Raw genomic sequence first — 54,601 nt, 5'->3', positions numbered from 1 at the left:
GCGCATCATGGGCCATGAGGTTGCCGGCACGATCGTCGAGAAGGGCGAAGGCGTCGAGATCAGCGTCGGCGAGCCGGTCGTCATCAATCCCTATCTTTCATGCGGCAAATGCATTGCCTGCCGGCGCGGCAAGCCGAACTGCTGCGTGAAGATCCAGGTGCTGGGCGTCCATCGCGACGGCGCCATGTGCGACGAAATCCTGGTGCCGGCGCAGAACCTCTACCCGACGAACGGCCTGTCGCTGGCCGACGCCGCGGCGGTCGAATTCCTGGCCATCGGCGCGCATGCGGTACGCCGCTCGCTCGGGCTGCCCGGCCAGCGCACGCTGGTCATCGGCGCCGGCCCGATCGGCCTCGGCACGGCGATCTTCGCGCGCATCGCCGGGCTGGATGTCAGCCTGCTCGACATGAGCGCCGAACGTCTCGGCTTCGCCGAGAAGCAGCTCGGCTTTGCCCCGCTGGACAGCTCGAAGACGCCGGCTGCCGAGCTGGTCCAACAGGCAACAGCCGGCGAAGGGTTCGACCTCGTGTTCGACGCGACTGGCAACACCCAGTCCGTGCAGTCGGCCTTCGCCCACGTCGCGCATGGCGGCACGCTGGTGCTGGTCAGCGTCGTCAAGGACGACATCACCTTCTCCGACCCTGAATTCCATAAGCGCGAGATGATGCTGGTCGGCAGCCGCAACGCGCTGAAGTCCGATTTCGACCATGTCGCAGATTCGATCCGCAACGGCGCCGTGCCGTTGAACAAGCTCGTCACCCATCGCACCACGCTCGCCGGAACGCCGCGCGACCTTGCCCGATGGACGCACGAGAAGTCAGGACTGATCAAGGCGGTCATTGAGGTCGGGTGAGGAAGGCCCGCGTCCAGGTTTCACGAATTGGACCGTTGTCCGCCCTAGCAAATTGCAGTCTTGGTGATTGGCCGAAGCGCCTATCCCCTTCGTCATCCACGGGCGGAGCAAGGAGCGTAGCGACGCAGCGCAGACCCGAGGATCCATTCCGTGACGCCGACGCGTTGCAGCGATCCAGAATTCTGCTCCGCTGCGCTCTACGATCGAGGTTACGGAATGGATCCTCGGGTCTGCGCTCCGCTTCGCGTCGCTCCGCCCGTGGATGACGACCTCTTGGATTGCCGTCCGAAGACATCGTAGACCTAATCGCCGGCCGACAGCCTAAGCTCCACCCGCTCCGCGGGAAAGCGCGATTCCGCGAATTGGATCGGCTCACCGTCGAGCGTGACGTTGACGGCGACGGTGACCAGCACGATCGCGCCGGGCTGCAGATCGAGGGCTGCAAGGTCGTCGGCATCGGCGTGGCGCGCCGACAGCACGGTCGAATGCCGCAGATAATCGTTGATGCCGAAGCGCTTCAGTGAGGCGGTGATCGATCCCGTCTCCGCCATTGCCGCCTCGATTCCGGCAAAGCGCTTGGCATCGAACCAGGTCGTCGCGCGCGACACCGCATGACCGTCGGCCTCGCCGCGCGTCTCCAGGCGGATGACGGCAGCGCCTTTGGCGATGCCCAGCGCCTCGGCGATGCGCCGGCCGGCCGGCTCGGTCGACGACGACAGCAGCGCGATATGCCGCTCGCTCGTCTGCCCCTGCAGCCCGGTCGAGAAGCGCGTCCGCGCGCCGATCGGATAGGACAGCCGCTTGCGCGACAACACGAAGGTGCCGCGTCCCTGCTCGGCCCTCAGCACGCCTTCCTGCACCAGTGCTGCAATGGCGCTACGCACCGTATGGCGGTTGACGCCGTAGCGCTCGGCCAGCGCGACTTCAGGCGGCAGCGCGGCATTCTCGGCGAAATCGCCATTGGCGATCGCCTGCAGAATCCTGTCGGCGATCTGCCGCCATAGCGATACGCCGTTGCGCCTCTCGATGCTGCTTGCCAGCCCGGTCATTTCCCCGCCCCCAACGTCATCACCCCTAACTTTTGCACCCGTTGTCATCCACCCGTCATGGACTCCCGATACCAAGTGAGTATAATTTGTATAGTTGTCTATATCAATAGACAAATTTCTCTATGCGAGGAGCGATGCCATGCGAGGACAGGAAGCGCGCGAGCAGGCCGGGCGGAAAGCCTTGATGGCGACGCTGGCGCATGCCGCGGCCGACGAGATCGCCCGCCTGTGGAACGAGTCGGGCCTGCCCTCCGAAGCCGAGCTTTTGCGCGGCCCCGAAACCGGACTGGTGACGGTGCGCGGGCGGATCGGCGGCGGTGGCGCACCGTTCAATGTCGGCGAAGCGACGGTCACCCGCGCCACGGTGCGTCTGCCCTCCGGCCAGGTCGGCCACTCCTATGCGCTCGGCCGCGACAAGGGAAAAGCCAAGCTAGCGGCGATCGCCGACGCGCTGTGGCGGGACCCGGCGCACCGCGAAGCGGTCGAGACAAAGCTCGCCGCGCCCTTGCGCGCAGCGCTTGCCGCGGCGCGCGAGACAAAGCGCGTCGAAACAGCGGCCACGAAAGTGGATTTCTTCACCATGGTGCGCGGAGAAGACTGATGGATATCGCCACGCAATCGATCGATGGCGGCTTCGCAGAGCCGGTCTTCAACGCCCAGGCGGTGTTCCGCGCCATCATGGACGCGATGGCCCGCCCCGGCACCGTCCAGCCGCTGCCGCAGCCCGCCCGCCCGCCGGCGCCGCTGTCGGCGACGGCCGGCGCCGTGGCGCTCTCGCTCTGCGACAACGACACGCCGGTCTGGCTCGACCCGCCGCTGCAGACGGAAGCCGCGGTCAAGGCCTGGCTCGGCTTCCACACCGGCGCGCCCTTGGCCAACACGCCCGCCGACGCGCATTTCGCCTTGATCGCCAATCCGAAGGAGATGGCGGCGCTCGACGGTTTTGCGCAAGGCACGCAGGAATATCCCGACCGCTCGACGACGCTGATCCTCTTGGTCGACGATCTTGCCTCGGGCCCATCGCTGCTGCTCGAAGGTCCGGGGATCGAAAAGACGTCGATGATCGCGCCTCCCGGCATGCCGCGCCATTTCGTCGAGCAGTGGAAGCAGAACAACCAGCGTTTCCCGCGCGGCGTCGACATCATCCTGGCGGCGCCCGGCCACCTTGCCTGCCTGCCGCGCACCACCCGCATCAAGACGATGGAGGCATGACATGTATGTCGCGGTGAAAGGCGGCGAAGCCGCCATTGCCAATGCGCATCGCCTGCTTGCCGACCGCCGCCGCGGCGACCGCTCGGTACCGGCGCTGCGCCTCGACCAGATTGTCGAGCAGCTGGCGCTCGGCGTCGACCGGGTGATGAGCGAAGGCTCGCTCTATGATCGCGAGCTCGCGGCTCTCGCCGTTACCCAGGCGCGCGGCGATATGATCGAGGCGATCTTTCTGGTGCGCGCCTACCGCACCACGCTGCCGCGCTTCGGCTACACCAATCCGGTCGACACCGGCGCCATGCAGGTCGAGCGTCGTGTCTCGGCCACCTACAAGGACCTGCCGGGCGGCCAGGTGCTCGGCCCGACCTTCGACTATACGCACCGCCTGCTCGATCCAGAGCTTGCCGCCGGCGCCAAGGTCGAGATGCCGGCGCAGCGTCCGGCCGAGCCGGAGGCCATGCCGCGCGTTTCGGCGATCCTCGCCCATGAAGGCCTGATCGAGGCCGATGGCGAGATGCCGCTTGACCACGTGCCCGGCGACATCACGCGCGAGCCGCTGCAATTCCCGATGGCGCGCGACATCCGCCTGCAGGCGTTGTCGCGCGGCGACGAAGGTTTTCTGCTGGCGCTCGGCTATTCGACGCAGCGGGGCTACGCCCGCAACCATCCCTTTGTCGGCGAGATACGCATCGGCGAGGTCGAGCTGGAGCTCGACGTGCCGGAGCTGCCCTTCGCCGTGCCGCTCGGCTCCATCCGCGTCACCGAATGCCAGATGGTCAACCAGTTCAAGGGCTCGGCCAAGGCGCCGCCGCAGTTCACGCGCGGCTACGGCCTGGTCTTCGGCCAGAGCGAGCGCAAGGCGATGGCGATGGCACTGTGCGACCGGGCGCTGCGCGCCACGGAGCTTGGCGAGGATGTCGTCGCCGCCGCGCAGGACGAGGAATTCGTCATCTCGCATTCCGACAATGTCCAGGCCACCGGTTTCGTCGAGCATCTGAAGCTGCCGCATTATGTCGACTTCCAGGCCGAGCTCGGCCTGGTTCGCCGCATGCGCGCCGAATACGAAGCGCGGGAAAACGAGGACAAGGCCGCCGAGGAGAAGCGCGAGGCGGCGGAATGACTTCAGTGTCCGCTACCGGAATGCCCGCCGCCGTCGAAGCCGCCAGTATAGTCGCCGCCACCGAAGGACTCGCCGGACGGAGGTTCCCTTGGCGCGGGGAGAACCATTTTCCGCAGCGCAAAGGTCGCGAAGCCGGCGAACACCAGCAGCAGCACGCCAAGATGCAACCAACCGGTAGAGTCCATTCGGGCGTCCTTCCGCGTCTTGGGCGCCAATTTCATAGCAGAGAGCGGACGTGATCGCCATGACCGACATCGCCACCTATAACTTCGCCTATCTCGATGAGCAGACCAAGCGGATGATCCGCCGCGCCATCCTCAAGGGGATCGCCATCCCCGGCTACCAGGTGCCTTTCGCCTCGCGCGAGATGCCGATGCCTTATGGCTGGGGCACCGGGGGCGTCCAGGTCACCGCCTCGATCATTGGCCCCGACGACGTGCTGAAGGTCATCGACCAAGGCGCTGACGACACCACCAACGCCGTCTCGATCCGCACCTTCTTCAAGAAGGTCGCCAATGTCGCCGTCACCACCGACACGGCAACCGCCACCATCATCCAGACCCGCCACCGCATCCCCGAGCATCCGCTGACCGCGGGCCAGGTGCTGGTCTTCCAGGTGCCGATCCCCGAGCCGCTGCGCTTCCTCGAGCCGCGCGAGACCGAGACGCGCAAGATGCATGCGCTGGAGGAATACGGTCTTATGCATGTGAAGCTCTATGAGGACATCGCCAGGCACGGCCGCATCGCCACCACCTACGCCTATCCGGTCAAGGTCGAGGGCCGCTACGTGATGGATCCTTCGCCGACGCCGAAATTCGACAATCCGAAGATGCACCGCTCGCCGGCCTTGCAATTGTTCGGCGCCGGCCGCGAGAAGCGCATTTATGCGGTGCCGCCCTTCACCGACGTCGTCAGCCTCGACTTCGAGGACCATCCCTTCGAGGTGCAGACCTTCGACCAGCCCTGCGCGCTCTGCGGCGCCGGGAATGTCTATCTCGACGAGGTCATCCTCGACGACCATGGCGGCCACATGTTCGTCTGCTCCGATACCGACCATTGCGAGAAGCGCCGCGCCGACGGCCATCACGGCCACCTTGCTCCCGAGACCCACCTAGCCTCTGAAAAAACGGAGCCGGCCGAATGACCGACGAACCGCTGCTGCGCGTTTCAGCGCTGTCCAAATTTTACGGCTCGCGCGTCGGCTGCGAGAACGTCACCTTCGATCTGTGGCCAGGCGAGGTGCTGGCGGTGGTTGGCGAGTCCGGCTCCGGCAAGACGACGCTGCTCAACTGCCTGTCGACCCGCCTGCTGCCCTCTTCCGGCACGGCCAGCTACCGCATGCGCGACGGCCAATGGCGCGAGCTCTACCGCATGAGCGAGGCCGAGCGCCGCTTCCTGATGCGCACCGACTGGGGCTTCGTCCACCAGAACCCGGCGGACGGCCTGCGCATGACGGTGTCGGCCGGTGCCAATGTCGGCGAGCGGCTGATGGCGGTTGGCGACCGCCACTACGGCAGGATCCGCGCCACCGCCGTCGACTGGCTGTCGCGCGTCGAGATCGACGAGGACCGCATCGACGACGAGCCGCGCGCCTTTTCCGGCGGCATGCGCCAGCGCCTGCAGATCGCCCGCAACCTGGTCACCGGGCCGCGCCTTGTGTTCATGGACGAGCCGACCGGCGGTCTCGACGTCTCGGTGCAGGCGCGCCTGCTCGATCTATTGCGCGGGCTGGTCACCGATCTCGGGCTGGCGGCGATCGTCGTCACCCACGACCTCGCCGTGGCGCGATTGCTGTCGCAACGCATGATGGTGATGAAGGACGGGCGCGTCGTCGAAAGCGGCCTCACCGACCGCGTGCTCGACGATCCGCGCGCGCCTTATACCCAGCTTCTCGTTTCTTCCATCCTGCAGGTGTGATGATGGCCACTCCTCTCGTTGTCTCCGATGTCGCCAAAAGCTTCACCATGCATCTGCGCGACGGCGTCACGCTGCCGGTGGTGGCGGGTGTCTCCTTCTCGATCCGCGCCGGCGAATGCGCCGTGCTCGGCGGCCCGTCCGGCGCCGGAAAAAGCTCGATCCTGAAGATGCTTTACGGCAACTACGCCGTCGATGAAGGTCAGATCATCGTCCAGCATGGCGGCGGGCTGATCGACCTCGCCTCGGCCAGCCCGCGCACCGTGCTTTCCGTGCGCCGCCATACCATCGGCTATGTCAGCCAGTTCCTGCGCACCGTCCCGCGTGTCTCCGCGCTCGACGTCGTCGCCGAGCCGCTGGTCGAGCGCGGCGAGGACAGGGAAAGCGCGCGGGCGAGAGCGCGTGTCCTGTTGGCGCAGCTCAACCTGCCGGAACGGCTCTGGGCCTTGCCGCCCGCGACCTTCTCCGGCGGCGAGCAGCAGCGCGTCAACATCGCGCGCGGCTTCATCACCGAGCATCCGATCCTGCTGCTCGACGAGCCGACGGCCTCGCTCGACGCGAAGAACCGCGATGTCGTGGTCGAGCTCATCGCCGCCAAGAAGGCGGCGGGCGTTGCCCTGCTCTGCATCTTTCACGACCTCGACGTGCGTGAGGCTGTCGCCGACCGCGTCATCGACGTAACCGCCTTCGCCGCCGGAAAGATCGCCGCATGAAGAAGCTTTCGGAGGCGCCGCTGATCCATCCGACGGCGCAGGTCGAGAACTCGACGCTCGGCCGCTGGACCGAGATCGCCGAGCGCAGCCGCGTCGCCGAATGCGAGCTCGGCGACTATTCCTACATGATGCAGGACTGCGCCGTGTGGTGCGCGACCATCGGCAAGTTCTCCAACATCGCGGCAAGCGTGCGCATCAACGCCACCAATCACCCGACATGGCGGCCGACGCTGCACCACTTCACCTACCGCGCATCGGACTATTGGGACGACGCCGAGCATGAAAGCGCGTTCTTCGCCGAGCGCCGCGCCAAACGCGTCACCGTCGGCCACGACACCTGGCTCGGCCATGGCTCGACCATCCTGCCCGGCGTCACCGTCGGCGATGGCGCGGCGGTCGGCGCGGGCGCCGTGGTGTCGAAGGATGTCGCGCCCTACACAATCGTCGGCGGCGTGCCGGCGAAGCCGATTCGCGAGCGCTTCGACCGCCGCACCGCCGAGCGCTACCAGGCTTTAGCTTGGTGGGATTGGGATCATGCAAGGCTGCGCGCTGCGCTCGACGATTTCCGCGAGCTGTCGGCGGAGGCGTTCCTGGAGAAGCATGGCGGCTAGGCGCGGTGAATGGTGAATGGTCAATAGTGAATGCAACGAAGCCCTTCTCACCATTCACCATTCACCATTCACCATTCATCATTCACACCGTTGACACATGACTCGGACAGGACGCCATCTCCCCAAGGAGATCGCGATGCTCGCCACAGTCAGACCCTCGCTCGCCGGATTTTTCGAAGGCATCAACCCGACGGCGCCGGTGCATCTCGGCACCCGTTACGATACCTCGGGCAACTTCCTCCCCGAGCCCGGCAACACGGTCATCAGTCACCTCGTCGGCGGCTCGCCTTCGCAAGCTGCGATCATCGAGGTGCGCGAGCGCATCCGCGCCATGCCGGACGCGGACCGCCTCGCCTTCACGCCGGTCCCAAGCCTGCACATGACACTGTTCCAGGGCATCATCGAATACCGACGTCGCCTCCCCTATTGGCCCGAGGACGTGCCGCTCGACACCAGCATCGACGACATGACCCGCCTCTATCTGCAGCGCCTGGAGGGCTTTGAGGCCTGCCCTCCGTTTCGTATCAAGACTGTCGGCGTTACGCCAAACGGCCTTACGGTTGCCGGTGCTTCCACTGAGGACGAGCGCATCCTGCGCCTGTGGCGCAACGCGCTGTCGGTGCCGTTCGGCTACCGCCATCCGGACCACGACGCTTATGTCTTCCACATCACCTTCGCCTATCAGATCCGCCGTCTAGCCGACGAGCGAGCCGCAGCCTGGCAGGATCTGTTCGATGACTGCCTGTCGTTCCTCGAACGCGAGGCTCCTGTGATCGAGCTCAAGCCTCCGGCCTTCTGCAGCTTCAAGGACATGAAGCATTTCGAGGAATTGCTGGTGCTTGGTTGAATCTCCAAGCCTGTGGGACGTAACAAAACTGACATCAATCCGACACCCCAGCTTCATCGGCCTGCGCTAGCGAAGGTTAACAGACCTGCAAAAGCGCGACGGACTGGAGTTTTGGTATGTCAGCATCATCGGCCACGCTTGAGATCCGCGGCGTAACCCGACGATTTGGCAAGAACACCGCCGTCAGCGATATCAACATCTCGATCCCGCGCGGCCAGATGGTCGGCATCATCGGCCGTTCCGGCGCCGGCAAGTCGACGCTTTTGCGCATGATCAATCGTCTCATCGATCCGAGCCAAGGAGCGATTTTTTTTGAAGGCGCCGAGGTTTCCAGCCTGCAGGGATCGCCGCTGCGGCGCTGGCAGCGCGACTGCGCCATGATCTTTCAGCAGTTCAACCTCGTGCCGCGCCTCGACGTGCTGACCAACGTGCTGCTCGGCCGCCTCAATCATCGCTCGACGGTTTCCAATCTGCTCGGCATGTTCACACGCACCGAATGCGCCGAGGCTGTGGCCGCGCTCGAGCGGCTCGACATCGCCCGCACCGCGCTGCAGCCGGCCGGCACGTTGTCCGGTGGCCAGCAGCAGCGTGTGGCGATCGCCCGCGCCATGATGCAGCAGCCGAAGGTGATCCTGGCAGATGAGCCGATCGCCTCGCTCGACCCCCTCAACGCCAAGGTGGTGATGGACTCGCTGCGCGACATCAATCTGCGCGAAGGCATCACCGTCGTGACGAACCTGCACACGCTGGACACCGCGCGCGTCTATTGCAACCGTATTATCGGCATGGCCGCCGGCAAGGTCGTCTTCGACGGCGCTCCGGAAGATCTCGACCGCGATGCCGTGCGCACCGTCTACGGCGCCGATGCCAGCGGCGCCGAGATCTCGGAAGCCATCACGTCGACCGCCGTGACCATCAAGCCGAAGATCACCGCATCCGCCGGACCGCTCGAACCAGCCTTTCCTGGCTACTGAATCCACCGTCCCGGCCCCAGCGGGTGCGGGCAAATCGTGGACTTCAGCAGAGCAACCCGGATCGCCCGCCAGCGTCAAAGGCAAGACTTGAAAAATCAGAACGCCGCCGGCGCGCAGCCGGAGCAACAGGAGAGAGACAAAATGTTCAGGAAGATGGTTTTTGGGGCGGTTTCGCTGCTCGCCATGGCGGCCAGCGCCGCGCATGCCGCTGATATCAAGGAATTCCGCGTCGGCATCCTCGGCGGTGAGAACGAGACCGACCGCCTGCGCAACTACCAGTGCCTCGCCGATCACCTGAAGTCGGAATTCGGCTTCGAAAAGGTGTCGCTGTTCCCGGCCGCCGACTATGACGGCGTTATCCAGGGCCTGCTCGGCGGCACGCTCGACTTCGCCGAGCTCGGCGCTTCCGGTTACGCCAGCGTCTATCTCAAGGACCCGAAGGCGGTCACGCCGATCCTCACCACCAAGCAGACCGACGGCTCGACCGGCTACTACTCGATCGGCCTGGCGCTGAAGTCTTCCGGCATCACCGACATCAAGTCGGCCAAGGGCAAGAAGCTCGGCTATGCCGATCCGGATTCGACCTCCGGCTATCTGATCCCGCTGACCCAGATTCCGAAGGACACCGGCGCTTCCAACGAAATCTACTTCGCCTCGACCCAGTTCAACGGCGGCCATGAGAACAACGTGCTGGCCGTGCGCGACGGCAAGGTCGACGTGGCGGTGGACGATTCCTCCGGCATCGGCGATTTCAAGAACGGCTACACCTCCGGCACCTTCCACAAGGAAGTCGCCAAGGGCGCCGTCGACCCGAACGACTTCGTCGAAGTGTGGCGCTCGGGCCTGATCCCGAACGGCCCGCTGGTTGTCCGCACCGCGCTCGGCGACGAGATGACCGCCAAGCTCACCGCTTTCTTCACCGCGCTGCCGGCCAAGGACAAGGCCTGCTTCGAAGGCGTCGAGGGTGGTGATTTCACCGGCTACGTCCCGGTGAAGCCTGACTTCTACAGCGTCATCGTCGAAGCCCGCAAAGCCGCCATCGGCGGTTAAAGGCATCAGGAAAAAGGGCGGCGTTCGAAACGCCGCCCTTTTTGCATGTCCCGATCATGACATCAGCGACACTCCATTCCGACGCCACCCGCCAGCAGGCCGATGCCTGGCGGCGCCAGACATCGCTGCGCCGTTTCTACACCGCGCTTGGCGTCGGCCTGCTGCTTGTCGCCATGTGCGCGACCATGTGGTTCGCCGACGAGGCCAATGCCGGCCATTTCTTCGACCGGCTGCCGCACATCCTCGATTTCCTGAGCTGGCTGGTCCCGAAGGACTGGAACGATGTTTGGCGCGCCCTGTTCGACATCGCCTCGCCCAACGACAAGGGCACGCAGGAATTCAATTTCCCGCTTGGCCGCGTCTACATCTGGGGCGGCTTCTACATCCCTGAATATTTCGAGCTGATGCTGACCACGGTGAACGTGGCGCTGGTCTCGACCTTCATCGGCTTCGTCTTCGCCGTTCCCTTCTCCTTCATCGCCGCGCGCAACCTGACGCCGAGCCCGGTCCTGCGGCTCATCGTCAAGCGCTTCATGGAATTGCTGCGCGCCTTCCCCGAAATCGTCATTGCCGGCCTGTTCGCAGCCATCGTCTCGATCGGCCCGGTCGCCGCCATCATCGCTATCGGCCTGCATTCGATCGGCGCGCTGGGCAAGCTGTTCTACGAGATCAACGAGAACATCGACATGCGCCCGGAAGAGGGCCTGCGTGCTGTCGGCGCCAACTGGTTCGAACGCGTGCGCTTCGCCGACCTGCCGCAGGTGTTGCCCAATTTCATGTCCTACACGCTGCTCAGGATCGAGATCAACGTGCGCATCTCGACCATCATGGGCGCGGTCGGCGGCGGCGGCATCGGCGAGGAATTGAAACTTTCCATTTCACGCGGCTTCGGCGCCAAGACGCTGGCGCTGGTGCTCTTGCTCTTCGTCACCATCTTCCTCGTCGACCAGTTCTCCGCCTGGCTGCGCCGCAAGCTCGTCGGCGAGCAGGCCTTCCTGATGAGCGCTTGAAATGGCCGCCATGACTGCCGAAGAAATCAGGACCATAGAAGACCGCCATCCGCAGATATTCCAGCGGCCGGCCTATAAGCATTTCTGGCCGCTGCTGCTGATCGCCGGCACCGTGCTCTATCTCGCCTATGCCTTGTGGTTCTTCAGCCTGCCGCAGGTGCTGCGCGAATCGCATTGGGAGCGCCTGCCGCTCTTCCTGTCGCAATGGATCAGCTACGACCTGCAGCCGGAATTCCGGCTCGACCAGCCCGAGATCACGCCGAAATATCCGCGCTTCTCGGCGCTCGGCGAGCATCCTGATCCGGACTGGGTGATCAAGAATCCGGACGGCACCTTCACCGTCCTGATCGACGGCCGGGACAAGTCCGTCACCTTCGACAAGATCAGGGCAACGATCGTCGCCAACGGCCAGACGGTGCCGGTATCGCTCACCGGCGGCAAGCCGGTGGTGACAGGTCCGGTGCCCGACTGGGTGACCGTCCACGACGATGAGATCGTCGCCAAGATGGGCTTTGTCGGCGAGGTGCGCGTCACCGTCGATCGCGTCAAGGTGCGCAAGCGCTTCCTCGGCTGGGCAAATTTCGTCTTCGACACCCGCTCGCCCTTCTTCGGCAAATCGGCCGGCGAGGTCATCTCGCTCATCGCCTCCGGGCCAGAGCTCAACCCAGGCACCTCGAACCTCGCTTTGGCCGCCGACAACATCTGGAACAACGCGCAGTGGCAGCATGGCGATGTCTGGACGAAGCTGTTGCAGACCATCGTCATGGCGTTCCTCGGCACGCTGCTTGGCGGCATCGTCGCCTTCCCGCTCGCCTTCTTCGCCGCCCGCAACATCACGCCGAGCGGGCTGCTCAGCCAGGTGCTGAAGCGCTTCTTCGATTTCATGCGCTCGGTCGACATGCTGATCTGGGCGCTGTTCTTCACCCGCGCCTTTGGCCCCGGACCGCTGGCCGGCAGCGCCGCGATCTTCTTCACCGAGATCGGCACATTGGGCAAAACCTATTCCGAGGCGCTGGAGAACATCGACGACAAGCCGCGCGAGGGGGTGCTTTCAACCGGCGCCAACGGCTTGCTGGTGCAGCGCTACGGCGTGCTGCCGGAAGTGGTGCCGGTCTTCATCAGCCAGACGCTCTACCAGTGGGAATCGAACACCCGAGGCGCCACCATCATCGGCGCCGTCGGCGCCGGCGGCATCGGCCTGAAACTATGGGAAGCGATGCGCACCAATTCGAACTGGGCCAACGTCTTCTACATGGTTCTGCTGACGCTGCTCGTCGTCTTTATCTTCGACAACATCTCGAACTTCCTGCGCCGAAGGCTGAGCCGCACGCTGCACGATTACAATCGGCTGCAGGCTGCGCAGGGGTAACCTTGTGGCGCAGAAGCGCAAGCATCGTCTCGCCTGCGCCAAAGGTCGACCCCCACTCCGTCGAGCTTCGCTCGACACCTCTCCCCGATCGACGGGGTTGAGGAAAGGCGCCAAGCTGTCCGATCCGCGCCTGTCGTCGAAGGCCGAGGCTTTTTTCCTCTCCCGGCGCCACCAGGCTCCCTTTCCTCTCCCTCCGGAGGGGGGGAGAGGTGTCTCGGCGAAGCCGAGACGGAGTGGGGGAACCACCTGGCAACCGTTGCCACGGCAAATAGAAAATGGATCAGGCGCAGGGCCCCTAAGCCGCCTTCCTCCACCCCTCCTTGATATGCCGATACCCCTCGCGATAAACCGCCTCCGGGCTCTCCGCGAAATCGCGCCAAACCTTGGTCGCCGCCGCCAAGTCCTTCAGCGAACGCCCGAACGATTCGATCGTCAGCCAGTCGTCGTAGCCGCTTTTTCGGATGGCGGAGAACGTCTCCTTCCACGGGATGTTGCCGCGCCCCGGCACGCCACGATCATTCTCCGAAATGTGGATATGGACAACGTTCCGGCGATGCTTTGTATAGGCGCCGATCGGATCGGCCTCCTCGATATTGGCATGGAACGTGTCGTACATCGCCTTGATGTGCGGCCGGTCGATCGCGTCGATGTGTTCGCACAGGTCGGCCATGGTGTTGACGAGATAGCATTCGAAGCGGTTGAGCGCTTCGAGCCCGATGGTCACGCCTCTCTTGCCGGCATGGTCGCCGATCGCGCGCTGCGAGGCGACCGAGCGCTTCTTTTCGGCCGCCGTCGGGCCGCTGCCGGAAAAGGCGCCGAGCGTCGAATGCAACGGCCCGCTGAGGGTATCCGCGCCCAGGGCCGCGCTGCAGTCGATCGCCCATTTCATATAGTCGATGCCGGCCTTGCGGGTCGCCGCATCCGGCGAGATCAGGTTCATCGCCGGATCGCCCATGGCCGAGACCGCGGTACGCTCCAGCCCGATGCGGTCGAGCATCTCGCCCAACTTCTTGTAGTCGTCGGGCGCGCCCGCGAAGACCGGTATCTCGACGCCGTCGAAACCGGTCGCCTTGATGTCCTTCAGCAGCGCCTCGTGCTTCTTCGAGACGCTGGTGGTCCACAAAAACATGCACATGCCGATTTTCATCGACATCCCCCTCCCCAACTTGCGGCCAGCCATTTGCGTTGGCGGCCGCACTCCCCCTCATCCGGCCGCTCCGCGGCCACCTTCTCCCCGAGGGGAGAAGAGGTCGGCGCCGGCGTTGCTTGTCTCCTCTCCCCTGGGGGAGAGGTCGGATTGCCCCGAATTGCCTTCGCAATTCGGCTGGCAATCCCGGTGAGGGGGACTCGCTTGGACGACGCAGCCGTCCCTACAGCTTCGTCCAGGCCCCGTTTTTCTTCGACGACTTCACGCAGGCCTCGATGAAGGCCATGCCTTCGACGCCGTCGGCGACAGTCGGGAAGACCACATCCTTAGCCGGCTTGCCGCCTTTCCGGCGCGCCGCTCGGATGGCGCGGGCCGCTTCCTGGTAGATGTTGGCAAAACCTTCGAGATAGCCCTCCGGATGGCCCGACGGCACGCGGCTGACGCGCGCGGCCACTGGCATCGCGCCCGCGCCGGCACGCGTCAAAAGCTGCTTCGGCTGGCCGAACGGCGTGTACCAGAGATAGTTCGGGTCTGCCTGCACCCATTCCAGCCCGCCCTTGGTGCCGTAGATGCGCAGCTTCAGCCCGTTCTCGTGGCCGGGCGCCACCTGGCTGGCCCAGATCATGCCCTTGGCCGGATGCTTGTTGCCGACCGGCTTGAAGCGCAGCATCACGTTGACATTGTCGTCGAGCTGGCGCCCCGGCACGAAGGCGTCGAGATCGGCTGAGAGCGTATCGAGCTCAAGTCCCGAGACGAAGCGAGCCAGGTTATAGGCATGCGTGCCGATGTCGCCGAGCGCGCCGCCGGCGCCGGCCTGCTTGGGGTCGGAGCGCCAGGAGGCCTGCTTCTGGCCGGTGGCGGCAAGGTCCTCGGTCAGCCAGTCCTGCGGATATTCCGACTGCACGATGCGGATATCGCCGAGCATGCCCTTGGCCACCATCTCGCGTGCCTGCCGGATCATCGGATAGGCGGTGTAATTGTGGGTCAGCACGAACACCTTGCCGGTCTTTTCGACCAGGACGGCAAGCTTCTTCGCCTCGGCCAGCGACGTCGCCAGCGGCTTGTCGCAGATGACATGGATGCCCGCCTCTAGGAAGGCTTTCGCCGCCGGCACATGCACGTTGTTCGGCGTCACGATCGCCACCGCCTCGATGCCGTCTGGACGCTTGGCTTCGGCCTTGGCCATCTCGGCATAGGAGCTGTAGCTGCGCTCCGGATCGAGCCCGAGTTCGGCGGCCGACGCCTTGGCCCGCGCCGGATCCGATGACAGCGCGCCGGCCACCAGCACGAAATCATTGTCCATGCGCGCCGCGATGCGATGCACCGCGCCGATGAAGGCGCCCTGCCCGCCGCCGACCATGCCATAGCGGATCGGGCCGCCTCCCGCTTCCGACTTCGATGCGCCGACCATTCTTGTCCTCTCTCTTTAGTTCCTCACCCTCCCCCTTGTAGGGAGGGTCGACGCGCAGCGTCGGGGTGGGGGTATAAGAGTCCGCCACGACTTGGGATTCAACCCCACCCGGACCTGCGGCCGAACCTCCTCAAGGGAGCTGCAGTCAAATCCCCATCATCGCCCGCAGCAGCTTTTTATCGGTCGTGCCGGCGGCGAAATCGTCGAAGGCCTTCTCGGTCACCCGGATGATGTGGTGCTGGATGAAAGGCGCGCCTTCTGCGGCGCCGTCCTCGGGATGTTTCAGGCAGCATTCCCATTCCAGCACCGCCCAGGAATCGTAATTGTACTGGGTGAGCTTGGAGAAGATGCCGCTGAAATCCACCTGCCCGTCGCCCAGCGAGCGGAAGCGCCCCGCACGGTTCACCCAGCCCTGGTAGCCGGAATAGACGCCTTGCCGCCCGGTCGGGTTGAACTCGGCGTCCTTGACGTGGAAGGCCTTGATCCGCTCGTGGTAGATGTCGATGAACTCGAGATAGTCGAGCTGCTGCAACAGGAAGTGCGACGGGTCGTAGTTGATGTTGCAGCGCTTGTGGCCGCCGACCGCGTCGAGGAACATCTCGAAGGTGGCGCCGTCGAACACGTCCTCGGAAGGATGGATCTCATAGCCGACATCGACGCCATTGTCTTCATAGACGTCGAGGATCGGCTTCCAGCGCTTGCCGAGTTCGCCGAAGGCTTCCTCGATGAGGCCGGCCGGGCGCTGCGGGAACGGATAAAGGTAAGGGAAAGCCAGCGAGCCGGTGAACGACACCGAGGCGTTCAGCCCGAGATTGCGCGATGCCTTGGCGCCGAACTTCATCTGCTCGACAGCCCATTTTTGCCGTGCCGTGGGATTGTTGTGCACCGATGGCGGCGCAAAGCCATCCATCTGCGCGTCATAGGCGGGATGCACCGCGACCAGTTGCCCCTGCAGATGCGTCGACAATTCGGTGATCTCGACGCCTGCATCCGCGCAGACGCCTTTCACCTCGTCGCAATAGGCCTTCGACGACGCCGCCTTCTCGAGGTCGAACAGGCGCGCGTCCCAGGTCGGGATCTGCACGCCCTTGTAGCCCAGCCCCGCTGCCCATTTGGTGATGGAACCCAGCGAATTGAATGGCGCGGCGTCGCCCGCGAACTGCGCCAGAAACAGGCCGGGGCCCTTCATCGTCGTCGGCATCGGCATCCTCCCTCGTTTGTTTTCGCGACCAAGCATAGCGCCTATTGAAATGAGGGCCAGCCTGTTTGGTCAACCCTGTCGGCGTCTAAGCATCGCGCCATTCTGGTATTACCAAATCCCGGAATTCGGTCAAGCGGCCGAAAACCGCGGAGGCGAGCCGAGCTTGCAAACAGATAAGTGGAATTACCACGTAAAATCAGACTATTGCTCGGCTGATAGAGCTTCAGCCGCCCACTTGTTGCCGTGCATGAAAATTTGCTGTAGAGGTCATGGAGGGCCCAATTGGTCGAACCAGTTTCGAGGAAAATGCTGGCAACGCCTTGGGGAGGAATCATACGCCCGCCTCTACTGGAGGCGTCGCGGAGTAGAATGTGACAGGCGAATTCTGGGAAGGATAGACCATGCATCTTTCGACTCACAATTGGATGCGGGCGGAACCGCTGGAGGTGACGCTCAAGCGCATCAAGAAATTCGGCTACGAATCGATCGAGATTTCCGGCGAGCCCGAGCAGTACAAGACCCAGGAGACGCGCGCGCTCCTGAAGGAGCACGGCATCCGCTGCTGGGGCTCGGTGACTCTGATGCTCGGCGAGCGCAACCTCGCCGCCAGGGACCAGGGCCAGCGCGAGCGGTCCGTCCAATACGTCAAGGACGTGCTCACCATGGTCAGCGAGCTCGATGGCGAGATCATCACGCTGGTGCCCGCGACCGTCGGCAAGGTCGTGCCGGACGGCACCGAGGCGGAGGAATGGGGCTGGGTGGTCGATGCCACGCGCGAATGTTTCAGCCATGCCAAGAAGGTCGGCGTCAGGATCGCCGTCGAGCCGCTCAACCGCTTCGAGACCTACCTCTTCAACCGCGGCGCCCAGGCGCTGGCGCTCGCCGATGCGGTGAGCCCCGAATGCGGCGTCTGCCTCGACGCCTACCATATCCACATGGAGGAATTTAACGTCTATGACGCGATCCGTCAGGTCGGAAAGCGCCTGTTCGATTTCCATGTCGCTGACAACAACCGCTTCGCAGCCGGCCTTGGCCAGATCGACTGGCCGAAGATCGTGCGCACGTTGAAGGAAGTCGGCTATGACGGCGCGCTGACCAACGAGTTCGTCGCGCCCGTCGACCGCACGCCTGCGGCGCCCTATCCGGAGATGGTCGAGCGCAATCCGGTCGACATCTCGCCCGAGCAGCTCAAATTCATCCAAGACCACGGCTCCAGCGTGCTCACGGAAAAATTCTACACCGACCAGATGCGCATCACTGCCGAAACGCTGCTGCCGCTGATCAAGTAGGCCTCCGATCGAAACTGTCCCTTCCACCCGGCGGGCGGAGGGGCCGAAGGGAAAACATGCGCATCAAAAGCGTCCAGGCCTGGTGGGTTCGTATCCCGATCGAAGTCGCGAAGCAGCATCGCAGCGACTTCGGTCAGGTGACGACGTTCGACGCCGCCATTCTGCGCATCGAGACCGCTGACGGCCTTGTCGGCTGGGGCGAGGGCAAGAACGCCGCCGGCAGCGCCGGCAGCTATGGCGCGCTCGTCCATATGCTCAATCACGAGATCGGCCCGCAGCTGATCGGTTGCGATCCGGCCGACATCGGCATCATCTGGGAAATGCTCTACAACGGCGTGCGGCATGAGACGGCGGCGCATGCCGGCCATGCCATGCCGCAGCTGGCGCGGCGCGGCATGAGTGTGGCGGCGATCAGCGCCGTCGACATCGCGCTCTGGGACATCCTCGGCAAGTCGCTGGGGCAGCCGGTTTGGCGGCTGCTCGGCGGCCGCAAGGTCGAGCGCATGCAGGCCTATGCCTCGGGCGGCTGGGCCTCAGCCGACACCATCGGCGAGCAGTTGACATCCTACATCGCCAAGGGCGGCTTCAAGGCGCTGAAGATGCGCATCGGCGCCATGGACGGCGCCCCACATGTCTCGGCCGCGCGCGTGCGCGCCGCAAGGCAGGCGATCGGGCCGGATGTCGATCTGATGGTCGACGCGCACGGCACCTATACCGTCGCCGAGGCCAAGCGCTTCATCAACCTCACCGCCGATCTCGACCTTGCCTGGTTCGAGGAACCGGTGACCGCCGACGATAAGCCGGGCATGGCCGACGTGCGCGCCTCGGGATCGACGCCGATCGCCACCGGCGAAAGCGAGGCGACGCGCTATGCCTTCCGCGATCTGGCTGTGCTGAAGTCGGCCGACATCTTCCAGCCGGATCCCGCCTTCTGCGGCGGCATTAGCGAGGCGATGAAGATCGGCACCATCGCCAGCGCCTTCAACCTGCGCTTCGCGCCGCATCTATGGGCCGGCGCGCCCTGCTTCTTTGCCGGGCTGCATGTGTGTGCCGCCTCACCCGCCAGCTTCACCATTGAATATTCGCTCGGCGCCAACCCGATGATCCACGACCTCGTCGAGGAGACTGTCGAGGCGAAGGACGGTATGATAGCGATCCCTGAAAAGCCTGGATTGGGATTCACCATCTCCGAGCGATTCCTGGAGGCGCACGCGCAACGTATTTGACGATGAAAGAAAAGAACCTTCTCGCGGAACTCGCCGCCTATCTCTTTTCCAACTCGGACAAGGAGTCCGGCCGCACGCCCTCCGAGCGAGAGCTGGCGGAACATTTCGGCGTCAGCCGCGGCCAGATCCGCGAGGCGCTCGCCATCCTCGAGGCCATGCGTATCGTCGAGCGGCGCGCCAAATCCGGCATCTATATCGACACCAAGCAGGCGAGCGTGGAAGCGCTGGCGCTGTTCGCCCGCGCCGGCCTGCCGCTCGATCCGGTGCAGATCTACGAAACCGTCGAGCTGCGCAAGATCCACGAGATCAAGGCGGCCGAGCTTGCCTGCTCGCGCGCCACCGAGGAGAACTTCGAGCGCCTGCGCGAAATCCTGAAGGCTTCCGAAGAGCGCATCGCCGCCGGCGAAGGCCTCGCCAAGGAAGACCGCGAGTTTCACCTTGAGATCGTGCGCGCGACCAAGAACAGCGTCTTCCACAATATCTGCAGCGTCTATTACCTGATGGGCGAGCAGCGCCTGCCGATCTATTTCAACGATCCCGAACGCTCGGTGCGCTCGCATGCCGAGCATATCCAGATCTACGAAGCGCTGCTGCGCCGCGACGGCAACCTCGCCCAGGCCCTGATGAATGCTCATTTGCAGGGCGCCGAGAGCTACTGGAAGGGGATCATCGAAGGCCGCGGAATGGAGCCGAAAAGCGCGGCACTCGAGAAGGCTTGAGCAATTCCAGGAAGGTGTGGACGGTCAGGTTCGGCACCTTTGCCGTAGCCTTTCGTCCGAAACTGCGTGAACCCACAGGAACAGGGCAGTTCTCCGTTTCCGTGAAACGGCGAAATGCCCTTGAGCATTTTGCAGCCGGACGTTTAGCTTGGCATCGCACAAATGCGGAAATGGAACCCCATGCGCAAGATCCTGTCGACGCATCCGCTGCACCCACGCGCCACGGCGATGCTGGCCGGCGCCGGGCGGCTTGCGATCGCTTCCGCGCTCGATCCCAAGACGCTGACCGCTGAGGCCCGCGACGCCGACATCGTCATTGTGCGCGCGCCGCTGCCGCCGGAGCTGTTTGCGGGTACTTCGAGCCTGCGCGCCGCGATCCGCCACGGCGCCGGACTGGACATGATCCCGGTCGAGGCCGCGACCGCCGCCGGCGTGCTGGTGGCGAACGTGCCCGCCGTCAACGCCCGCTCGGTCGCCGAGCATGTGATGTTCACCGCCCTTGCGCTGCTGCGGCGCTTCCGCGTGATGGACCGCGACCTGCGCGCCAAGGGCTGGCTTGCCGGCCGCGAGCACGCCAACTCGACCAGCGAGCTGGCCGGCAAGACCATCGGCATCGTCGGCCTCGGCGCGGTCGGCCAGGCTGTCGGCCACATCGCCGCGCACGGCTTCGACCTTAATGTCGTGGCGACCACGCGCAGCCTGCGCCCCGCGCCCGAGCGTGTCGGCTTCCTGTCGATCGATGCGCTGGTCGAGCAGAGCGACATCGTCGTGCTATGCTGCCCGCTGACGCAGGAAACGCGCGGCCTCATCAATCGAGAGCGCATTGCCCGCATGAAACCCAACACGCTGCTGATCAATGTCTCGCGCGGCCCGGTGGTGGATGATGAGGCGCTGATCGAAGCCCTGCGTGCCGGCCGCATCGGCGGCGCTGCGCTCGACGTTTTTGCGACCCAACCGCTGCCGCCGAACCATCCCTATTTCGGCTTCGACAACGTCATCGTCACCCCGCATATGGCCGGCATCACCGAGGAATCGATGATGCGCATGGGTGTCGGCGCCGCCGGCGAGGCCTTGCTGGTGCTCGCCGGCAAGCTGCCCGTCAATCTGCGCAATCCGGAAGTTATCGAGCACTATCGCCGGCGTTTTCCGGTCGGCGAATAGTTCCGCGGCGAGCATCGCGACGGTGTAGACCTGAGATGCGGGCCAGCCTTTCCGGACTTGCATCCTGATGGCCTGCGCAGTCACCGGCCAAGCAAAGCCTCGACCGCGGCGGCAACGCGCAGCAGATGACTGTCATGCCCGTGCTTGCCCACCAGCATCAATCCGGCCGGCAGCTTCGTGCCGGGCATCAGCAGCGAGATCGCGCAAAGGTCGAACTGGTTGGCGACCTGCGTGTTGCGCAAGAGCAGTCCTTCCGTCTTGTCGCGCAGAGCTTCGTCGCCGGCCATGGCGGCGATGGACGGCGCGACCATCGGCACGGTCGGCAATGCCAGAACATCGACCGTCTCCAGCCGTTCCGCCATGGCCGCCACAAGCTCGGCGCGCCGGCGGATCGTCCGGATGTAGGCCGAGGCAGGGACAGCCAGCGCGCGCGCCAATGGCCCGGTGACATGCGGATCGACCGGCACAGAGGCGCCGCCCGCCAGCCAATCGGCATGCACCTCCGCACCTTCCATGGACGCGATCGTCCCGCGCCTGGTTGCCGCGCGCATCTCGGCGATAAGATCGTCGATGGACAAATCGGCGGCGCGGGCGCCGGCTCGTCCGATCCTGTCGATGCAGGCCTCGAAAGCTTCGGCGACCTGCGCCTGCGTTTCGCCGAACAAGACGCCGCGTGGAATGCCGACGCGCAGGCCGGCGAGCGAGCCCGGCTGAGGACCGGCGGGCTCTTGTCCCGCCATGATCGCATCGGCGATCGCGCAATCGGCGACGCTGCGGGCAAGCGGACCGATCGAATCCAGCGTCATCGACAGCGGAAAGGCTCCCGTCAAAGGCACGCGCCGCGCCGTCGGCTTGAAGCCGACGACGCCGTTGAGCGAGGCCGGAATGCGCACCGAGCCGCCGGTGTCCGAACCGATCGAGATGTCGCTTGTGCCCTCGCCGATCGCAACGCCGGCTCCAGATGACGAGCCGCCCGGGATCAGGCCGACATCGGCAGCGTTGCCCGGTGTGCCATAATGCGGATTGTCGCCGATCGCGGTGAAGGCGAACTCGGTCATGTTGGTCTTGCCGAGGATGACCGCGCCCGCCTGGCGCAGCCTTTGCACGATCGCTGCGTCCCGCGCCGCCGGTTCGGCGCTGGCGCGGATCAGCGATCCGGCCGCTGTCGGTTCGCCGGCGACGTCGAACAGATCCTTGATCGAAACGATGCGCCCGTCGAGCGGCCCAAGGCTGACGCCGGCCTTGCGGCGGGCATCGGACGCATCGGCGGCTGCCCGCGCGGCCTCGGCATAGAGCTTCGTATAGACCTTCTCGTCGGCCGCCCGATTGGCAAGACGTGACAGGATGATTTCAAGACGGTCGCGGATGGATTGCATTTTCGATGTCGGGCCTTGCAAAATTGCAACGTCTTTTAAGCGTGCGGCCTGGTCTTGGCCGGCGAAGAGATAACCCGGCAAGTGTGCCTTTGCACCCTGCCAGCGATGGAAAGATGCTGATGCTGTACAAAGGCAGCTGCCACTGCGGCAAGGTGGCGTTCGAGGTCAAGGGTGAGATCGGCGGCGCGGTGCGCTGCAACTGCTCGATCTGCCGGCGCAAGGGCGCGCTTTTGTGGGCCGTGCCGCATGAGAAGCTCAATCTGGTCGCGTGGGGCGACGACCTCGGCCGCTACACCTTCGGCAAGGCTCAAATCGCGCACCGCTTCTGCCGCACATGCGGCATGCACCCCTTTGCCGAGGACGTCGGCCAAGGCAGCGAACGGTCCGCCTATATCAACATCAACTGCCTCGACGGCGTCGACATCGCCGGCATCGAAGTGTTCGAGTTCGACGGCCGCTCGGCTTGAAGATTGACGGCCCGGCGCTCGTGAGAGCCGCCGGGGCCGATGCTCGCGAGGGCGAGCGGGCTGGCCTACTCGGCGGCCGGCTTGGGCCCCATCAGGAAGGCCACAGCGCCGCGAGCAAGTCAGCAGGCTAAGACTTCTATCCGGCGTGCCGCAGGCTCACACCGCTGCCTTTATCGAACATCACCACCTTGTCGGGGTTCCAGGCAAAGCGCACCGGCTCTTCGATAGCCACGTCGGTCCTGGCCGGCACCGTGGCCCGCAGCATCGTGTCGCCGACCCTGAGCGTCAGGATCTTTTCCACGCCATGGTTCTCGACATCGTGCACGCGTGCCTCGACCGGAGCCCCGCTCTCCAGATAGACGTCCTCCGGACGGATGCCGAAGACGAGCGGGCGACCGTCGGCCGCGCCGCTCGTCCTGCCCCCGCCAAAGCTCTTGGCGCCAATTGTGAGCGGCAGTTCGAAATTCACCGGCGCCATCACCGCGCGGTCGTTGACCAGCCTGCCGTCGATGAGGTTCATCGGCGGCGAGCCGACGAAGCTCGCGACATAGGTGTCGCGCGGATTGTTGTAGATCTCATGCGGCGTGCCCGTCTGCACGATGCGGCCATGGTTGAGCACGCCGACCTTGTCGCCCATCGACATAGCCTCGATCTGGTCGTGTGTGACGAACAGGAACGTGGCGCCGAGTTGCATCTGAAGGTTCTTCAATTCCGTGCGCAGCGCCTCGCGCAGCTTGGCGTCGAGCGCCGAGAGCGGCTCGTCCATCAGGAACACGCGCGGCTTGCGCACGATCGCTCGGCCGATCGAGACGCGCTGCATCTCGCCGCCGGAAAGCCGGTCGGTCTTGCGGTCGAGCAGGTGTTCGATCCTGAGCGTGCGGGCGGCGCGCGCGACGCGGTCCTTGATCTCGGCATCCGGCAGCCGGCGGATCTTCGGCTTCAGCGGAAATTCGAGGTTCTGCCGCACAGTGTAGCGCGGATAAAGCGAATATTGCTGCAGCACCAGCGCGACGTCGCGCTCGGCCGCGCCCCAGTCGGCGACGTCGACGCCGTCGATGAGAACCTGGCCCTCGGTCGGCTTATCCAGTCCGGCGATCAGGCGTAGCGTCGTCGTCTTGCCGGCGCCGGTCTCGCCAAGCAGCACGAAGAACTCGCCGTCGGCTATGTCGAGGTTCAGACCCGTCAGCGCGGTGTGGCTGCCGTATTTCTTGGTGATGTTCTTCAGTTCGATATGGGCCATTACAGCCTTACTCCCAGCGACTTGCCGCTTGCCGTGTCGAAAAAGTGCGCCTGCTCGGGATCGATGCGGACATGGACTTTCTCACCGGGGCCCGAGACGTAGCCCGCCTTGGTGCGGGCGCGCAGCATCGTGGAGCCGAGCCTGAGATCGACAATGTCGAAGGACCCGAGCGGCTCGATGATGCTCGCCTCGACTGGCATGTAGCCGGGCGCCGCATCGTGCCGCACGAGTACGCCCTCCGGGCGGATGCCGAGCGTCAGGCCGCCATTGGCTGCATGCCCGTTGAGTCTGGACAGGAGCTGGCGCGGGAACTCGAAGCCAGCCGGCGCATCGCCGACGGTTACGGAAGCAGTGCCCGCCTGATCCGCGACATTGACCTCGGCAATGTTCATCACCGGGCTGCCGACGAACTGCGCCACGAACAGGTTTGCCGGATGCGAATAGACCTCATCCGGCGTTCCGACCTGCTGGATGAAGCCTTCATGCATGATGACGATGCGGTCGGCGAGGCTCATCGCCTCGATCTGGTCGTGCGTGACATAGATCGTGGTCGACCCTTGCTTGACGTGCAGGCGCTTGATCTCGGCGCGCATCTCCTCGCGCAGCTTGGCGTCGAGCGCGCCGATCGGCTCGTCCATCAGCATCGCCTTCGGGCGCCGCACCAGCGCACGACCGATGGCCACGCGCTGCATGTCGCCGCCCGAGAGCGCCGACGGCCTCTTGTCGAGCAGATCGGTGATGCGCAGGACCCGGGCGACCTCGCGCACGGACTTGTCGACTTCGCCGCTGCTCATGCGCATTGCACGCAGCGGAAAGGCGACGTTCTCGAACACCGTCATATGCGGGTAGAGCGAGAAGGACTGGAACACCATGGCGATGTCGCGGTCCGCCGCCTTGAGGTGCTGCACCGGCTTACCGTCGATCAGGATGTCGCCCTGGTCGATCGTCTCCAGCCCTGCCACGGCGCGCAGCGTCGTGGTCTTGCCGCAGCCCGACTGGCCGAGCAGCACGATGAACTCGTTGTCGGCGATGGCCAGGTTCAGATTATGGATGACCTGGACGGCACCAAAGAATTTCTCGATGCCGCGAAGTTCGATCTGCGTCACTGGCGGGCTCCCTCATGCGTCGCGGCGCCGGTTTCCTCGCTCTGCTCCGGTGCGATCTTGGACGTGATGTTGAAGCCGATCAGCCCGATCAGGATGATCGTCACACCGTATGAATGCAGGCCGAGGCTCCATGGTTGGCAGAGCGCTACGATGCCCAGCACCATGAGGATTTGCGAGGCCGGCAGCAGGTACTTCTCGTTGGTGGAGCGAAAACTCATTTGCGGATTGCTCCGAACGTCACGCCGCGAAGCAGATGGTTGCGCAGCAGGAAGGTGAAGATTGCGACCGGCAACAGGAACAGGAAGGTACCAGCCGCGATCGTCGTCCAGTCCGGCAGGCCGGAGCCGATCTGCGAGGGGATGAAGGGCGGCGCCGTCTGGGCGCGCCGGTTGGTCATGATCAGCGCAAAGGCGTATTCGTTCCAGGCAGTGATGAAGCAGAACACGGCAGTCGCCGCGATGCCCGTCGCCGCCTCGGGCAGCACGATCTTGAAGAAGGCCTGCATGCGCGTGTAGCCGTCGACGAGTGCTGCTTCCTCATACTCCTTCGGGATCTCGTCCATGAAGCCCTTCATCAGCCAGACCGAGAAGGACAGGTTAAAGGCAACGTAGAGGATGATCAGGCCGATATGCGAATCGTTGAGGCCGACCATCCGGTACATCAGGAACATTGGGATTGCGACCACCACCGGCGGCAGCATGCGGGTCGACAGGATGAAGAAGAGCAGGTCCGCCTCGCCCGCGATCTTGAAGCGTGAGAAGCCATAGGCGGTGAAGGTTCCCATGCCCACAGCCAGCACCGTGCTGATCACAGCCACGATCAGGCTGTTCATGAACCGGTCGGGATATTGCGAAAGCTGCACGTCCTTGCCGACCTTGAGAACCCGCTCGCCGCCGTCATAGATGCGTTTTTCCCACCAGGGCGCGGCATCGTAGACTTGCGGATCGACGGGCTTCTGCATCTGCACGCGCTTGGTGAAGAGCCGCACGAACGGCGTCACCTCCGGCTCGAACAGCACGGTGGGCGGCACGCTGACGGCGAGTTCCTTCGGCTTGAACGCCGTGGAGGCGATCCAGTAGATCGGCGCCAGGAAGACCAGCGTGGCGATCAGCACCGCGGCGATGGCGATGCGGTTGAAGGCGACCTCGGAAGAAGTGCGGACGGCGGCCATGTCAGCGCTCCTTCACCTTGTTGAGATACTTCACGTAGAGGTTGGTGATGGCCAGCACCATGATCAGCACGATGTAGGCCAGCGCGCAGGACTTGCCCGTATCCCACTGCTGGAAGGCCTGCTTGTAGAGCCGGATCGCGATCAGCTCGGCGGTCGGCTGGGTGGTCATGGTGTAGGCAATGTCGAAGGTCTTGAAGGCTTCCATGGTGCGGAAGATCAGCGCGATCAGAAGGATCGGCGAGACCAGCGGCAAGGTGATGCGAGTGAAGGTGTACCACCACCCGGCGCGGTCGATCGCGGCCGCCTCGTAGAGATGCTGCGGCACGGCCGAGAGACCGGCGAGCGACAGCAGCATGACGAAAGGCGACCACATCCAGATATCGGTGATCGCGACCGCGTAGAGCGCGCTGTCGGGATTGGAGAGCCAGGCGAAGTCGCCAAGGCCGAAGACATAGTTGATCGGTCCCCAGGACGGGCTGTAGAGCAATTGCCAGAACAGGCCGACGACCGCCGCGGACATCATCATCGGCAGCAGCAGCAGCGTGGTGATCAGGCCCTTCATCGGAAAGCTGCGGTTGAGCAGAAGCGCAAGGCCGAAGCCGACGATCATCTGCCCAGCCACCGAAACGATCACGTATTTGGCGGTGATGACGAAGTTCGACCAGATGTGATCGTCGCTCAGCAGCTCGCGATAGTTCTGCAAGCCGACGAACTGCCAGGGTTCGCTGCGGTTCGCGGCGAAGTTCGTGAAGGAATAGCCGAGCGAATAGATCAGCGGGAAAATGTTGAAGACGATCAGAAAGACCAGCGTCGGGATGATGAACAGGTTGCGGATGGTCAGATCGGACCAGCCGCGAGCGGCGGCCCTGGACGCTGGATCAAGATTGGTAAGGGCTACCGAAGCCAACTTTGTCTCCTGAAAACAGGAATGCCGGAGGGGGAAACCTCCTCCGGCATTCTGACTGCGATGCTTACTTGTAACGATTGTATTTGGTGAAGGTGGCCTTCCAGTCGGCGGCCGTCTTGTCGAGCGCCTCCTGGGCGGTACCCTTGCCGCCGACCACAAACGGATAGATGTTCTGGTTCAGTTGATCGAGCACTTCGGCGTATTCAGGCGTTGCCCAGAAGTCCTTGACCATGAACATCGTGTCGTAGAACGCCTTGTTGTAGGGCGTCGCGTTCTGGAAGGCTTCGGACTTCAGCACGGCCTGGCTGCAGGTGTAGCCGCCGAGCTCGGCCCACTTCTTCTGGGTCTCGTCCTTGATGAACCACTCGAGGAACTTCATCGCCTCGTCCTTGTTCTTCGAATACGAGACGACCGAGATGCCCTGGCCGCCGAGCGCGGCGAAGCGCTTGCCGTCCGGGCCGGCCGGATTGGCGAAGAAGCCGGTGACGTCGGCGTAGGGGTTGGTGGCCTTGTTCACCAGCGGCGGGAAGAAGGCGAAGAAGTTCATGCTCATCGCGGCCAGGCCGCCGGTGATCGCCTGGTTGTCTTCCACGAAGAAGGTCTTGCCCCAGCCCGGAGGCGTGAACTTGTAGAGTTGCTTGTACATGTCGAGGCCGGCGGCGGCTTCCTTGGAGTTGGTGATGCCGTCGACCTTGTAGGTCGCGTAGTCGCCGAGATCGCCGCCATAGCTGAAGATGGCGCTTTCGACGCCCATCGCCATCGCGTCATAGGAATTGTCGGTGTAGATGGCCACGCCGTACCGCTTCTGGTCCGGACGGTGGAAGAACTCGGCGATATCGCGCAGCTGCGCATAGGTCGTCGGCACCGCGAGGTCGTAGCCGTATTTGGCCTTGAAGGCTTCCTTCTCCTTCGGATCCTCGAACCAGTCCTTGCGATAGGACCAGCCGATCGCGTCGCCTTCCAGCGGGATCGCCCAATATTTGCTGGAACCGCCCGGATACTCGGCGTAATACTTGATGGTCGCGGGCGCCATCACGTCGCCAAGCTTGTGCTGGTTGAAGAAGTCGGTCAGGTCGACATAGTGGCCTTGCGTCGAACCGGCGCCCAGCCATTGCGAGTCGCCGACGACCATGTCGTAGGCGTCGCCATGCGCGTTGAACTCGGTGAAGGCCTTGGTCTGGAAGTCGGGCCACGGCGTTGTCTGAACGGTGACCTTCACGCCGGTTTCGGCCGTGTAGTCGTTGACGAGTTCCTGCAGGTAGTTCGCCGGGTCCCATTCCGCCCAGAAGATGGTGAGTTCCTTATCCTGCGCGCGGACGGATGTCCCGCAGGCAAGCGCCAGCCCAATACCAGCAATCACGCTGGTCATAATCTTGCGCATAGTTTTCCTCCCTTGTGCGCATTCTACCGTCTCATGCGAGCCGGCGGCGAAGCCGGCCTTGGTAGTTCCTCCTGTGATGGCACCTCTCCGGTCCAGGCCTCCCACCCTGTCGGAAATGGATCGCAGCCTTCACTTTGATCCGCTTTATCGGTCCTAAATCTGGTATTACCAATTCCCGCTTGACGTCAAGCGCTTTCTTGGGAGGCTAGGAGCAGACGAACGAGCCCACCATTATGGCATCTGCCTGTTTTCCCTTGTTTTTCCTACTCCTTGATACGCCGACCCCTTGTGAGGGCCAGCTCACCCCATTTAACATTCAAAATCGTCCTCACAATCTGGTAGAACCAGATTTACCCGATCGTCGCCCCAGGCGCCGCAGCCATTCCTGCCGATTTCGCCTCCGATTCCGCCATTGCGGCGCGCACCAGCGCGCCTGCCGCCCATTGCGCGACCGACATCATCTCGGCGCTGTTCAGCCCCCAAATGTCCTTCAGCACCGTGACCACCTCGACGCCGAACATCAGCGACAGCGCCTGGGCAAGGCGCGTGAGCTGGCGCGGCTTCAAGCGCCCCTTGAGCGGCGCGATCGCATCCTTCAACAGGTCGACGCGATGACCGCGAATGAAGGCCGGCTCGGACCCGAGCGTGCCCGCCTGGCGCCGCGCCCATTGGTCGAGGGACAGTTTCAGCGCCGCTTTGAACGTTGCCTCGAAGGCTTCGATGCGCGGCATCGCGGTCGCGAACAGATCTGCCACGCGCCGCTCGGCATCGTCGGACGTCGACTTCCAGGTAAGGATAGGGCCGAGCCCTTCATCGACCACGGCCTGCACCAGCGCCGCCTGGCTCGGGAAATACCGGTAGGCGGTGGCGCGCGACACCTCTGCCGCCTCCGCGACCTCGCTGACCGAAGGGGTCATGCCGGATTGCATCAGCCTCGTCGCCGTTTCCAGCATCAGCCGCTTTGTGCGGGCGCGCGGCCCCTTCTCGGCGGTCGGCGCCTGTGCGGCGTCATCGATGGAGGCGGCTTGTTGACGTGAGACATCCATATCAATACGATACGCGCGTCTCAAAAATTTGCAATGGCGCAATGCCGGTCAATAACGGGTCCCCACCAGCGACGAGGCTTTGCCGAGGAGCTTAAGGGTGGGGCAAAAAATACGGTCCCCACCAGCGACGAGGCTTTTGCCGACAAGCTTAAGGGTGGGGCAGAAAAGGCCGGCGGCAAAGCCGGCCATGCCGGACGGGGAACCGCGGATGAAGCGCATCTATGTGATCGGCACTGCCGACACCAAAGGCGAGGAACTCGCCTTCCTGGCCGATGCCGTCGCCACGGCCGGCGGCGCGGTCGTCCGTGTCGATATCGGCACGCGAGGCGCGACCGTCCCGGTGGATATCTCTGCCAGCGAGGTCGCCGCGCATCATCCCAAGGGAGCCGGCGCTGTTCTCGGCATCGACGATCGCGGCACCGCCGTTGCCGGCATGGGCGCCGCCTTCGCCAATTTCATCCAGTCACGTGACGACATCGCCGGGGTGATCGGCATCGGCGGCGGCGGCGGCACCTCGATCGTCACCGCCGGCATGCGGGCGCTGCCGCTCGGCCTGCCGAAGATCATGGTCTCGACATTGGCCTCCGGCGATACCGCGCCTTACGTCGACATCTCCGACATCATCATGATGCCGTCGGTCACCGACATGGCGGGACTGAACAGGCTCTCCCGCATTGTGCTGCACAATGCCGCCCAGGCGATCGCCGGCATGGCCGCGAAGCCCGCCTCGGCTGCCGCCGGCAAGCCGGCGCTGGGACTCACCATGTTCGGCGTCACCACGCCCTGTGTGACGGCGATCGTCGACCGATTGCGCCCCGACTATGACTGTATGGTCTTCCACGCCACCGGCACCGGCGGCCGCTCGATGGAGAAGCTCGCCGACAGCAGTCTGCTGGCCGGCGTCATCGACATCACCACGACCGAGGTGTGCGATTTCCTGTTCGGCGGCGTGCTGCCGGCGACCGAGGATCGCTTCGGCGCGATTGCGCGCACGAAATTGCCCTATGTCGGCTCGGTCGGCGCGCTCGACATGGTGAACTTCTGGGCGCCGCCGACCATTCCGGAAAAATATCATGGGCGGCTCTTCTACGAGCACAATCCCAATGTCACGCTGATGCGCACCACGGCCGAGGAATGCCGCAAGATCGGCGAATGGATCGGCGGCCGCCTCGCCCGATGCGACGGTCCGGTCCGCTTCCTGATCCCGGAAAAGGGCGTATCGGCGCTCGATATCGTAGGCGGCGCCTTCTTCGATCCGGAAGCCGACGCCGTGCTGTTTGAGGCCATCGAGCGCACGATCGAACCGACCAGGAACCGCACCGTGACGCGCCTGCCGCTGCACATCAACGACCCCGCCTTCGCCAAGGCCGCGGCGGAGGCCTTCCTCGACATCGCCAAGAAGTGAGACAAGACAAGCATGGCTGCCATTCCGCGCAAAACGATCCTGGAAAAATTCCGCAAGATGATCGCCGACGGCGTGCCGATCATCGGCGGCGGCGCCGGGACCGGCCTGTCGGCCAAGGCCGAGGAAGCCGGCGGCATCGACCTGATCATCATCTACAATTCCGGCCGCTATCGCATGGCCGGCCGCGGCTCGGCCGCCGGCCTGCTTGCCTACGGCAACGCCAACGAGATCGTCAAGGAGATGGCCTATGAGGTGCTGCCGGTGGTGAAGAAGACACCGGTGCTGGCCGGCGTCAACGGCACCGATCCCTTCGTCATCATGCCGCTGCTGCTCGCAGAGCTGAAGACGATGGGCTTTTCCGGCGTGCAGAATTTTCCGACCGTCGGCCTGTTCGACGGCACCATGCGCCAGAGTTTCGAGGAGACCGGCATGGGCTTCGGCCTCGAGGTCGACATGATCGCCGAGGCGCGCAAGCTCGACTTGCTCACCACGCCCTACGTCTTCAACCCGGACGAGGCGCGCGCCATGACGAAAGCCGGCGCCGATATCGTCGTCGCCCATATGGGCGTCACGACCGGCGGCTTGATCGGCGCCACTTCGGCGAAAACGCTCGACGCCTGCGTCAAGGAAATCGACGCCATCGCCGATGCCGCGCGCTCCGTGCGCAAGGACGTCATCCTGCTTTGCCATGGCGGGCCGATCTCGATGCCCGACGACGCGCGCTACATTCTCGACCGCTGCGAGGGACTCCACGGCTTCTACGGCGCGAGCTCGATGGAACGGCTTCCCGCCGAGGCGGCGATCGCCAGGCAGACGGCGGATTTCAAGGCGGTCGCGCTTCGCGACCAGAAGACAGAAGCAAAGAAAAGGAAGGGATGAGGCAATGGCCGACAGGAGCAAGGTGTTCGTCTATCCGAAGGATGTCAGCGCCTTCGGCTTCGACTGGGGCAAGCTGTCGCTGACCGTCGCGCCGGAAGTGAACGGCGCCGAACGCTTCTCCGGCGGTATCGTCGACTTACCGCCGGGCAAAGGCCACACCCGCCACAACCATCCGGGCGCCGAAGAGATCATCTTCGTCATCTCCGGCAATGGCGAGCAGATGGTCGAGGATGAGAAAGGCAATCCGGTGGTGGCGAAAGTCGGCCCCGGCTGCACCATCTACGTGCCGGAAAGCCGCTTCCACTCGACGCTCAACACTGGCGACCAGCCGATGCAGCTCTTCGTCGTCTATTCGCCCGCCGGACCGGAGCTGGCGCTGCGCGACCTGCCGGATTTCAGGCTGCTGCCGGCGGGTCGGTAACTGTCTTTCCTTCTCCCCGTTCTACGGGGAGAAGGTGCCCGAAGGGCGGATGAGGGGCAGCGCCGACCTCCTCCTTAAGAAATCCCGCCCCTGTTCCACCCACGCCCGCGGTCGCCGAACATCACATAGCCGGCGTCAGTGACGGCCACCGTGTCCTCCAGCTTGATGAAGCCGCGCGACGGATGAAGCATGGTGGTCTCGACCGACAGCACCATGTTCTTCTCCAGCGGCTTTGCCGCATAGGTGCCCTCATAGGCGACCGGGTGATTGGTCATCAGGAACGGCGCCTCATGCGTGATCAGCCCCATGCCGTGCGCGAAGAAATCCGTGTAGGCCGCGACCTTGGACGCCTTCAGAACGCTCTCGGCATGCGCGATCATGTCGCCGCCCAGCGTGCCTGCCTTGACCTTGGAAAAGGCGGCCTGCTGCACCGCTTCGACTTCGGCCAGAAGATCCTCGAGCTCGGCATCCGGCTCGCCAAGCACGCCCATGCGGCAGAGGTCGCCGATATAGCCGTGGTAGTTGCCGCCGGAATCGATCGACATCACCTCGCTCTTCTTCCAGGCTTGGCTGGACGCCGCGCGATTGTGGCTTGAGCCCAGCGTCAGCAGGCAATATTCGAAATGCGCGCCGCGATTGGTCTCCTCGCGCCTGAGCTGCTCGATGATGTCGGTCTTGCTCGTGCCCTCGCGCGCCCAGGCAATCGTCGCCAGCATGGAATCGGTGATCAGCTCGGAGGCAATGCGCAGCTGTTCGAGCTCCGCCTCGGTCTTGATGGCGCGCATGCGCTCCAGCATGTCGGTCGCGTCGATCAGCTTGGCATCCGGCAGCGCCTTGCGTATCAGCGTGTAGGCGTCCGACGGCAGGAAGCCCGGCTCGATGCCGATGCGGGCGGCTTGCTTGCCGATCTGTTTGAGATGCTCCACCGCCAGATTGGCGGCATCGAGCGTGCCCCAGCAGGCGGCATGCAAGGTCGGCGTCCAGAACGGATGATTTTGATGTTCGCCGCCTTCCATCTTGTTGCCGATATAGGCCGCATGTTCCGGCCCGCCCTTCTCGTAAAGGACGATCGGCAAATAGCGGCTGTGACCGATGGCATCCATCGCCGCGAAGAAGATGAACTTGTAGCCGCCGAGCAAATATTGCGTGTTGTGCTTGGAGGTGGCGAAGAGCACGTCGATGCCGGCCTCTTCCATCAGCCGATCCACCCGCGCCTGATCGAACGGGACATTGCTGACCTCGGTTTTGCCCGGAGCGATGTTCATCTGCCTCTCCCTGTTTTCATCGGCCGCAGGAGCGCCGAAAGTCATGATGTATGGCTGTTGGCCAAATCTGCATTATTTTGGCCACTCTGGTCCAGCCAGAATTGATCGCTTTCGCCCCCAAGGCGGTTTCTGTCCAAATCCCGATCACGGTTGTCTGTAATCTGGTCCTACCAGATAAGAGCATGAGAGCCTCCGTCGGATGGCTGGTCCAGCGGACGGAAATTTCAAAGCCAAGCCATGATGCGCCAAATCCGTCTCTGGCGAAACCTTTGCCAAGGGCCATAATCACCGGATGCCGCGCCTGCCACGGCGCGAAGAGGGGAGTTTGAGCGATGTCCGAATTGACGATTTCACGCCGCGGCCTGCTGGCCGGCTCGGCGCTGCTGCTGGCCTCCACCGCGCTTCCGACCATCGGCCTTACGCAGACGCCCAAGAAGGGCGGCCGGCTGATCGTCGCCGCGGATTCCGAGCCGCGCAACCTCAATCCGGCGATCGTCGCCTCCAACGGCGTCTTCTTCATTTCCAGCAAGATCGTCGAGACGCTGGCCGAAGCCGCCTTCGACGGCAAGGACGGGCTGCAGCCGCGGCTCGCGCTTTCCTGGGAAGGTGCGGCCGACGGCTTGTCGGTGACCTTCAAATTGCGCGACGGCGTTAAATGGCATGACGGCAAGCCCTTCACCTCGGCCGACGTCGCCTTCTCGGCGCTGCAGATCTGGAAGCCGCTGCAAAATCTCGGCCGCACCGTGTTCAAGGACCTGGAGGCGGTCGACACGCCGGACGAACTGACCGCGATCTTCAAATTCGCCAAGCCGACGCCGTTCCAGCTGATCCGCAATGCGCTGCCGGCGCTGTCGAGCGTCGTGCCGAAGCACCTCTATGAGGTGGGCAAGATCGAGGAAAACCCGGCCAACAACGCGCCGGTCGGCACCGGTCCGTTCAAGTTCGCCGAATACAAGGCCGGGCAATATTACCGGCTGACCAGGAACGACGCCTATTGGGATAAGGACGAGCCCTATCTCGACGAGATCGTCTACCAGGTGCTCCCCGATCGCACGTCCGCCGCAGCGGCGCTCGAGGCGGAAGAGATCCAGCTCGCCGCCTTCTCCGCCGTGCCGCTCGCCGACCTCGACCGCATTTCCAAGGTGCCAGGCCTGAAGGTCATCACCAAGGGCTATGAGGGGCTGACCTACCAACTCGTCGTCGAGATCAACCACCGCCGCAAGGAACTGGCCGATCTGAAAGTGCGGCAGGCGATCGCGCATGCCATCGACAAGGATTTCGTCGTCAAGACGATCTTCCTCGGCTACGCCGCGACCGCAACCGGCCCGGTGCCGAAGAACGATCCGCAATTCTACACCGCCGACGTGCCGGCCTATCCCTTCGACGTCGCCAAGGCCAATGCGCTGCTCGACCAAGCCGGCTACAAGCGCGCCGACGACGGCAAGCGCTTCGCGCTGAAGCTGCTGCCGGCGCCTTACTTCAACGAGACCAAGCAGTTCGGCGATTATCTGCGCCAAGCACTCGCAGCGATCGGCATCGACGCCGAGATCGTCAACAATGACTCCGCCGCGCACATCAAGGCCGTCTATACCGACCACGCATTCGACCTCGCCGTCGGCCCGCCGGTGTTCCGCGGCGACCCGGCAATCTCGACCACCATCCTGGTGCATAGCGGCATTCCCGACGGCGTGCCCTTCTCCAACCAAGGCGGCTACAAAAACGCCGAGCTCGACGCGCTGATCGCGAAAGCATCGGAGACGCTGGATACAGCGGCCCGCACCGAGCTCTACAAGGAGTTCCAGAAGAAGGTGGCGGCCGATTTGCCGCTGATCAATGTGGCGGAGTGGAGCTTCATTTCCGTCGCCCGCGATACGGTCGGCAACATCGCCAACAACCCGCGCTGGGCAGTATCGAACTGGGCGGACACTTATTTGGCCGGCTGATCTCCTTGCGGATCGGCTGCCGGGGTGCTCAGCTTTGAGAATGAGAGTTCCTTCGCGCCCCCCTCTGTCCTGCCGGACATCTCCCCCTCTAGGGGGGAGATTGGCAGTTCTCGCGCCTCGCTCATTCCTGCGGCGTCGAAAATTGGCGAAAGCCGATATGACGGCTAATCTCCCCCCTAGAGGGGAAGATGTCCGGCAGGACAGAGGGGGGCGCCGTAGAGCGCAACGTCCGTGGTTTGGCCTCAACCAGGCTTCGCCATGACCCGCGCCCTCCGCCTCCTGCGCCGCCGCGTCGTCGGCAGCGTCTTCGTGCTCCTCATCGTCGTCGTCGGCAGCTTCCTGCTGCTCGAAGCCGCCCCCGGCGACGCGGTCGATGCCTATATCGTCTCGACCGGCGGCGATGCCGGCATGATCGAACTGCTGCGCCACCGCTGGGGCCTCGACCAGTCGGAGCTGACGCGCCTCGCCAATTATCTCTGGGCGCTGCTGCATCTCGACCTTGGCCAGTCCGTCACCTTCTCGCGGCCGATCCGCGAAATCATCCTCGAACGCCTGCCGACCACGCTGATCCTGATGGGCAGCGCCACCGCGCTCTCCTTCGGCCTCGGCTCGGCGCTCGGCATCTATGCCGGCGCCAGACCCGGCAGCGTCCGCGACCGCTTCCTCTCCATCGGCTCGCTGGCGCTTTATGCCGTGCCCGGCTTCTGGCTCGGCCTAGTGCTCATCGTCATCTTCGCCGTCGACCTGCGCTGGCTGCCGATCGGCGGCATCGAGACCATCGCCTCAGGTAAAACCGGATTTTCCCGCGCCACCGACATTGCCGTCCATCTCGTGCTGCCGGTGTCGGCGCTCGGCTTCATCTATCTAGCGCTCTATCTGCGCATGATGCGTGCCGGCATGGCCGAGGCCTGGCGGCAAGACTTTATCCTCGCCGCCCGCGCCAGGGGCCTGCCCCGCCGCCGCATCGTGCTTGCCCATGTTGCCCGCAATGCGCTCCTGCCGCTGGTCACCATGCTTGGCCTGCAATCGGCGCAGATGCTAGGCGGCAGCGTCGTCATCGAAAGCGTCCTTGCCGTGCCTGGCCTCGGCCGCCTGGCGCAGGAAGCCGTCGCCGGGCGCGATACGCCGCTGCTGCTCGGCATCATCCTGGTGAGCGCGGTCCTGGTCCTCGTCATCAACCTCCTGGTCGATCTCACCTACGCTGTCCTCGACCCGCGCGTCGGCGCCGGCGAGGCAAGCACATGAACCGCCTGCGCCGTTTCTTCCACACGCCGGAAGCGATCGCGGGCGCAATCATCCTGGCCTTGCTCATTGTGATGGCGCTGGCGGCGCCGGTGCTGTTTCCCGGCGACCCGCAAGCCATCGCCGGCCCGGCGCTGCTGCCGCCGTTCCAGGACTGCTCGCTGCCGCTCGGCACCGACCGGCTCGGGCGCGACGTGCTGGCCGAGCTGTTCCACGGAACCCGCACGTCGCTGGCGGTGGGGCTGGCGGCGGCTGCCGCGGCGCTCCTGATCGGCGCGGTCGTCGGCACTTTAGCCGGCTTCGCCGGCGGGCTGATCGACGAAGTGCTGATGCGCATCACCGATGCCTTCCAGACCGTGCCGAGCTTCCTGCTCGCGCTCGCCTTCGTCAGCATCGTCGGACCTTCGCTCAGCGTCGTCGTCGCCGCGATCGCGCTCGGCGCCTGGACCGGACCAGCGCGGGTTGCGCGCGCGGAAGTCCTGTCGATCCGTGAGCGCGACTATGTCGCCGGCGCCCGCGTCATCGGCATGCATCCGCTGGAGATTGCTTTTCGCGAGGTGCTGCCCAACGCGCTGCCGCCGGTGCTGGCGCTATCCTCGGTGATCGTGGCCGCCGCGATCCTCACCGAGGCCGCGCTCTCGTTCCTTGGCCTAGGCGATCCCAACCGCGTCACCTGGGGCGGCATGATCGCCGAGGGGCGTACGGTGCTGCGCACCGCACCTTTCCTGTCGGTCGTTCCCGGTATAGCGCTGGTGCTGACCGTGCTTGGCGTCTACCTCGCCGGCGAAGGCGTTGTGGAGAGCACCGCTGTGCGCAGGAGCCTGTCGTGACCACGCTGCTTTCGATTCGCGATCTTTCGGTGGGCCATCGGCGCGGCAGGGTCGAGGCGCCGGCGCTGAAAGGCATCAGCCTGGATGTGAAAACCGGAGAGCGCCTGGCGATCATCGGCGAAAGCGGCTCGGGCAAGAGCACGCTGGCGCTGGCGATTGCGGGGTTGTTGGCGAGGGGTGCCGAGATCGAAGGAACAGTCGAGTGGAAGATATCGAGATCGCGAATGCCTCATTCCTTCGCGCCCCCCTCTGTCCTGCCGGACATCTCCCCCTCTAGGGGGGAGATTGAACTGTCGCGTCCGCCTTCGCCAATCCTCAACGCAGCAGAAGGGGAGCCGGCAGCGGAACTGCTAATCTCCCCCCTAGAGGGGGAGATGTCCGGCAGGACAGAGGGGGGCGCCGTAGAGCGCCAGCCCTCTCGTCCTCGCAATACCATCTCCCTCCTCGGCCGCGACATCGGCTTCGTCTTCCAGGACCCCTCTTCCAGCCTCGATCCGGTCATGCCAATCGGCAAGCAGATCGCCGAAGTCGTCCACACCCATCTCGGCCTCAGCTGGCCTGACTCCTTCGCCCAAGCCAAAACCCTCCTCGACCGCGTCCGCCTCCCTGGCCCGGACTCGGCCCTCCACACCTACCCGCACCAGCTGTCCGGCGGCCAGAAGCAGCGCGTGGCCATCGCTGCGGCAATCGCTGCTGGACCCAAACTCTTGATCGCCGACGAGGCGACCAGCGCCCTCGACACCATCGTCCAGGCCGAGATCGTCGCGCTGATCCGCCGGCTGGTGGCCGAGGACGGCATGACGCTGCTTTTCATCAGCCACGATATCGCGCTCGCCGCCACGCTTGCCGATCGCATCGCGGTGCTGCGCCACGGCGAATTGGTCGAACTCGGCGAGACCGATCAAATCCTCAACGCGCCGCGCCACACCTACACGCGCGCTTTGCTGGCCGCTCATCTCGGCCTCGACGCCGAGCCGCTGCTTGACCGGCAAGGCGCCTCGGCATGACCGTGCTGGCCGTCTCCAGTCTCGCCAAGCGCTACCGCCGTGGCGGCAAGCCTTTCGCTGCGGTTGACGACGTGTCATTCGAGATCGGCCGTGCAGAAACGCTGGCGCTCGCCGGCCCGTCCGGCAGCGGCAAGTCGACGATCGCGAGGTTGGTTTTGCGGCTGATCGAGCCCGATGCCGGCCGCGTCGACTTCGAAGGCGCGGACTTCCTCGCGCTATCCGGCGCCGCTTTGCGCGCGCGCCGCGCCCGCATCCAGATGGTGTTCCAGGATCCGCTCGCAGCCTTCAATCCACGCGCCACCGTGGCGCGCGTGCTTGACGATCCGTTGCGCATCCATGGCATTGCCCCACGTGCGGAGCGCCCGCGCCGTATCGCGGCACTGCTGGAGCGCGTCGGCCTCGATGCCGGCCTCGCGGCTCGTGCCATCCATGAGATTTCCGGCGGCCAGCGCCAGCGCGTGGCGATCGCCCGCGCCATCGCGACGCGGCCGTCGCTGATCGTGCTCGACGAGGCGGTGTCGGCGCTCGATGTTTCGGTGCGCGGCCAGATCCTGGAATTGCTGCTCGACCTGCAAAGGCAGGAACGGATCGCGTATTTGTTCATTTCGCATGATCTCGGCGTCATCCGCGCCGTGGCGCATCGCGTCGTCATCCTCGACGCCGGCCGGATCGCCGAGAGCGGCGATGCCCGCGCCGTCATCGCCAACCCGCGATCGGCGATCGGTAAGGCGCTGGTCGAGGCGACGCCAAGATTGACCTGGAACCGACCATGATCCCGCAAAGTGGGACCCGGTTTGCGGATAGATCATGGTCAAACGACAAAATCAGGACACAGCATGACCGATCCCGAAGCAGCCAGAGCCGAAAAACTGTCGCGCGAGCTCGACTCCGCCTTCCGCAACCGCGCTGACCTCTACCGGCTCTTCCTCGACGAGCTGACCGCTGAGCTCGGCGCCGAGAAGGCCGAGGCGGTGATGATCCGCAGCATCGAGAAGCGCGGCCGGGAAGTTGCGGCAGCCGCTTTCGCTAATTTCGGCCCTAACGACGCGCCGGCGATCGGCGAGGCATTCCTCGCCGTCAGCCCGGATGGCGGGCGCATGTATCCGACCGATGTCGAGCGCGGGCCTGACCACATCGCCTTCAAGGTGAAGCGCTGCCCGCTGAAGGATGCCTGGATAGAGGCCGGCGTCGGCGAGGAGAAACTCGCCACGCTCTGCCGCATCGCCGGCGCCTTCGACCGCGGTCTGTTCGAGGCAACCGGCGTGCGCTTCTCCAATGTCACCTGGACGCCGGGTCATGGCTCCGGCTGCTGCCATATCGCGCTGACAAACCGCGGCGCTTAACCTATTCAGCTCTCGGCAAACACGTGCAGCTCGCCGCCTGCCTCGTCGATCGCCGCGCGCATCTCGGCTGCCGGCTCGCTGTCGGTGACGACATCGGAAATCTCCCTCAGCGCGCAGACGCGTTCGAGGCCGCTGCGGCCGAACTTGTCGTTGGTCACGACCAGCATGGTCGACAGCGACCGTGCCATCATCGCGCGCTTCACCGCCGCAGCGCCCGAGATCATGTCGCTCGGCCCTTCGGCATTCAGCGCCGAGGCGCCGATGATGGCGACGTCGGCATTGTAGCGGCGCACGAACTCGACCGTGTCCTCGCCAAGCACGGCCGCCTCGCGGCTGTCATAGGTGCCGGGGCAAAGGATGACGCGGAAGCCCGGATTGGCCCCGGCCACAGAGGCGACGCCGACGGAGTTGGTGATGATCGTCAGGTCCCGGCCGTGTTGCGAAAGGCTGCGCGCGACTTCATAGGTGGTCGATCCGCCGTCGATCATCACGATGCTGCCTTTCTCGATCAGTCCGGCCGCACCTCGCCCGACACGGGCCCGCTCCTCGATCATTGTGAGGCCGCGTTCGGCGATCACCGGTTCCGACGTCACCAGTGAAATGGTGGCGCCGCCATAGGTGCGGTTGATGAGCCCCGCATCGCCAAGCTCGATCAGGTCGCGGCGGATGGTCTCGCCGGCGACGCCGATGCGGCGCGCAAGCTTCGAGATGCGGATCGAGGCCGAGCGCCGAACCTCCGACAGGATCAGCTCGTGGCGCTCCTTCTTGGTCAGCCGGCCCGCCTCAATATTCATAGATCTGCCCCTTGCTGCGACCTGTGAGCTGCCTTCGATTAAGTGGCGAACGCCGGGGGACTCGTCCCCGGCGCCAAGACATTAGCCACGCCGGGTACAGGAAAGCCAGCCTAGGATCTGCTGCAGCCGGCCTCACCTGAATATCGATAGACCCTTAATGCCTTAAGCGATCGCGCATCGCATACCACAGCATGCCGAGCACATAGAGCGGGCCGCGCAGCGCCGTGCCGCCTGGGAACGGCAGCGGCGTCAGCGCCGAGAACAGGTCAAGCCGCGAGGCATCGCCCATGATCGCTTCCGCCAAGAGCTTTCCCGACAGCGTCGACAGGATGACGCCCTTGCCGGAATAGCCATGCGCGAAATAGACCTCGCCGTAATGCCCGACATGCGGCAGGCGCGATGTCGTCACCGATACCAGTCCGCCCCAAGCATGGTCGATCCGGCAGCCACGCAACTGCGGAAAGGTCTTCTCCATATGCGGCCGCACGAAGCCGGCGATATCGGCCGGCGGCGACAGCGTGTAGCGCTCGCCGCCGCCGAACAGCAGGCGTCCGTCCGCCGACATCCGGTAGTAGTTGACGACGAACAGCGTGTCCGAGACCGCGACGTTGGCCGGGATGACATTGCGCTCGCCCAGAGGCTCGGTGGCGACGATGTAATTGCCGACCGGCATGATGCGGCTGTTGACGCGCGGCTCCAACCCTTTCAGCAGCGCATCGCCGGCCAGCACCACATGCCTGGCGCGGACCGAGCCCTTGTCGGTGAACACCCGGATGGAAGGTTCGCGCTCCAGCCGCACCGCGACCGAGTTCTCATGAATGACGACGCCGGCGGCGGTGGCGGCGCGGGCAAGCCCCAGCGTGTAGTTGAGCGGATGCATGTGGCCGCCGAGCCGCTCCAACACCGCGCCCTGATAGGGTGTGTCGACCATCTGCCGCGCCTCAGCCGCCGACAGGATCTCGACATCGGTGAAATTCATGACCTTGGCGAGGCATTCGGCCTCTTCTTCAAAATCGCGCACATCCGAAGCGCTCACCGCGCCGACCAGATGGCCGGTCTGGCGCAAGTCGCATTCGATGCGGTGGCGCTCGATGATGTCGAGCACCAGCCCGCGCGCTTCGAAAGCCAGATCGAACAGCGCCTTTGCCCGTTCCGGCCCGAAGGACTTGACCAGGCCCCTGGCGCCCTTGCGCAGGCCGGGGATCATCTGGCCGCCATTGCGTCCCGAGGCGCCCCAGCCGATCTTGCCGCCTTCGAGCAGCACCACTTTAAGACCACGCTCGGCCGCATGCAGCGCCGCCGAAAGGCCGGTGCAGCCGCCGCCCACCACCACCAGATCGGCCTCGACATCGCCGGCCAGCGCCGGATGGTCGGGCGCCGGGTTGGCGGTGGCGACATAATAGGACTTGCCGATATCGAGACCGGAATTGAAACCCGTCGAACGCGAGGCCATGGTCACACCTTGAGCAGCAGATGGTCGCGTTCCCAGGACGTCACGACGCTCTGGAACAGGTCGAGCTCGACGCTCTTCACGCGCAGATAGGTTTGGAAGAAATCCTCACCGAGCAGCGCCCGCACGGGCTCGCAAGCGGCGAAACGGTCAAGCGCTTCCTCCATCGTCTTTGGCAGTGTGCTCTTGCTCTTATAGGCGTTGCCGAAGGCCTCCTCCGAACGCGCAAGCTTCTCCTCGATGCCGAGATAGCCGGCGATCAGCGAGCCGGCCATGGCGAGATAGGGGTTGGCGTCTGCCCCCGGCAGCCGGTTCTCGATGCGGCGCGCGGCGCGCCCGCCCAGCGGCACGCGCAGGCCGCAGGAACGGTTGTCGTGCGACCATTCGATATTGGCCGGCGCGCTGTGGCCGGGTCGGATGCGCCGGTAGGAATTCGCATGCGGCGCGAACAGCGGCATAATTTCAGGGATGTATTTCTGCAGGCCACCGATGAAGTGCGCGAATATCTCGCTGTCCTCGCCGTCTTCGCCGGCAAACAAAGGCTCGCCCTTCCTGTCGACGATCGACATGTGCAGATGCATTGCGCTGCCCGCCTGCGCGGCGATCGGCTTGGCCATGAAGGTGGCGTGCATGCCGTTCGCCTGCGCGATCTGCCGCGCCAGACGCTTGAACAGAAGCACCTGATCGGCAAGCGTCAGCGGATCGCCATGCAGCAGATTGATCTCGAGCTGCGCCGTGCCGGATTCGTGGATCAGCGTCTCCACCGGCAAGCCGATGATGGCGGCATGCTCATAGAGCTGCCGCGTCACCGCTTCGAACTCCTCCATCGCCTGCATGTCGTAAGGATGCTGCACGCTTTCCGGCCGGCCGTTGCGCCCAACCGGTGCGGTCAAAGGCTGATCGGGGTTGGGGTTGGGCGCCGTCAGATAAAACTCGAGCTCCGGCGCCATCACCGCACGCCAGCCGCGCTGCTCATAAAGGTCGAGCACGGCTTTCAGCACATGGCGCGGCGAGGCCATCCACGGCCGGTCGTCCATGTGGAACGTGTCGGCGAAAACGTAGGCTTTGCCGGCGCTGCCGGGCGCAAGGCACAGGCTCGAAACGTCCGGCACCATGCGCATGTCCGGATCCTGGTAGGCGAAGCCTTCGTCGATGGAGCCGGAATAACGGCCGTCGATGGCGACCAGGAAGGCGCTGCTCGGCAGATAGAGCGCGCGGTCGTCGAGCGACTTCAGGAACTTGGCCATCGGCAGGGTCTTGCCGCGCAGCACGCCGTTGACGTCGGGCACGAAACACTCGACTTCGTTGATCGCGTGCGTTTTCAGCCAGCTTTGCGTGTCCGCGCCGGGAAATGAGGTGTTCAGATTGTCAGGCATTGGTCATGTCCATACGAAGGAGAGATCGCTTCGGCGGGCATGTCCGTTCCGGTAGGGCGTTATCTAAGCTGCGTTATCCGAGGACGGGCGCCCGCCTGTTAACCGGCCGAAGGCCGGGTCAGCGCGCCTTGCACCCCTTCAGTCCAGCCGTCGCGAACGACATGCGAGCCGACCTTGGTCTCCTCCGCGCGCTGCAGGTTCTCGTGGCGGCAGCAGCGCATGATCAGCGGCGCTCCGCCAAAACGCGCGCCGTTGCGGCCGCAACTGGAAACGGCCTCGTGGTGGAAAGCCTTTCTACCGCTCGCATGACAAGCCTTGTCGAGAACCTGGCATGGTTTGGCCGATCGTTGCCCGCAGCGCAAGCCTGCGCATGAAACCGCTGCCCGTTGTTGGCCCAATCGGGCGAAGGGAACCGGGTACCTGCTTGTACTGTTCCCCATATGCGCCGCCGGCCGAACGATCCCGAAACGACCAGGAGTGATCAGATGGAAAGCAGAGTCGACACGGGCGCATGCTTTTGCGGCGGGATTGCCGCCGAGATGCAGGGCGATCCGTTCTGGATCTGCTTCGATCATGACGACGACTGCCGCCGCGCGATTGGCAGCCCGCTGACTATCTGGGTCGGCTACCGCCCGGACCAGTTCCGCTTCACGCGCGGAAAACCCCAGAGCTTCTCGAGGACGAAAGGTGTCGTTCGCACCTTCTGCGAGAAATGCGGCACCTCGATCACTTATCGCGACGAAGGACTGAGCGACGAACTCTATGTCACGATCGGCTTCTTCGATCATCCGGAGCGGTTCAAGCCGCACGCCCACGCCTATTGGCGCCTTCGGCTGCCTTGGCTGGAATTTGCCGACGATCTGCCGCGCATCGACACCTACTCGCGGCGCCGCGATCCGACATTGGGAAATCCCAACGACCGGTAGGCGATTTGCCAGGCGCGCCTCAGCCGATGCTCTCGCCGCCATCGACCACCAGCGCCTGACCGGTCATGAAGGACGAGCGATCGGAGACGAGGAACAGGATCGCCTCCGCGATCTCCTCCGCGCTCGCCCAGCGCCCCATCGGGATCTTGGTACGGACATAGTTTTCGATCGCGTCGCGCCCGCCCATCTGGGCGATGAACGGCGCGTTGAACGGCGTGTCGACCCAGCCCGGGCAGAGCGCATTGATGCGCACATTGTGCTTGGCGTAGTCGAGCGACATCTGCCTGGTCATCGCCACTACGGCATGCTTGGAGGTGGCATAGGCGATCATCTCCCGGTCGTAGAACACGCCGGAATTGGACGCCGTGTTGAGGATGACGCCGCCGCCCTGCGCGATCATCGCCGGCATGACCGTCTTGGCCGCCAGGAACTGCGCCCGTACGTTGATCCGCCACGAGGCGTCCATCCCGTCCGTGCCCACTTCCGTCAGCGTGCCGCCGACCTGGATACCGGCATGGCTGTGCAGGATGTCGATCCGGCCGTGCCGGTCGAGCGTTCCCTCGATGAGGCCCTCGACGGCCCTGTCGTCGCCGACGTCGGTGGCGACGGCCTCGGCGCGGCCGCCGGCTTCGCGGATGTTGGAAGCGGTGGCTTCGCCGGCCGCCGGATCACGGTCGGCGATGACCACATGCGCCCCTTCCCGCGCCATGATCATCGCGCCGGCGCGCCCGATGCCCGACCCGGCGCCAGTCACCACGGCGATACGGTCTTTCAAGATCATGGATGTGTCTCTCAAGGCGATGGCTTCCGTCGGCCCAGCTGCCATTGCGCTAGCAGCACGAGCAGGACCGACGCGCAGAGCACGATCGTGGCGATGGCATTGATCTCCGGCGTCACGCCACGCCGGATCGAGGCGAAGACGTAGATCGGCAGCGTCGTCTGCGCGCCGGCGACGAAGAAGGCGATGATGAAGTCGTCGAAGGAGAAGGTGAAGGCGAGCAGGAAGCCGGCGATCACCGCCGGCATGATCTGCGGCAGCACGATCGAGCGGAACGTCGTCAGCGGCGTGGCGTAGAGATCGCTCGAAGCTTCGACCAGATTGCGGTCGAGGCTCGCGAGCCGCGTGCCGACGATCATCGTCACCAGCGCCATCGAGAACAGGCCGTGCGCGGCGATGATCGAGCCATAGCCCAGCGAAAGCCGCGGCGGCTGGTCTGTCGGCCAGAGCGAAGCGAGGAACGGATTGACGACGGCGAAAAGCTGCACCAGCGCCACCAGCGTCGAGATGCCGATGACGACGCCTGGCACGACGATCGCCGCGCCCAGCAGCGCATCGAACAGAGCCCGGGTCCGCGCGCCGACGCGCTGCAGCCCGAGCGCCGCGGCCGTCCCGCAGAGGGCCGCGAGCAAGGCACTGGTGGTGGCGATGAACAGGCTGTTCTTCAGCGCCTCGACCAGGAAGGGATTGGACAGCGCCTTGCCGTACCATTGCACCGAAAAGCCGGTGAACTCGCTGGCGTGGTGGCCGGCGTTGAAGGAGAACAGCACGACCAGCGCGATCGGCAGATAGAGGAAGGCAAAGACGGCAACGACGAAGGCGCGCATCAGATCAGGTCCACCCGGCGTGCGCCCGAGAGCCGGGTCGAGATGCGATTGGCGACGATCAGCACCACCACCGAGACCAGCACCAGCGTGATGGCGATGGCCGATCCGAACGGCCAGTTGCGCGATTGCAGGAAGAGGTCGACCAGCGCGTTGCCTATGAAGAACACCTTACCGCCGCCGAGCAATGTCGGGATCAGATATTCGCCGAGCAATAGGATCATCACCAGCGAGAAGCCGGTCATGACGCCGGGCAGCGACAGTCTCAGCGTCACGCCGAGGAAGGTCGACAGCGGCGTAGCACCGAGATCCGCGGAGGCCTCCAGCAGCCGCCGGTCAAGCCGTTCCAGGCTGACATAGATCGGCAGGATCATCAGCGGCAGATAGCCGTAGACGATGCCCAGCAGCACCGCGCCCGGGGTGTTGATCAGCCTCAGATCCTCGATGCCGACATAGGCGAGCAAAGCCGGGATGCCGCGCCCGCCAAGGATATACATCCAGGCATAGGTGCGCATCAGAAGGCTGGTCCAGAACGGGATGACGATCAGCGCAAGCAGGATGAGCCGCCAGCGCTGCGGCGCGCGCAGCGCCAGATAATAGGCGACCGGATAGGCGACGAGCAGGCAGGCAAGCGCGCCGGCGGGCGCCAGCACCATCGTGTTCCAGAAGGCGGTCGCTCGCGCCGGCAGGTTGGCGTATTGCGCGAAGGTCAGCGCGGCCTGGTAGCCGCCCTCCGGCGCCCGCTCGCCGACACTGAAGATGGCGATGGCGACGAAGGGCAACACCAGGAACACGACCAGCCACAGCGTCGCCGGGGCGAGCAGCAGCGCCGTCACGAGATTTTTGCGAGAGAGAGTGCGGCGCATCGGGAAAGCCGGTTGGGAGCCGGCGGACTCTCGTCCGCCGGTCGCATTGTCTGGTTCTGGTTTGTTGCCGGTCCCGCTCAAGCCGACTTGAAGCGCGCCATAAGCTCGGCGCGGCCCGGATCGGTCAGCGTCGCGGCGGCGCCGAATTCGAGCGGTTTCAACAGGTCGGCCGCCGGATAGAGGATCGGGTTGTCGAGCACTTCCTTTGGCAGCAGCGCGTTGACGCGCGCGTCGGTCGAGGGGGCGCCATTGGCCAGATGCTCCTTCACCGCCACCTTCGGGTTCATCAGGTAGTTGAGCAGCGCATAGCCGGCCGGCTTGTTCGGGGCGTCCTTCGGGATGGCGTAGAAGTCGGTCCAGATCTCGCCGCCCTCCTTGCCCAGCACATAGGCGATCTCGGGAATATCGCGATGCAGCTGCGCGCCGTCATTGGTCCAGCACATGGTCAACCAGGCATCGCCGGCGCGCATTCCCGGCTGGTAGTCGCTCGACACCGCGAACAGATGCGGCTTGACCTTCAGCAGCAGTTCCTCGGCCTTGGCCAGCTCGTCCTGCTTCAGCGAGTTGAACGAATAGCCGTAATATTTCAGCGCATTGCCGATCGTGGTGAGCTGATAGTCATGCACCATGGCGCGGCCGTCGCCTTCCGCCATGGCCGTGTCCCAGAACTCCTTCCAACTCGACATCGGCTTGGCGAGCTTCTTGGTGTTGACGGCAAAACCGGTCGTGCCCCAGTTCTTCGGCACGGCGTAGATCGTGCCGTCGATCGTGCCTTCCGCCGTGAAGCGCGCATCTTCCGACTTGCCATCGAAATTGCCGAGCTTGGCCATGTCGAGCGCCTCGATGATGCCGAGCTTCTTGTAGGTCGAGATGGTGTAGTTGGTGGGCACGAACAGGCTCCAGCCCGAGCCGCCGGCCTGCAGCTTGGCCAGCATCTCCTCGTTCGAGCCGAAGACATTGACCTCGACGGCGACGCCGGTCTCCGCCTTGAAGTTCTCGAAGGTCTGCGGGTCGTGGTAGTTCGGCCAGGTGGCGATCGACATGCGGTCGCCGAGGTTCTCGGCGGCGAAGGCGGGTGTCGGCATGATACCGAGCTCACGCGCCATCACGGCGGTGGCGACACCGAGCCCGGTGAGGCCGAGGAAGTCGCGCCGGCTGATCGAGCCGCGCTTCAAACGCATCAACTGGTCGACGAATTTATCGGGGGTTATCGGCAGTCCGTCACGATAGGATTTCGGCATGTTGGTCTTCCCTATGGTTTGTCCCGTTATTGTTGGCGTGCGGAAACGCCAGCGGCGCTCCGGCGGCAAAGCCGATGGCGACGGGTTCGCCCGGCTTGAACAGATTGCCTTGGCCGATCACGTGATCGGCCTTGGCGAGCAGCGATCCGATGCCCTGGACTTCGATGGCGTATTCGGCTGTCGAGCCCAGGAAGATCCGATTGCGCACGATGCCTTTCAAGGCACCGCCCCCAGGCGCCGAAAGGCTGAGCGATTCCGGCCGCAAGCTGACGGAGACGGCTTCGCCGCGGCTGAGCGGCACCCGCTTGCGCGCCGAAATCACCGTGCCATCGGCGAGCGCGACATCGACGAGGTCACCCGAGAGCCCGGCCACCTTGCCGCTGAGAAGATTGGTCTTGCCGACGAAGTCGGCCACGAACAGGTCGGCCGGCTCGTCATAGATCTCGCTTGGCTGCCCGAGCTGGACCACGCGGCCGCCATTCATGACGCAGACGAAGTCGCTCATCGACAGTGCTTCCTCCTGGTCGTGGGTGACCAGCACGAAGGTGATGCCGATCTCGCGCTGCAGGTTCTGCAGCTCGATCTGCATGTCGGTGCGCAGCTTCTTGTCGAGCGCCGCCAGCGGCTCGTCGAGCAGCAGCACCGCCGGCTTGTTGACCAGCGCGCGGGCGAGCGCCACGCGCTGCTGCTGGCCGCCGGAAAGCTCGTGGATCTTGCGGCGCCCGTAGCCGGCGAGCTGCACCATCGAAAGCGCTTCGCCTGCCCTTAAGGCGATCTCGCGCGACGACAGGCGCGGCCTTGCCTGACGCAACCCGTAGGAGATGTTCTCCTCGACATCGAGATGCGGAAATAGCGCATATTGCTGGAACACCATGTTGACCGGCCGCCGGTAGGGCGGCGTACCGGCCATGTCGCGGCCGCGGATCAGCACCTGGCCCTCGCTCGGCTGCTCGAAGCCGCCGATCATGCGCAGGCAGGTCGTCTTGCCGCAACCGGAAGGCCCGAGCAGCGCGACGAAGGCCGAAGGCGGGATGGCAAGATCGATACCGCTGACCGCGGTGACGGCGCCGTAGCGCTTGGTGACCGCGCGAAATTCGATATCGGGCACTGCAGTCAAGCCAAGGCTCCAGCGACAGCGTGAGGCAATGCCTTGACGCTAGCAGAGGCAATGCACCTGGTATATACCTCGCAGGTGGTATATTTAGCCGATTTTATCGTTTAGAGGGGTATGGATTGGCTGCTTCCCGCAGTGACGACTACAACGCCTTGGCCGCCGTGATCGCCGCGTCGCGCGAGACCGGCGGCGATCATTTCGGCAAGGCGATCGTCGGCTGGCTCAGCGGACATGTCCGTTTCGATCACTGCGTGATCTTCGGTTATCGGGGTGCCGCACGGCCACCGCTCCTGTTCGAGACCTTCTCGCCGGCGGAGAGCCACATCTTCGTCGCGCTCTACCAGGAGGGGCCCTATCTGCTCGACCCATTCCACCACGCCGCGGTCGAGCGCAAGGAGGGTTTCTGGCGCATGCGCGAGCTCGCGCCGGACCGCTTCTATGCCAGCGAATACTACCGCTCCTATTACAGCCAGACCAAACTTGCCGAGGAGGTCGGCTTTTTCGTGCCGCTAGCCGGCAAGGACGCGCTGGTGCTGTCGCTGATGCGGCTGCGCGCCACTGGGCCGTTCGGAACGGCGGATGCCAGGCTGCTGCGTGACATGGCGCCGGCGGTGATCGGTTTCTGCAAGCAGCGCTGGCCGTCACTGCCTGCCGATGAGGTGGCGGCCCAACCCTCCGGCGAAACCTTCGCGATGACCAACGAACTCGACCGGGCGCATATCTGGAAGAGCCTGTCCTTGACCTCGCGCGAAAAGCAGGTCGTCGACCTGGTGCTTCAGGGCCACTCCACGGAATCGATCGCCAGGGCGCTGCGCATCGTGCCGGGGACCGTCAAGGTCCACCGCCGCAACATCTACCGCAAGCTGAAGATCAAATCGCAGGCCGGCCTGTTCGCGCGCTTCGTCGAGATCATCGACGCTCGGATTGGATAGCGACCCCAGTCGCCCTTGCGGCGGTTCGCGTTGACCGTCTATCGTGCGGCCGAAACGATCGCCCAACTATCCCGGCGGCGGATCAGGTGACGAGACAGATTTCAGGACGAGTGAAGCAGCGCATCGCCAATGGTCGACAAATCGCAATTCGGACTGACCGCTGTCGATACCGTTCCGCTGCATGAGAAAGTCTATCTGGAACTGGTGCGGGCGTTGATGTCGGGGCAGCTCCAGCCCGGCCAGAAGCTGACCTCGCGCAAGCTTGCCAAGGAACTCGGCACCAGCGACATGCCGGTGCGCAGCGCCTTCATGCGGCTGCAGGCGCTGAGGGCACTGAGCCCGATGCCGAACGGCAGCGTCGAGGTGCCGCTGATTTCCGCCGACCGCTTCCAGCAACTGACCGCCGTGCGCACGATCCTGGAAGGCACGGCCACCGAGCTCGCGACAAAACTCATTAACGGCAACAATCTGCGTGCGATCCGGCGCCACTGCGCCGAACTTACCGAAGCCGCCCGCGGCGGCGGGATCGAAAACTATCTGCGCAAGAACTACGACTTCAAATTCTCGATCTACCGCCATTGCGGCAACGAGCAGATGATCTTTCTGATCGAGACGGTCTGGATGCAGGTCGGCCCATTCCTGCGAAATCTGCACATCGGTTTCGAGGATGACCTGGCCGGCATTCTCGGCATCGACTATCACGAGGAGGTCGTGGCGGCGATCGAGGCTCATGACGGCGAAAGGGCGCGGGCCGCGATCGTGCGCGATATCGCCGAGGGCGCGGCCCACATCCTCGGCCAGGTGAAATTTCCAGAACTGCGCCACTGACATGCAAGCGGGCCTCCGAATCCGGCTTGGCTTTCGCCGAGCGGGCCGCTATGTTGCGATCGCAGATCGCACAATGTGGACCTGAAATGCCTCCCGATATCCCGGCTAATGATTTGAAAAAATGAAGGAAATTCGCTCGGCATCAGCCGCGCTGGCCTTCACGAACTCACAAGCCGAAAATTGGATATCGTAGCCGACAGGGCTACAGCACCCAGAAAAACAGGGGCTGGAAATTGAGCGATGCGATTGCGGACGTTTTGAACTGGCTGGACAGCAGGAAGGACATCCAGAGCCTGCGGGCAGCGGTGTGCGACCTGAACGGAATCATGCGCGGCAAGCGCATTCCGGTCGAGCAGGCGCGCAAGGCGCTCGAAGGCAAGCTGCGCATGCCCTACTCGGCCATCGGGCTCGACATATGGGGCGAGGACATCGAAGGCAACGCCCAGGTGTTCTCGACCGGCGACGCCGACGGGCTTTGCCATTGGACGGGGCGCGGCATATTGCCGGTCAACTGGACGGCACACCCGACGGCGCTGTTGCCGATCTGGTTGGCGGACGACAGCGGCGCGCCCTACCTTGGCGATCCGCGCCGCGCGCTGGCCCGCATCCTCGACCGCTATGCCGCACTAGGACTGACGCCCGTCACCGCGACCGAGCTCGAATTCTACCTTGTCGACCCGATGTCGCAGCGGCCTGTCGGACCGGTCTCGCCGGTAACCGGGCGACGCCTCGATTCCGACGCGGCGCTTTCGATCGACGAGGTCGACGATTTCGAAGCCTTCATCCACGATATCTACGAAGCCTGCCGTATGCAGGACATTCCGGTCGACACCGCGATCGCCGAGAACGGCGTCGGCCAGTTCGAGATCAATCTCAACCATGTGCCCGACGCCCTGCGCGCCGCGGACGACGCCGTGCTCTTCAAGCGCACCGTCAAGGGCATCGCGCGCAAGCATGGCTTTGCCGCCTGCTTCATGGCCAAGCCCTATGGCGAGCGCGCCGGCAACGGTTTCCATGTCCATTTCAGCGTTCTCGACAGGCAAGGCCGCAACATCTTCGACGACGGCTCGGATCAGGGTTCCGATGCCATGCGCCATGCGGTTGGCGGCCTGCTTGCCGCGATGGCGCAAAGCACGCTGGTGTTCGCGCCGCATTTCAATTCCTACCGCCGGCTGCGGCCGCGATCCTATGCGCCGACGGCCGTCGCCTGGGGTTATGAAAACCGCATGGTAGCGATTCGTATTCCAGGCGGCCCGTCGGCCGCACGCCGCATCGAGCACCGCGTCTCCGGCGCCGACGCCAATCCCTATCTGGTGCTGGCGGCGATTCTCGGCGCGGCCTTGATCGGCATCGAGCGCCAGCTCTCGCCCGGTGAGCCGACCGGCGGCGAAGGCCAGGGGCTGACGCTCGCCAAGCTGCCGCCGGATTGGGCCTCGGCGATCGCCGCCTTCGAGGCGGGCCAGCGTGTCGCCGAAATCTTCCCGGACGTGCTGCGCGACGCCTTCGTCGCCTGCAAGCGCCAGGAGCTGAACACTTTCGCGCTCAACGTCAGCGACTTCGAGATCGAGACCTATCTGGAGAGCGTTTAGCCGGTTGCACCAGCCACTCAGCGTGCCGCCCAGACCAGCCCGCGGCGCAAGATGGTGCGCATCTGCGGCACTTGGAATTCCGAGGCCACGTGACCCAGCGATGAATAGAACACCCGCCCCTTGCCGTGTCGCCGCTTCCACACCACCGGCATGACGACGCCGTCGATCCACGGCGCGTGGTCGCCGGAAAAAGTGGTGGTCGCCAGCACCTCGTTGGATGGATCGACATGCATGTAATACTGTTCGGAGCGGTAGGCGAAATCCTCGATGCCTTGCATGATCGGGTCGTCGCGCCGCACCACGTTCACTTGATAGTCGATAATGTTCCCGGGATGCGCGACCCATTGGCCGCCGCACATGAACTGGTAGTTCGTTGATTCGCGAAAAGCGTCGCCCATGCCGCCATGATAGCCGCCGAGGCCGACGCCGTTTTCGACCGCCTCGGTCAGGTTCGCCTCTTCGGCCTTGGTGAGCTTGGACATGGTATAGATCGGCACGATCAGGCTGAGATCGGTGATCGCCGGATCGGCGAACACCGCTGTCGTGTTTTCGACGCGCACGGCAAAGCCTTCTTGCTCGAGCATCGCCTTGACGACGCGCGCGCCGGCTTCGGGCTCATGCCCTTCCCAGCCGCCCCATACGATCAGCGCTTGCCGCATTTTCCTCTCCGTCAGTTTGGTTGCGTTCATTCGAGATCGCCTAGGGCGAATACTTGCCGGGATTTCAGAGGTTAATACCCGTCACCAAAAAGCCTGAGGCGAGCCTACCCACCAAATGGGTTTTGCGACGACGAACACGAACCATCCGAACGCGGCGCGCCTTCGGGCCAAACTCATCTTATTCGGACCTGTTGAAGCCTTACCCGAAAAATATGCCTGCGGGGAGGTGACATCCCGCTCGCAGGGACCAGATTGAGTTGAGGGCCACGGGTATCCAAACAGATCCGTGATCGTCACGAAAACGCGCAAGGAACATGATCATATGATTCTCGCCTTCGGTGCAGCGGGAAATTTTGCGGGCAGCGTCATTCCCGCCCTTGCCGCTCGGGGCGCGCGCGTCCGTGCCTTCGTCCGCAAGCCTGAGCAGGCTGAACTGGTACGCCGTCACGGCGCAACCGAGGTTGCCATCGGCGATCTGCGCGATCGTGCAGCTTTGGATGGGGCGCTCAAGGATGTGGGCGCCGTCTTCTATATCGCCCCAGCCTTCATTCCCGCCGAGGCTGATGTGGGAAAGAAAGTCGTGGAGGCCGCTATCGACGCCGGTGTGCGCCGGTTCGTGTTCTCGGCCGTGATCCATCCGGTGCTTTCGGACCTCGTCAATCATGTCGCCAAAGCGCCGGTCGAGGAGGCGGTTCTCAACTCCGGCCTGGAATATACGTTCCTCCATCCGGCGCGCTACTTCCAGAACTACGCGGCATTCTGGCCCAAAGTCGTGAAAGAGGGCGTGCTTGCGGAGCCCTGGTCGTCCGGGACACGCTTTTCGTTGGTCGACTATCGCGATGTCGCCGAGCTCGCCGCGATAGCCCTGACCGAAGAGCGGCTGCTTTTTGGAACGTTCGAGCTCTGCGCACCTGGGCAACTTAACCGCCTCGATGTCGCTGCGCTGATGAGCGATGTGCTGGGCCATGAAGTTAGGGAGCGCCGCGATCCCGATGTGCTCGGCGATGTTCCTCCCGGCTTGCGGGCGATGTTCGATCACTACGATCGCCACGGCCTGCTCGGCAACCCACTGACGCTACGTGCGATCTTGGGCCGGGAGCCGCGGTCGCTGCGTGCTTATTTGGAGGAATTGGCGCAAGGCGATCCTGCCCGATCCGGCGAGCAAGGATGAACAGCCGGCCCCCATGCCACCCCAGCCGAATACACAAACGCAAACGGCCCGCGAGGAGCGGGCCGTTTTTGTATTTGGTTGCGGGGACAGGATTTGAACCTGTGACCTTCAGGTTATGAGCCTGACGAGCTACCGGGCTGCTCCACCCCGC

At 64.4% G+C, this 54,601-nt stretch carries 56 protein-coding genes (1 of these 56 cut by a window edge); 32 read left to right on the top strand and 24 right to left on the bottom strand.

Annotated features, from left to right (window positions below; translation table 11 throughout):
• Positions 1-853, top strand: partial view of a zinc-binding alcohol dehydrogenase family protein gene (locus FJ423_RS22215; protein WP_140845189.1) — the 3' portion only. It extends 164 nt beyond the left edge of the window; the window shows 853 of its 1,017 coding nt (coding positions 165-1,017); the start codon falls outside the window, past its left edge; the stop codon is at positions 851-853.
• A gap of 302 nt (positions 854-1,155) precedes the next feature.
• Here the strand turns inward: FJ423_RS22215 and phnF are convergent, their stop codons facing one another.
• Positions 1,156-1,902, bottom strand: a complete 747-nt coding sequence (phnF, locus tag FJ423_RS22210) for a phosphonate metabolism transcriptional regulator PhnF (protein WP_140845187.1) — start codon at positions 1,900-1,902, stop codon at positions 1,156-1,158.
• Positions 1,903-2,041: 139 nt separating this feature from the next.
• On the opposite strand from phnF, the gene phnG reads away from it, so the two are divergent.
• From phnG to FJ423_RS22195, 3 genes are read left to right on the top strand one after another with little or no spacing between them, the layout of a single operon-like run.
• Positions 2,042-2,503, top strand: coding sequence for a phosphonate C-P lyase system protein PhnG (gene phnG / locus FJ423_RS22205; RefSeq protein WP_140845185.1), 462 nt, complete (start codon positions 2,042-2,044; stop codon positions 2,501-2,503).
• Positions 2,503-3,114 (top strand): phosphonate C-P lyase system protein PhnH, encoded by a 612-nt coding sequence (phnH, locus tag FJ423_RS22200; protein ID WP_140845183.1) that lies wholly within the window; start codon positions 2,503-2,505, stop codon positions 3,112-3,114. Before phnG ends, phnH begins: the two co-directional genes overlap by 1 nt.
• Position 3,115: 1 nt before the next feature.
• Positions 3,116-4,231, top strand: a complete 1,116-nt coding sequence (locus FJ423_RS22195) for a carbon-phosphorus lyase complex subunit PhnI (protein ID WP_140845181.1) — start codon at positions 3,116-3,118, stop codon at positions 4,229-4,231.
• A gap of 2 nt (positions 4,232-4,233) precedes the next feature.
• Here FJ423_RS22195 and FJ423_RS22190 read toward each other — a convergent pair whose 3' ends face one another.
• Positions 4,234-4,416 carry a hypothetical protein gene (locus FJ423_RS22190; RefSeq protein WP_140845179.1) on the bottom strand — a complete coding sequence of 61 codons (183 nt, stop codon included), beginning with the start codon at positions 4,414-4,416 and terminating at the stop codon, positions 4,234-4,236.
• 59 nt (positions 4,417-4,475) lie between these two features.
• Here FJ423_RS22190 and FJ423_RS22185 point away from each other — a divergent pair, with 59 nt between their 5' ends.
• The 9 genes from FJ423_RS22185 (at position 4,476) to phnE (FJ423_RS22145) (ending at position 12,719) form a co-directional block, all read left to right on the top strand.
• Positions 4,476-5,375, top strand: coding sequence for an alpha-D-ribose 1-methylphosphonate 5-phosphate C-P-lyase PhnJ (locus FJ423_RS22185; RefSeq protein ID WP_140845177.1), 900 nt, complete (start codon positions 4,476-4,478; stop codon positions 5,373-5,375).
• Positions 5,372-6,148: a phosphonate C-P lyase system protein PhnK gene (gene phnK / locus FJ423_RS22180; RefSeq protein WP_042640728.1), complete on the top strand. Its 777-nt coding sequence runs from the start codon at positions 5,372-5,374 to the stop codon at positions 6,146-6,148. Before FJ423_RS22185 ends, phnK begins: the two co-directional genes overlap by 4 nt.
• 2 nt (positions 6,149-6,150) lie before the next feature.
• Positions 6,151-6,858, top strand: coding sequence for a phosphonate C-P lyase system protein PhnL (gene phnL / locus FJ423_RS22175; RefSeq protein ID WP_140845175.1), 708 nt, complete (start codon positions 6,151-6,153; stop codon positions 6,856-6,858).
• Positions 6,855-7,469 (top strand): DapH/DapD/GlmU-related protein, encoded by a 615-nt coding sequence (locus FJ423_RS22170; protein ID WP_140845173.1) that lies wholly within the window; start codon positions 6,855-6,857, stop codon positions 7,467-7,469. The genes phnL and FJ423_RS22170 overlap by 4 nt, the downstream gene beginning before the upstream one ends.
• Positions 7,470-7,605: 136 nt before the next feature.
• Positions 7,606-8,316, top strand: a complete 711-nt coding sequence (locus FJ423_RS22165; protein ID WP_140845171.1) for a DUF1868 domain-containing protein — start codon at positions 7,606-7,608, stop codon at positions 8,314-8,316.
• Positions 8,317-8,432: 116 nt separating this feature from the next.
• Positions 8,433-9,290: a phosphonate ABC transporter ATP-binding protein gene (phnC, locus tag FJ423_RS22160; protein WP_140845169.1), complete on the top strand. Its 858-nt coding sequence runs from the start codon at positions 8,433-8,435 to the stop codon at positions 9,288-9,290.
• A gap of 141 nt (positions 9,291-9,431) precedes the next feature.
• Positions 9,432-10,340 (top strand): phosphonate ABC transporter substrate-binding protein, encoded by a 909-nt coding sequence (phnD, locus tag FJ423_RS22155; protein ID WP_140845167.1) that lies wholly within the window; start codon positions 9,432-9,434, stop codon positions 10,338-10,340.
• Positions 10,341-10,396: 56 nt separating this feature from the next.
• Positions 10,397-11,350 (top strand): phosphonate ABC transporter, permease protein PhnE, encoded by a 954-nt coding sequence (phnE, locus tag FJ423_RS22150; protein ID WP_140845166.1) that lies wholly within the window; start codon positions 10,397-10,399, stop codon positions 11,348-11,350.
• A gap of 1 nt (position 11,351) precedes the next feature.
• Entirely contained in the window at positions 11,352-12,719 is a 1,368-nt protein-coding gene (gene phnE / locus FJ423_RS22145; RefSeq protein WP_140845164.1) for a phosphonate ABC transporter, permease protein PhnE, read from the top strand.
• Between the two features lie 295 nt (positions 12,720-13,014).
• Here the strand turns inward: phnE (FJ423_RS22145) and FJ423_RS22140 are convergent, their stop codons facing one another.
• The 3 genes from FJ423_RS22140 to FJ423_RS22130 all read right to left on the bottom strand — a co-directional run bounded on the left by FJ423_RS22140 (position 13,015) and on the right by FJ423_RS22130 (position 16,478).
• Entirely contained in the window at positions 13,015-13,866 is an 852-nt protein-coding gene (locus FJ423_RS22140; protein WP_140845273.1) for a sugar phosphate isomerase/epimerase, read from the bottom strand.
• Between the two features lie 223 nt (positions 13,867-14,089).
• Complete coding sequence (locus tag FJ423_RS22135; protein WP_140845162.1) at positions 14,090-15,277, bottom strand: Gfo/Idh/MocA family oxidoreductase; 1,188 nt, start codon at positions 15,275-15,277, stop codon at positions 14,090-14,092.
• A gap of 145 nt (positions 15,278-15,422) precedes the next feature.
• Positions 15,423-16,478 carry a sugar phosphate isomerase/epimerase gene (locus FJ423_RS22130; protein ID WP_095769299.1) on the bottom strand — a complete coding sequence of 352 codons (1,056 nt, stop codon included), beginning with the start codon at positions 16,476-16,478 and terminating at the stop codon, positions 15,423-15,425.
• A gap of 401 nt (positions 16,479-16,879) precedes the next feature.
• On the opposite strand from FJ423_RS22130, the gene FJ423_RS22125 reads away from it, so the two are divergent.
• The 4 genes from FJ423_RS22125 (at position 16,880) to FJ423_RS22110 (ending at position 20,873) form a co-directional block, all read left to right on the top strand.
• Positions 16,880-17,767, top strand: coding sequence for a sugar phosphate isomerase/epimerase (locus tag FJ423_RS22125; protein WP_140845160.1), 888 nt, complete (start codon positions 16,880-16,882; stop codon positions 17,765-17,767).
• Positions 17,768-17,823: 56 nt separating this feature from the next.
• Positions 17,824-18,993 (top strand): mandelate racemase/muconate lactonizing enzyme family protein, encoded by a 1,170-nt coding sequence (locus FJ423_RS22120; protein ID WP_140845158.1) that lies wholly within the window; start codon positions 17,824-17,826, stop codon positions 18,991-18,993.
• 2 nt (positions 18,994-18,995) lie between these two features.
• Positions 18,996-19,712, top strand: a complete 717-nt coding sequence (locus FJ423_RS22115) for a FadR/GntR family transcriptional regulator (protein ID WP_140545878.1) — start codon at positions 18,996-18,998, stop codon at positions 19,710-19,712.
• A 180-nt stretch (positions 19,713-19,892) separates the two neighbouring features.
• A complete protein-coding gene (locus FJ423_RS22110; protein WP_140845156.1) occupies positions 19,893-20,873 on the top strand; it encodes a hydroxyacid dehydrogenase in 981 nt (326 codons plus the stop codon).
• A gap of 80 nt (positions 20,874-20,953) precedes the next feature.
• Here FJ423_RS22110 and FJ423_RS22105 read toward each other — a convergent pair whose 3' ends face one another.
• Complete coding sequence (locus tag FJ423_RS22105) at positions 20,954-22,249, bottom strand: amidase (protein WP_140845154.1); 1,296 nt, start codon at positions 22,247-22,249, stop codon at positions 20,954-20,956.
• Between the two features lie 119 nt (positions 22,250-22,368).
• On the opposite strand from FJ423_RS22105, the gene FJ423_RS22100 reads away from it, so the two are divergent.
• A complete protein-coding gene (locus FJ423_RS22100; protein WP_140845153.1) occupies positions 22,369-22,716 on the top strand; it encodes a GFA family protein in 348 nt (115 codons plus the stop codon).
• Between the two features lie 136 nt (positions 22,717-22,852).
• Here FJ423_RS22100 and FJ423_RS22095 read toward each other — a convergent pair whose 3' ends face one another.
• The 7 genes from FJ423_RS22095 to FJ423_RS22065 all read right to left on the bottom strand — a co-directional run bounded on the left by FJ423_RS22095 (position 22,853) and on the right by FJ423_RS22065 (position 29,567).
• Positions 22,853-23,956 carry an ABC transporter ATP-binding protein gene (locus FJ423_RS22095; RefSeq protein ID WP_095769199.1) on the bottom strand — a complete coding sequence of 368 codons (1,104 nt, stop codon included), beginning with the start codon at positions 23,954-23,956 and terminating at the stop codon, positions 22,853-22,855.
• Complete coding sequence (locus FJ423_RS22090; protein WP_140845151.1) at positions 23,956-25,062, bottom strand: ABC transporter ATP-binding protein; 1,107 nt, start codon at positions 25,060-25,062, stop codon at positions 23,956-23,958. The genes FJ423_RS22095 and FJ423_RS22090 overlap by 1 nt, the downstream gene beginning before the upstream one ends.
• Complete coding sequence (locus FJ423_RS22085) at positions 25,059-25,280, bottom strand: hypothetical protein (protein ID WP_095769197.1); 222 nt, start codon at positions 25,278-25,280, stop codon at positions 25,059-25,061. The genes FJ423_RS22090 and FJ423_RS22085 overlap by 4 nt, the downstream gene beginning before the upstream one ends.
• Positions 25,277-26,233 carry a carbohydrate ABC transporter permease gene (locus tag FJ423_RS22080; RefSeq protein ID WP_140845149.1) on the bottom strand — a complete coding sequence of 319 codons (957 nt, stop codon included), beginning with the start codon at positions 26,231-26,233 and terminating at the stop codon, positions 25,277-25,279. The genes FJ423_RS22085 and FJ423_RS22080 overlap by 4 nt, the downstream gene beginning before the upstream one ends.
• 1 nt (position 26,234) lies before the next feature.
• Positions 26,235-27,140 (bottom strand): sugar ABC transporter permease, encoded by a 906-nt coding sequence (locus FJ423_RS22075; protein ID WP_095769195.1) that lies wholly within the window; start codon positions 27,138-27,140, stop codon positions 26,235-26,237.
• A gap of 64 nt (positions 27,141-27,204) precedes the next feature.
• Entirely contained in the window at positions 27,205-28,521 is a 1,317-nt protein-coding gene (locus tag FJ423_RS22070; RefSeq protein WP_140845147.1) for an extracellular solute-binding protein, read from the bottom strand.
• A 350-nt stretch (positions 28,522-28,871) separates the two neighbouring features.
• On the bottom strand, positions 28,872-29,567 hold the full coding sequence (locus FJ423_RS22065; protein WP_140845145.1) for a TetR/AcrR family transcriptional regulator: 696 nt from the start codon (positions 29,565-29,567) through the stop codon (positions 28,872-28,874).
• A gap of 208 nt (positions 29,568-29,775) precedes the next feature.
• On the opposite strand from FJ423_RS22065, the gene FJ423_RS22060 reads away from it, so the two are divergent.
• From FJ423_RS22060 to FJ423_RS22050, 3 genes are read left to right on the top strand one after another with little or no spacing between them, the layout of a single operon-like run.
• Positions 29,776-30,972, top strand: a complete 1,197-nt coding sequence (locus tag FJ423_RS22060; protein WP_140845143.1) for a Tm-1-like ATP-binding domain-containing protein — start codon at positions 29,776-29,778, stop codon at positions 30,970-30,972.
• Positions 30,973-30,984: 12 nt separating this feature from the next.
• The gene (locus FJ423_RS22055; protein ID WP_140845141.1) at positions 30,985-31,851 is read left to right on the top strand and encodes a phosphoenolpyruvate hydrolase family protein; all 867 of its coding nucleotides are present in this window, start codon (positions 30,985-30,987) and stop codon (positions 31,849-31,851) included.
• A 4-nt stretch (positions 31,852-31,855) separates the two neighbouring features.
• Positions 31,856-32,272: a cupin domain-containing protein gene (locus FJ423_RS22050; RefSeq protein WP_140845136.1), complete on the top strand. Its 417-nt coding sequence runs from the start codon at positions 31,856-31,858 to the stop codon at positions 32,270-32,272.
• Between the two features lie 74 nt (positions 32,273-32,346).
• On the opposite strand, the gene FJ423_RS22045 is transcribed toward FJ423_RS22050, so the two are convergent.
• Complete coding sequence (locus tag FJ423_RS22045; RefSeq protein ID WP_140845129.1) at positions 32,347-33,537, bottom strand: Xaa-Pro peptidase family protein; 1,191 nt, start codon at positions 33,535-33,537, stop codon at positions 32,347-32,349.
• A gap of 332 nt (positions 33,538-33,869) precedes the next feature.
• On the opposite strand from FJ423_RS22045, the gene FJ423_RS22040 reads away from it, so the two are divergent.
• The 6 genes from FJ423_RS22040 (at position 33,870) to FJ423_RS22010 (ending at position 39,902) form a co-directional block, all read left to right on the top strand.
• Positions 33,870-35,480, top strand: coding sequence for an ABC transporter substrate-binding protein (locus FJ423_RS22040; protein WP_140845122.1), 1,611 nt, complete (start codon positions 33,870-33,872; stop codon positions 35,478-35,480).
• A 258-nt stretch (positions 35,481-35,738) separates the two neighbouring features.
• Positions 35,739-36,725, top strand: coding sequence for an ABC transporter permease (locus FJ423_RS22030; RefSeq protein ID WP_140845115.1), 987 nt, complete (start codon positions 35,739-35,741; stop codon positions 36,723-36,725).
• Positions 36,722-37,552: an ABC transporter permease gene (locus tag FJ423_RS22025; RefSeq protein WP_140845106.1), complete on the top strand. Its 831-nt coding sequence runs from the start codon at positions 36,722-36,724 to the stop codon at positions 37,550-37,552. Before FJ423_RS22030 ends, FJ423_RS22025 begins: the two co-directional genes overlap by 4 nt.
• Positions 37,549-38,559 (top strand): ABC transporter ATP-binding protein, encoded by a 1,011-nt coding sequence (locus tag FJ423_RS22020; protein ID WP_181174869.1) that lies wholly within the window; start codon positions 37,549-37,551, stop codon positions 38,557-38,559. The genes FJ423_RS22025 and FJ423_RS22020 overlap by 4 nt, the downstream gene beginning before the upstream one ends.
• Positions 38,556-39,332, top strand: coding sequence for an ATP-binding cassette domain-containing protein (locus FJ423_RS22015; protein WP_140845098.1), 777 nt, complete (start codon positions 38,556-38,558; stop codon positions 39,330-39,332). Before FJ423_RS22020 ends, FJ423_RS22015 begins: the two co-directional genes overlap by 4 nt.
• Before the next feature lie 63 nt (positions 39,333-39,395).
• Positions 39,396-39,902, top strand: coding sequence for an L-2-amino-thiazoline-4-carboxylic acid hydrolase (locus tag FJ423_RS22010; protein ID WP_140845096.1), 507 nt, complete (start codon positions 39,396-39,398; stop codon positions 39,900-39,902).
• Positions 39,903-39,907: 5 nt separating this feature from the next.
• Here the strand turns inward: FJ423_RS22010 and FJ423_RS22005 are convergent, their stop codons facing one another.
• The 4 genes from FJ423_RS22005 to FJ423_RS34640 form a co-directional block, all read right to left on the bottom strand.
• Complete coding sequence (locus FJ423_RS22005) at positions 39,908-40,696, bottom strand: DeoR/GlpR family DNA-binding transcription regulator (protein WP_246680224.1); 789 nt, start codon at positions 40,694-40,696, stop codon at positions 39,908-39,910.
• A gap of 154 nt (positions 40,697-40,850) precedes the next feature.
• Positions 40,851-42,149, bottom strand: a complete 1,299-nt coding sequence (locus FJ423_RS22000) for an FAD-binding oxidoreductase (protein WP_140845094.1) — start codon at positions 42,147-42,149, stop codon at positions 40,851-40,853.
• 2 nt (positions 42,150-42,151) lie between these two features.
• A complete protein-coding gene (locus FJ423_RS21995) occupies positions 42,152-43,522 on the bottom strand; it encodes a glutamine synthetase family protein (RefSeq protein ID WP_140845092.1) in 1,371 nt (456 codons plus the stop codon).
• Between the two features lie 98 nt (positions 43,523-43,620).
• Positions 43,621-43,743, bottom strand: coding sequence for a hypothetical protein (locus FJ423_RS34640; protein WP_281408996.1), 123 nt, complete (start codon positions 43,741-43,743; stop codon positions 43,621-43,623).
• A 264-nt stretch (positions 43,744-44,007) separates the two neighbouring features.
• Here FJ423_RS34640 and FJ423_RS21990 point away from each other — a divergent pair, with 264 nt between their 5' ends.
• A complete protein-coding gene (locus tag FJ423_RS21990; protein WP_140845090.1) occupies positions 44,008-44,448 on the top strand; it encodes a GFA family protein in 441 nt (146 codons plus the stop codon).
• Positions 44,449-44,467: 19 nt separating this feature from the next.
• On the opposite strand, the gene FJ423_RS21985 is transcribed toward FJ423_RS21990, so the two are convergent.
• From FJ423_RS21985 to FJ423_RS21965, 5 genes are all read right to left on the bottom strand, one after another.
• Entirely contained in the window at positions 44,468-45,229 is a 762-nt protein-coding gene (locus FJ423_RS21985; RefSeq protein ID WP_140845086.1) for a glucose 1-dehydrogenase, read from the bottom strand.
• Between the two features lie 11 nt (positions 45,230-45,240).
• Positions 45,241-46,053 carry an ABC transporter permease gene (locus tag FJ423_RS21980; protein WP_140845079.1) on the bottom strand — a complete coding sequence of 271 codons (813 nt, stop codon included), beginning with the start codon at positions 46,051-46,053 and terminating at the stop codon, positions 45,241-45,243.
• Positions 46,053-46,916: an ABC transporter permease gene (locus FJ423_RS21975; RefSeq protein WP_140845074.1), complete on the bottom strand. Its 864-nt coding sequence runs from the start codon at positions 46,914-46,916 to the stop codon at positions 46,053-46,055. The genes FJ423_RS21980 and FJ423_RS21975 overlap by 1 nt, the downstream gene beginning before the upstream one ends.
• A gap of 77 nt (positions 46,917-46,993) precedes the next feature.
• Positions 46,994-48,157 (bottom strand): spermidine/putrescine ABC transporter substrate-binding protein, encoded by a 1,164-nt coding sequence (locus FJ423_RS21970; RefSeq protein WP_140845072.1) that lies wholly within the window; start codon positions 48,155-48,157, stop codon positions 46,994-46,996.
• Positions 48,138-49,274: an ABC transporter ATP-binding protein gene (locus FJ423_RS21965; protein WP_140845070.1), complete on the bottom strand. Its 1,137-nt coding sequence runs from the start codon at positions 49,272-49,274 to the stop codon at positions 48,138-48,140. Before FJ423_RS21965 ends, FJ423_RS21970 begins: the two co-directional genes overlap by 20 nt.
• A gap of 116 nt (positions 49,275-49,390) precedes the next feature.
• Here FJ423_RS21965 and FJ423_RS21960 point away from each other — a divergent pair, with 116 nt between their 5' ends.
• From FJ423_RS21960 to FJ423_RS21950, 3 genes are all read left to right on the top strand, one after another.
• Positions 49,391-50,203, top strand: coding sequence for a LuxR C-terminal-related transcriptional regulator (locus FJ423_RS21960; RefSeq protein WP_140845068.1), 813 nt, complete (start codon positions 49,391-49,393; stop codon positions 50,201-50,203).
• A gap of 129 nt (positions 50,204-50,332) precedes the next feature.
• Positions 50,333-51,031, top strand: coding sequence for a GntR family transcriptional regulator (locus FJ423_RS21955; RefSeq protein ID WP_140845066.1), 699 nt, complete (start codon positions 50,333-50,335; stop codon positions 51,029-51,031).
• 233 nt (positions 51,032-51,264) lie between these two features.
• Positions 51,265-52,620 carry a glutamine synthetase family protein gene (locus tag FJ423_RS21950; protein WP_140845063.1) on the top strand — a complete coding sequence of 452 codons (1,356 nt, stop codon included), beginning with the start codon at positions 51,265-51,267 and terminating at the stop codon, positions 52,618-52,620.
• 17 nt (positions 52,621-52,637) lie between these two features.
• Here the strand turns inward: FJ423_RS21950 and FJ423_RS21945 are convergent, their stop codons facing one another.
• On the bottom strand, positions 52,638-53,279 hold the full coding sequence (locus FJ423_RS21945) for a ThuA domain-containing protein (protein ID WP_140845270.1): 642 nt from the start codon (positions 53,277-53,279) through the stop codon (positions 52,638-52,640).
• A gap of 286 nt (positions 53,280-53,565) precedes the next feature.
• Here FJ423_RS21945 and FJ423_RS21940 point away from each other — a divergent pair, with 286 nt between their 5' ends.
• A complete protein-coding gene (locus tag FJ423_RS21940) occupies positions 53,566-54,450 on the top strand; it encodes an NmrA family NAD(P)-binding protein (protein WP_246680223.1) in 885 nt (294 codons plus the stop codon).
• Positions 54,451-54,601: the final 151 nt, after the last annotated feature.

It is taken from the genome of Mesorhizobium sp. B2-8-9 (genome assembly GCF_006439475.1).
Classification (GTDB): domain Bacteria; phylum Pseudomonadota; class Alphaproteobacteria; order Rhizobiales; family Rhizobiaceae; genus Mesorhizobium.
The sequence above is the reverse complement of the archived record's forward strand: the minus strand, read 5'-3'. Positions and strand labels throughout refer to the sequence as shown.

Excerpts from the sequence above, each read along its gene's own strand:
- phnF (WP_140845187.1), bottom strand. The coding sequence starts at position 1,902 with ATGACCGGGCTGGCAAGCAGCATCGAGAGGCGCAACGGCGTATCGCTA.
- phnG (WP_140845185.1), top strand. The coding sequence starts at position 2,042 with ATGCGAGGACAGGAAGCGCGCGAGCAGGCCGGGCGGAAAGCCTTGATG.
- phnH (WP_140845183.1), top strand. The coding sequence starts at position 2,503 with ATGGATATCGCCACGCAATCGATCGATGGCGGCTTCGCAGAGCCGGTC.
- FJ423_RS22195 (WP_140845181.1), top strand. The coding sequence starts at position 3,116 with ATGTATGTCGCGGTGAAAGGCGGCGAAGCCGCCATTGCCAATGCGCAT.
- FJ423_RS22190 (WP_140845179.1), bottom strand. The coding sequence starts at position 4,416 with ATGGACTCTACCGGTTGGTTGCATCTTGGCGTGCTGCTGCTGGTGTTC.
- FJ423_RS22185 (WP_140845177.1), top strand. The coding sequence starts at position 4,476 with ATGACCGACATCGCCACCTATAACTTCGCCTATCTCGATGAGCAGACC.
- phnK (WP_042640728.1), top strand. The coding sequence starts at position 5,372 with ATGACCGACGAACCGCTGCTGCGCGTTTCAGCGCTGTCCAAATTTTAC.
- phnL (WP_140845175.1), top strand. The coding sequence starts at position 6,151 with ATGGCCACTCCTCTCGTTGTCTCCGATGTCGCCAAAAGCTTCACCATG.
- FJ423_RS22170 (WP_140845173.1), top strand. The coding sequence starts at position 6,855 with ATGAAGAAGCTTTCGGAGGCGCCGCTGATCCATCCGACGGCGCAGGTC.
- FJ423_RS22165 (WP_140845171.1), top strand. The coding sequence starts at position 7,606 with ATGCTCGCCACAGTCAGACCCTCGCTCGCCGGATTTTTCGAAGGCATC.
- phnC (WP_140845169.1), top strand. The coding sequence starts at position 8,433 with ATGTCAGCATCATCGGCCACGCTTGAGATCCGCGGCGTAACCCGACGA.
- phnD (WP_140845167.1), top strand. The coding sequence starts at position 9,432 with ATGTTCAGGAAGATGGTTTTTGGGGCGGTTTCGCTGCTCGCCATGGCG.
- phnE (WP_140845166.1), top strand. The coding sequence starts at position 10,397 with ATGACATCAGCGACACTCCATTCCGACGCCACCCGCCAGCAGGCCGAT.
- phnE (WP_140845164.1), top strand. The coding sequence starts at position 11,352 with ATGGCCGCCATGACTGCCGAAGAAATCAGGACCATAGAAGACCGCCAT.
- FJ423_RS22140 (WP_140845273.1), bottom strand. The coding sequence starts at position 13,866 with ATGAAAATCGGCATGTGCATGTTTTTGTGGACCACCAGCGTCTCGAAG.
- FJ423_RS22135 (WP_140845162.1), bottom strand. The coding sequence starts at position 15,277 with ATGGTCGGCGCATCGAAGTCGGAAGCGGGAGGCGGCCCGATCCGCTAT.
- FJ423_RS22130 (WP_095769299.1), bottom strand. The coding sequence starts at position 16,478 with ATGCCGACGACGATGAAGGGCCCCGGCCTGTTTCTGGCGCAGTTCGCG.
- FJ423_RS22125 (WP_140845160.1), top strand. The coding sequence starts at position 16,880 with ATGCATCTTTCGACTCACAATTGGATGCGGGCGGAACCGCTGGAGGTG.
- FJ423_RS22120 (WP_140845158.1), top strand. The coding sequence starts at position 17,824 with ATGCGCATCAAAAGCGTCCAGGCCTGGTGGGTTCGTATCCCGATCGAA.
- FJ423_RS22115 (WP_140545878.1), top strand. The coding sequence starts at position 18,996 with ATGAAAGAAAAGAACCTTCTCGCGGAACTCGCCGCCTATCTCTTTTCC.
- FJ423_RS22110 (WP_140845156.1), top strand. The coding sequence starts at position 19,893 with ATGCGCAAGATCCTGTCGACGCATCCGCTGCACCCACGCGCCACGGCG.
- FJ423_RS22105 (WP_140845154.1), bottom strand. The coding sequence starts at position 22,249 with ATGCAATCCATCCGCGACCGTCTTGAAATCATCCTGTCACGTCTTGCC.
- FJ423_RS22100 (WP_140845153.1), top strand. The coding sequence starts at position 22,369 with ATGCTGTACAAAGGCAGCTGCCACTGCGGCAAGGTGGCGTTCGAGGTC.
- FJ423_RS22095 (WP_095769199.1), bottom strand. The coding sequence starts at position 23,956 with ATGGCCCATATCGAACTGAAGAACATCACCAAGAAATACGGCAGCCAC.
- FJ423_RS22085 (WP_095769197.1), bottom strand. The coding sequence starts at position 25,280 with ATGAGTTTTCGCTCCACCAACGAGAAGTACCTGCTGCCGGCCTCGCAA.
- FJ423_RS22080 (WP_140845149.1), bottom strand. The coding sequence starts at position 26,233 with ATGGCCGCCGTCCGCACTTCTTCCGAGGTCGCCTTCAACCGCATCGCC.
- FJ423_RS22070 (WP_140845147.1), bottom strand. The coding sequence starts at position 28,521 with ATGCGCAAGATTATGACCAGCGTGATTGCTGGTATTGGGCTGGCGCTT.
- FJ423_RS22065 (WP_140845145.1), bottom strand. The coding sequence starts at position 29,567 with ATGGATGTCTCACGTCAACAAGCCGCCTCCATCGATGACGCCGCACAG.
- FJ423_RS22060 (WP_140845143.1), top strand. The coding sequence starts at position 29,776 with ATGAAGCGCATCTATGTGATCGGCACTGCCGACACCAAAGGCGAGGAA.
- FJ423_RS22055 (WP_140845141.1), top strand. The coding sequence starts at position 30,985 with ATGGCTGCCATTCCGCGCAAAACGATCCTGGAAAAATTCCGCAAGATG.
- FJ423_RS22050 (WP_140845136.1), top strand. The coding sequence starts at position 31,856 with ATGGCCGACAGGAGCAAGGTGTTCGTCTATCCGAAGGATGTCAGCGCC.
- FJ423_RS22045 (WP_140845129.1), bottom strand. The coding sequence starts at position 33,537 with ATGAACATCGCTCCGGGCAAAACCGAGGTCAGCAATGTCCCGTTCGAT.
- FJ423_RS22040 (WP_140845122.1), top strand. The coding sequence starts at position 33,870 with ATGTCCGAATTGACGATTTCACGCCGCGGCCTGCTGGCCGGCTCGGCG.
- FJ423_RS22030 (WP_140845115.1), top strand. The coding sequence starts at position 35,739 with ATGACCCGCGCCCTCCGCCTCCTGCGCCGCCGCGTCGTCGGCAGCGTC.
- FJ423_RS22025 (WP_140845106.1), top strand. The coding sequence starts at position 36,722 with ATGAACCGCCTGCGCCGTTTCTTCCACACGCCGGAAGCGATCGCGGGC.
- FJ423_RS22015 (WP_140845098.1), top strand. The coding sequence starts at position 38,556 with ATGACCGTGCTGGCCGTCTCCAGTCTCGCCAAGCGCTACCGCCGTGGC.
- FJ423_RS22010 (WP_140845096.1), top strand. The coding sequence starts at position 39,396 with ATGACCGATCCCGAAGCAGCCAGAGCCGAAAAACTGTCGCGCGAGCTC.
- FJ423_RS22005 (WP_246680224.1), bottom strand. The coding sequence starts at position 40,696 with ATGAATATTGAGGCGGGCCGGCTGACCAAGAAGGAGCGCCACGAGCTG.
- FJ423_RS22000 (WP_140845094.1), bottom strand. The coding sequence starts at position 42,149 with ATGGCCTCGCGTTCGACGGGTTTCAATTCCGGTCTCGATATCGGCAAG.
- FJ423_RS21995 (WP_140845092.1), bottom strand. The coding sequence starts at position 43,522 with ATGCCTGACAATCTGAACACCTCATTTCCCGGCGCGGACACGCAAAGC.
- FJ423_RS34640 (WP_281408996.1), bottom strand. The coding sequence starts at position 43,743 with ATGCGCTGCTGCCGCCACGAGAACCTGCAGCGCGCGGAGGAGACCAAG.
- FJ423_RS21990 (WP_140845090.1), top strand. The coding sequence starts at position 44,008 with ATGGAAAGCAGAGTCGACACGGGCGCATGCTTTTGCGGCGGGATTGCC.
- FJ423_RS21985 (WP_140845086.1), bottom strand. The coding sequence starts at position 45,229 with ATGATCTTGAAAGACCGTATCGCCGTGGTGACTGGCGCCGGGTCGGGC.
- FJ423_RS21980 (WP_140845079.1), bottom strand. The coding sequence starts at position 46,053 with ATGCGCGCCTTCGTCGTTGCCGTCTTTGCCTTCCTCTATCTGCCGATC.
- FJ423_RS21975 (WP_140845074.1), bottom strand. The coding sequence starts at position 46,916 with ATGCGCCGCACTCTCTCTCGCAAAAATCTCGTGACGGCGCTGCTGCTC.
- FJ423_RS21970 (WP_140845072.1), bottom strand. The coding sequence starts at position 48,157 with ATGCCGAAATCCTATCGTGACGGACTGCCGATAACCCCCGATAAATTC.
- FJ423_RS21955 (WP_140845066.1), top strand. The coding sequence starts at position 50,333 with ATGGTCGACAAATCGCAATTCGGACTGACCGCTGTCGATACCGTTCCG.
- FJ423_RS21945 (WP_140845270.1), bottom strand. The coding sequence starts at position 53,279 with ATGCGGCAAGCGCTGATCGTATGGGGCGGCTGGGAAGGGCATGAGCCC.